The 56,471-nt window shown below is 72.0% G+C and carries 55 protein-coding genes and 1 tRNA gene (2 of these 56 running past the window's edge); 20 read left to right on the top strand and 36 right to left on the bottom strand.

Annotation, left to right across the window (positions count from 1 at the left end; all coding sequences use genetic code 11):
• From ACZ6R6_RS25305 to ACZ6R6_RS25265, 9 genes are all read right to left on the bottom strand, one after another.
• Positions 1–625, bottom strand: partial view of an ABC transporter ATP-binding protein gene (locus ACZ6R6_RS25305; protein ID WP_470097193.1) — the 5' portion only. Its footprint begins 434 nt before the window's first position; only the first 625 of its 1,059 coding nucleotides appear in the window; it begins with the start codon at positions 623–625; the stop codon falls past the left edge of the window.
• A gap of 255 nt (positions 626–880) precedes the next feature.
• The gene (rplL, locus tag ACZ6R6_RS25300; protein WP_470097191.1) at positions 881–1,273 is read right to left on the bottom strand and encodes a 50S ribosomal protein L7/L12; all 393 of its coding nucleotides are present in this window, start codon (positions 1,271–1,273) and stop codon (positions 881–883) included.
• 84 nt (positions 1,274–1,357) lie between these two features.
• A complete protein-coding gene (rplJ, locus tag ACZ6R6_RS25295; protein ID WP_326819884.1) occupies positions 1,358–1,882 on the bottom strand; it encodes a 50S ribosomal protein L10 in 525 nt (174 codons plus the stop codon).
• Positions 1,883–2,166: 284 nt separating this feature from the next.
• Positions 2,167–3,000, bottom strand: a complete 834-nt coding sequence (locus ACZ6R6_RS25290; RefSeq protein ID WP_470097189.1) for an SCO4651 family lipoprotein — start codon at positions 2,998–3,000, stop codon at positions 2,167–2,169.
• Positions 3,001–3,142: 142 nt separating this feature from the next.
• Positions 3,143–3,856 carry a 50S ribosomal protein L1 gene (gene rplA / locus ACZ6R6_RS25285; protein WP_470097187.1) on the bottom strand — a complete coding sequence of 238 codons (714 nt, stop codon included), beginning with the start codon at positions 3,854–3,856 and terminating at the stop codon, positions 3,143–3,145.
• 181 nt (positions 3,857–4,037) lie between these two features.
• The gene (gene rplK / locus ACZ6R6_RS25280; protein ID WP_470097185.1) at positions 4,038–4,469 is read right to left on the bottom strand and encodes a 50S ribosomal protein L11; all 432 of its coding nucleotides are present in this window, start codon (positions 4,467–4,469) and stop codon (positions 4,038–4,040) included.
• A gap of 116 nt (positions 4,470–4,585) precedes the next feature.
• Entirely contained in the window at positions 4,586–5,413 is an 828-nt protein-coding gene (gene nusG / locus ACZ6R6_RS25275; protein WP_470097183.1) for a transcription termination/antitermination protein NusG, read from the bottom strand.
• A gap of 67 nt (positions 5,414–5,480) precedes the next feature.
• Positions 5,481–5,729 carry a preprotein translocase subunit SecE gene (gene secE / locus ACZ6R6_RS25270; RefSeq protein WP_306859662.1) on the bottom strand — a complete coding sequence of 83 codons (249 nt, stop codon included), beginning with the start codon at positions 5,727–5,729 and terminating at the stop codon, positions 5,481–5,483.
• Between the two features lie 76 nt (positions 5,730–5,805).
• Positions 5,806–5,878: transfer RNA gene (locus ACZ6R6_RS25265), tRNA-Trp, on the bottom strand.
• A gap of 255 nt (positions 5,879–6,133) precedes the next feature.
• On the opposite strand from ACZ6R6_RS25265, the gene ACZ6R6_RS25260 reads away from it, so the two are divergent.
• On the top strand, positions 6,134–7,339 hold the full coding sequence (locus ACZ6R6_RS25260; RefSeq protein WP_470097181.1) for a pyridoxal phosphate-dependent aminotransferase: 1,206 nt from the start codon (positions 6,134–6,136) through the stop codon (positions 7,337–7,339).
• Between the two features lie 176 nt (positions 7,340–7,515).
• Here the strand turns inward: ACZ6R6_RS25260 and ACZ6R6_RS25255 are convergent, their stop codons facing one another.
• Positions 7,516–9,471, bottom strand: coding sequence for an ATP-binding protein (locus ACZ6R6_RS25255; RefSeq protein WP_470097179.1), 1,956 nt, complete (start codon positions 9,469–9,471; stop codon positions 7,516–7,518).
• 342 nt (positions 9,472–9,813) lie between these two features.
• On the opposite strand from ACZ6R6_RS25255, the gene ACZ6R6_RS25250 reads away from it, so the two are divergent.
• On the top strand, positions 9,814–10,839 hold the full coding sequence (locus ACZ6R6_RS25250) for an adenosine deaminase (RefSeq protein WP_470097177.1): 1,026 nt from the start codon (positions 9,814–9,816) through the stop codon (positions 10,837–10,839).
• Here the strand turns inward: ACZ6R6_RS25250 and ACZ6R6_RS25245 are convergent.
• From ACZ6R6_RS25245 to ACZ6R6_RS25225, 5 genes are all read right to left on the bottom strand, one after another.
• Positions 10,828–11,610: a hypothetical protein gene (locus tag ACZ6R6_RS25245; protein ID WP_470097175.1), complete on the bottom strand. Its 783-nt coding sequence runs from the start codon at positions 11,608–11,610 to the stop codon at positions 10,828–10,830. The genes ACZ6R6_RS25250 and ACZ6R6_RS25245 overlap by 12 nt on opposite strands.
• Positions 11,597–12,241, bottom strand: coding sequence for an RNA polymerase sigma factor (locus ACZ6R6_RS25240; protein WP_470097173.1), 645 nt, complete (start codon positions 12,239–12,241; stop codon positions 11,597–11,599). Before ACZ6R6_RS25240 ends, ACZ6R6_RS25245 begins: the two co-directional genes overlap by 14 nt.
• A gap of 76 nt (positions 12,242–12,317) precedes the next feature.
• On the bottom strand, positions 12,318–14,537 hold the full coding sequence (locus ACZ6R6_RS25235; RefSeq protein WP_470097171.1) for an ATP-binding protein: 2,220 nt from the start codon (positions 14,535–14,537) through the stop codon (positions 12,318–12,320).
• A gap of 244 nt (positions 14,538–14,781) precedes the next feature.
• A complete protein-coding gene (locus ACZ6R6_RS25230; RefSeq protein ID WP_470097169.1) occupies positions 14,782–16,995 on the bottom strand; it encodes an ATP-binding protein in 2,214 nt (737 codons plus the stop codon).
• A 79-nt stretch (positions 16,996–17,074) separates the two neighbouring features.
• A complete protein-coding gene (locus ACZ6R6_RS25225; protein ID WP_470097167.1) occupies positions 17,075–19,051 on the bottom strand; it encodes an ATP-binding protein in 1,977 nt (658 codons plus the stop codon).
• 151 nt (positions 19,052–19,202) lie between these two features.
• On the opposite strand from ACZ6R6_RS25225, the gene ACZ6R6_RS25220 reads away from it, so the two are divergent.
• The 3 genes from ACZ6R6_RS25220 (at position 19,203) to ACZ6R6_RS25210 (ending at position 22,457) form a co-directional block, all read left to right on the top strand.
• A complete protein-coding gene (locus ACZ6R6_RS25220; RefSeq protein WP_306859681.1) occupies positions 19,203–19,913 on the top strand; it encodes a class I SAM-dependent methyltransferase in 711 nt (236 codons plus the stop codon).
• Between the two features lie 187 nt (positions 19,914–20,100).
• Positions 20,101–21,975, top strand: a complete 1,875-nt coding sequence (locus tag ACZ6R6_RS25215) for an acyl-CoA dehydrogenase family protein (protein ID WP_470097165.1) — start codon at positions 20,101–20,103, stop codon at positions 21,973–21,975.
• A 308-nt stretch (positions 21,976–22,283) separates the two neighbouring features.
• Positions 22,284–22,457, top strand: a complete 174-nt coding sequence (locus ACZ6R6_RS25210; RefSeq protein ID WP_470097163.1) for a hypothetical protein — start codon at positions 22,284–22,286, stop codon at positions 22,455–22,457.
• Between the two features lie 80 nt (positions 22,458–22,537).
• Here ACZ6R6_RS25210 and ACZ6R6_RS25205 read toward each other — a convergent pair whose 3' ends face one another.
• From ACZ6R6_RS25205 to ACZ6R6_RS25175, 7 genes are all read right to left on the bottom strand, one after another.
• The gene (locus ACZ6R6_RS25205) at positions 22,538–23,683 is read right to left on the bottom strand and encodes an acetyl-CoA C-acetyltransferase (RefSeq protein WP_470097161.1); all 1,146 of its coding nucleotides are present in this window, start codon (positions 23,681–23,683) and stop codon (positions 22,538–22,540) included.
• Between the two features lie 43 nt (positions 23,684–23,726).
• Positions 23,727–24,653, bottom strand: a complete 927-nt coding sequence (locus ACZ6R6_RS25200; protein ID WP_470097159.1) for a DMT family transporter — start codon at positions 24,651–24,653, stop codon at positions 23,727–23,729.
• Between the two features lie 107 nt (positions 24,654–24,760).
• Positions 24,761–26,167, bottom strand: a complete 1,407-nt coding sequence (locus ACZ6R6_RS25195) for a DUF2079 domain-containing protein (RefSeq protein WP_470097157.1) — start codon at positions 26,165–26,167, stop codon at positions 24,761–24,763.
• An 83-nt stretch (positions 26,168–26,250) separates the two neighbouring features.
• The gene (locus ACZ6R6_RS25190; protein ID WP_470097155.1) at positions 26,251–27,135 is read right to left on the bottom strand and encodes a class F sortase; all 885 of its coding nucleotides are present in this window, start codon (positions 27,133–27,135) and stop codon (positions 26,251–26,253) included.
• A gap of 12 nt (positions 27,136–27,147) precedes the next feature.
• Entirely contained in the window at positions 27,148–28,077 is a 930-nt protein-coding gene (locus tag ACZ6R6_RS25185; RefSeq protein WP_470097153.1) for a hypothetical protein, read from the bottom strand.
• A gap of 211 nt (positions 28,078–28,288) precedes the next feature.
• The gene (locus ACZ6R6_RS25180; RefSeq protein WP_470097151.1) at positions 28,289–29,071 is read right to left on the bottom strand and encodes a class I SAM-dependent methyltransferase; all 783 of its coding nucleotides are present in this window, start codon (positions 29,069–29,071) and stop codon (positions 28,289–28,291) included.
• Positions 29,068–30,342, bottom strand: a complete 1,275-nt coding sequence (locus ACZ6R6_RS25175; protein ID WP_470097149.1) for an MFS transporter — start codon at positions 30,340–30,342, stop codon at positions 29,068–29,070. Before ACZ6R6_RS25175 ends, ACZ6R6_RS25180 begins: the two co-directional genes overlap by 4 nt.
• A 229-nt stretch (positions 30,343–30,571) precedes the next feature.
• Between ACZ6R6_RS25175 and ACZ6R6_RS25170 the strand changes: the two genes are divergently transcribed.
• Positions 30,572–31,060 carry a MarR family winged helix-turn-helix transcriptional regulator gene (locus ACZ6R6_RS25170; RefSeq protein ID WP_470097147.1) on the top strand — a complete coding sequence of 163 codons (489 nt, stop codon included), beginning with the start codon at positions 30,572–30,574 and terminating at the stop codon, positions 31,058–31,060.
• A 190-nt stretch (positions 31,061–31,250) separates the two neighbouring features.
• Here the strand turns inward: ACZ6R6_RS25170 and ACZ6R6_RS25165 are convergent, their stop codons facing one another.
• The 3 genes from ACZ6R6_RS25165 to ACZ6R6_RS25155 all read right to left on the bottom strand — a co-directional run bounded on the left by ACZ6R6_RS25165 (position 31,251) and on the right by ACZ6R6_RS25155 (position 33,668).
• On the bottom strand, positions 31,251–31,640 hold the full coding sequence (locus ACZ6R6_RS25165) for an STAS domain-containing protein (RefSeq protein ID WP_470097145.1): 390 nt from the start codon (positions 31,638–31,640) through the stop codon (positions 31,251–31,253).
• 89 nt (positions 31,641–31,729) lie between these two features.
• Entirely contained in the window at positions 31,730–32,293 is a 564-nt protein-coding gene (locus ACZ6R6_RS25160) for a DUF5994 family protein (RefSeq protein WP_470097143.1), read from the bottom strand.
• A gap of 313 nt (positions 32,294–32,606) precedes the next feature.
• On the bottom strand, positions 32,607–33,668 hold the full coding sequence (locus tag ACZ6R6_RS25155; RefSeq protein ID WP_470097141.1) for a glycerophosphodiester phosphodiesterase: 1,062 nt from the start codon (positions 33,666–33,668) through the stop codon (positions 32,607–32,609).
• Between ACZ6R6_RS25155 and ACZ6R6_RS25150 the strand changes: the two genes are divergently transcribed.
• Entirely contained in the window at positions 33,661–33,894 is a 234-nt protein-coding gene (locus tag ACZ6R6_RS25150) for a hypothetical protein (protein WP_470097139.1), read from the top strand. The genes ACZ6R6_RS25155 and ACZ6R6_RS25150 overlap by 8 nt on opposite strands.
• 282 nt (positions 33,895–34,176) lie before the next feature.
• On the opposite strand, the gene ACZ6R6_RS25145 is transcribed toward ACZ6R6_RS25150, so the two are convergent.
• A complete protein-coding gene (locus ACZ6R6_RS25145) occupies positions 34,177–34,371 on the bottom strand; it encodes a hypothetical protein (protein WP_470097138.1) in 195 nt (64 codons plus the stop codon).
• 76 nt (positions 34,372–34,447) lie between these two features.
• On the opposite strand from ACZ6R6_RS25145, the gene ACZ6R6_RS25140 reads away from it, so the two are divergent.
• Entirely contained in the window at positions 34,448–34,717 is a 270-nt protein-coding gene (locus ACZ6R6_RS25140; RefSeq protein ID WP_470097136.1) for a DUF1876 domain-containing protein, read from the top strand.
• An 83-nt stretch (positions 34,718–34,800) separates the two neighbouring features.
• Here the strand turns inward: ACZ6R6_RS25140 and ACZ6R6_RS25135 are convergent, their stop codons facing one another.
• A complete protein-coding gene (locus ACZ6R6_RS25135) occupies positions 34,801–35,877 on the bottom strand; it encodes a TetR/AcrR family transcriptional regulator C-terminal domain-containing protein (RefSeq protein ID WP_470097134.1) in 1,077 nt (358 codons plus the stop codon).
• Positions 35,878–36,175: 298 nt separating this feature from the next.
• Here ACZ6R6_RS25135 and ACZ6R6_RS25130 point away from each other — a divergent pair, with 298 nt between their 5' ends.
• Positions 36,176–37,312, top strand: a complete 1,137-nt coding sequence (locus ACZ6R6_RS25130; protein ID WP_470097132.1) for an FAD-dependent monooxygenase — start codon at positions 36,176–36,178, stop codon at positions 37,310–37,312.
• Between the two features lie 1,479 nt (positions 37,313–38,791).
• A complete protein-coding gene (locus ACZ6R6_RS25125) occupies positions 38,792–39,298 on the top strand; it encodes a VOC family protein (protein WP_470097130.1) in 507 nt (168 codons plus the stop codon).
• A 50-nt stretch (positions 39,299–39,348) separates the two neighbouring features.
• Here ACZ6R6_RS25125 and ACZ6R6_RS25120 read toward each other — a convergent pair whose 3' ends face one another.
• The 3 genes from ACZ6R6_RS25120 to ACZ6R6_RS25110 form a co-directional block, all read right to left on the bottom strand.
• On the bottom strand, positions 39,349–39,846 hold the full coding sequence (locus ACZ6R6_RS25120; protein WP_470097128.1) for a hypothetical protein: 498 nt from the start codon (positions 39,844–39,846) through the stop codon (positions 39,349–39,351).
• 129 nt (positions 39,847–39,975) lie between these two features.
• Positions 39,976–40,293, bottom strand: coding sequence for a DMT family transporter (locus ACZ6R6_RS25115; RefSeq protein WP_470097126.1), 318 nt, complete (start codon positions 40,291–40,293; stop codon positions 39,976–39,978).
• A gap of 5 nt (positions 40,294–40,298) precedes the next feature.
• Positions 40,299–41,030, bottom strand: coding sequence for an SDR family NAD(P)-dependent oxidoreductase (locus tag ACZ6R6_RS25110; protein WP_470097124.1), 732 nt, complete (start codon positions 41,028–41,030; stop codon positions 40,299–40,301).
• A gap of 372 nt (positions 41,031–41,402) precedes the next feature.
• Between ACZ6R6_RS25110 and ACZ6R6_RS25105 the strand changes: the two genes are divergently transcribed.
• The 6 genes from ACZ6R6_RS25105 (at position 41,403) to ACZ6R6_RS25080 (ending at position 47,427) form a co-directional block, all read left to right on the top strand.
• Entirely contained in the window at positions 41,403–41,543 is a 141-nt protein-coding gene (locus ACZ6R6_RS25105; protein ID WP_470097122.1) for a hypothetical protein, read from the top strand.
• A 185-nt stretch (positions 41,544–41,728) separates the two neighbouring features.
• Complete coding sequence (locus ACZ6R6_RS25100) at positions 41,729–43,918, top strand: peptidase domain-containing ABC transporter (protein ID WP_470097120.1); 2,190 nt, start codon at positions 41,729–41,731, stop codon at positions 43,916–43,918.
• A gap of 149 nt (positions 43,919–44,067) precedes the next feature.
• The gene (locus ACZ6R6_RS25095; RefSeq protein WP_306859720.1) at positions 44,068–44,220 is read left to right on the top strand and encodes a hypothetical protein; all 153 of its coding nucleotides are present in this window, start codon (positions 44,068–44,070) and stop codon (positions 44,218–44,220) included.
• A 178-nt stretch (positions 44,221–44,398) separates the two neighbouring features.
• Positions 44,399–45,385, top strand: a complete 987-nt coding sequence (locus ACZ6R6_RS25090; protein ID WP_470097118.1) for an MvdC/MvdD family ATP grasp protein — start codon at positions 44,399–44,401, stop codon at positions 45,383–45,385.
• Between the two features lies 1 nt (position 45,386).
• Positions 45,387–46,484, top strand: a complete 1,098-nt coding sequence (locus tag ACZ6R6_RS25085) for a TIGR04500 family putative peptide maturation system protein (RefSeq protein WP_470097116.1) — start codon at positions 45,387–45,389, stop codon at positions 46,482–46,484.
• Between the two features lie 343 nt (positions 46,485–46,827).
• The gene (locus ACZ6R6_RS25080) at positions 46,828–47,427 is read left to right on the top strand and encodes a TetR family transcriptional regulator (protein ID WP_470097114.1); all 600 of its coding nucleotides are present in this window, start codon (positions 46,828–46,830) and stop codon (positions 47,425–47,427) included.
• A 107-nt stretch (positions 47,428–47,534) separates the two neighbouring features.
• On the opposite strand, the gene ACZ6R6_RS25075 is transcribed toward ACZ6R6_RS25080, so the two are convergent.
• Complete coding sequence (locus ACZ6R6_RS25075; RefSeq protein WP_470097112.1) at positions 47,535–47,912, bottom strand: winged helix-turn-helix transcriptional regulator; 378 nt, start codon at positions 47,910–47,912, stop codon at positions 47,535–47,537.
• Between the two features lie 101 nt (positions 47,913–48,013).
• Between ACZ6R6_RS25075 and ACZ6R6_RS25070 the strand changes: the two genes are divergently transcribed.
• Together ACZ6R6_RS25070 and ACZ6R6_RS25065 are read left to right on the top strand one after the other, a co-directional pair.
• A complete protein-coding gene (locus ACZ6R6_RS25070) occupies positions 48,014–48,649 on the top strand; it encodes an NAD(P)-dependent oxidoreductase (RefSeq protein ID WP_470097110.1) in 636 nt (211 codons plus the stop codon).
• A gap of 23 nt (positions 48,650–48,672) precedes the next feature.
• Positions 48,673–49,854 carry a serine hydrolase domain-containing protein gene (locus tag ACZ6R6_RS25065; protein WP_470097108.1) on the top strand — a complete coding sequence of 394 codons (1,182 nt, stop codon included), beginning with the start codon at positions 48,673–48,675 and terminating at the stop codon, positions 49,852–49,854.
• A 61-nt stretch (positions 49,855–49,915) separates the two neighbouring features.
• Here ACZ6R6_RS25065 and ACZ6R6_RS25060 read toward each other — a convergent pair whose 3' ends face one another.
• Positions 49,916–50,839: a class F sortase gene (locus tag ACZ6R6_RS25060; RefSeq protein ID WP_470097106.1), complete on the bottom strand. Its 924-nt coding sequence runs from the start codon at positions 50,837–50,839 to the stop codon at positions 49,916–49,918.
• Between the two features lie 17 nt (positions 50,840–50,856).
• A complete protein-coding gene (locus tag ACZ6R6_RS25055) occupies positions 50,857–52,170 on the bottom strand; it encodes a hypothetical protein (RefSeq protein ID WP_470097104.1) in 1,314 nt (437 codons plus the stop codon).
• Between the two features lie 290 nt (positions 52,171–52,460).
• On the opposite strand from ACZ6R6_RS25055, the gene ACZ6R6_RS25050 reads away from it, so the two are divergent.
• Positions 52,461–53,606, top strand: a complete 1,146-nt coding sequence (locus ACZ6R6_RS25050) for an acyl-CoA dehydrogenase family protein (RefSeq protein WP_470097102.1) — start codon at positions 52,461–52,463, stop codon at positions 53,604–53,606.
• A 145-nt stretch (positions 53,607–53,751) separates the two neighbouring features.
• Here ACZ6R6_RS25050 and ACZ6R6_RS25045 read toward each other — a convergent pair whose 3' ends face one another.
• Together ACZ6R6_RS25045 and ACZ6R6_RS25040 are read right to left on the bottom strand one after the other, a co-directional pair.
• The gene (locus ACZ6R6_RS25045) at positions 53,752–54,264 is read right to left on the bottom strand and encodes a hypothetical protein (protein WP_470097100.1); all 513 of its coding nucleotides are present in this window, start codon (positions 54,262–54,264) and stop codon (positions 53,752–53,754) included.
• A 177-nt stretch (positions 54,265–54,441) separates the two neighbouring features.
• On the bottom strand, positions 54,442–55,041 hold the full coding sequence (locus ACZ6R6_RS25040; RefSeq protein WP_470097098.1) for an MmyB family transcriptional regulator: 600 nt from the start codon (positions 55,039–55,041) through the stop codon (positions 54,442–54,444).
• 164 nt (positions 55,042–55,205) lie between these two features.
• On the opposite strand from ACZ6R6_RS25040, the gene ACZ6R6_RS25035 reads away from it, so the two are divergent.
• The gene (locus ACZ6R6_RS25035) at positions 55,206–56,216 is read left to right on the top strand and encodes an aldo/keto reductase (RefSeq protein WP_470097096.1); all 1,011 of its coding nucleotides are present in this window, start codon (positions 55,206–55,208) and stop codon (positions 56,214–56,216) included.
• 66 nt (positions 56,217–56,282) lie between these two features.
• Here the strand turns inward: ACZ6R6_RS25035 and ACZ6R6_RS25030 are convergent, their stop codons facing one another.
• Positions 56,283–56,471 carry the 3' portion of an alpha/beta fold hydrolase gene (locus tag ACZ6R6_RS25030; protein WP_470097094.1) on the bottom strand. Its footprint extends 606 nt past the window's final position, so the window shows 189 of its 795 coding nt (coding positions 607–795); the start codon falls outside the window, past its right edge — the gene reads right to left on this strand; its stop codon occupies positions 56,283–56,285.

The following is a 56,471-nucleotide window of genomic DNA, read 5'->3' as shown; positions in this document are numbered from 1 at the left end:
TCTCCGCGTTGAGATCGACGAAGAGCTGGTTCAGATAGGCCGTGCGGACCGGATCCAGGCCGGAGTCGGGCTCGTCGACCAAGATGATCTCCGGGTCGAGGACGAGCGCCCGGGCCAGGCCGGCCCGCTTGCGCATGCCGCCGGAGATCTCGCCGGGGAGTTTCGCCTCCGCGCCGAGCAGGCCGACGAGGTCCATCTTCTCCATCACGATGCGGCGGATCTCGCTCTCGCCCCTCCTGGTGTGCTCGCGCAGCGGGAAGGCGATGTTGTCGTAGAGGTTGAGCGAGCCGAACAGGGCTCCGTCCTGGAACAGGACGCCGAACAACCTCCGGAGCTCGTAGAGCTTGTTCTCGCTGCAGTTGGCCAGGTCGTGGCCGTCGATCCAGATGTGGCCGCGTTCGGGCCTCAGGAGACCGACCAGGGTCTTCAGGAAGACGGACTTGCCCGTGCCCGAGGGGCCGAGCAGCACCGAGATCTCTCCGGCGGGGAGGGTCAGCGTGACGTCCTCCCAGATGACCTGCCTGCCAAACGACTTGGTCAGGCCCTCGACCACGACTTCGACGCCCACGTGCCGCCCTCCGGAGGCCACCGATCGTGACCGGTCGGCGGCTTGACGGGGAATCACCTACGGATGACACAACCGTAGCCACGATCGCCCGGATTGGAAGAGGGTCCAATAAGATCCCGTGATCGTTACGGCACGGTTATGAGACATGGCGTCCAACAGTGACCGCATGGCCGGCAGCGGCCGGCCGTGCGCGCGGGCGTGCCCGTGGAAACGACGCACGGGCGTGCCCCCTCGGAGGGGACACGCCCGTGCGGACACAGAAAGAGCGGGCCACCGGCACCTGGTGGACCCGCTCTCTCCGGTGAAGCCGAATTACTTGACGGTGACCGTCGCGCCGGCGGCCTCGAGGGCGGCCTTGGCCTTCTCCGCCTGCTCCTTGTTGACCTTGCCGTCGAAGACGGGCTTGGGGGCGCCGTCCACGAGGTCCTTGGCCTCCTTGAGGCCCAGGCTCGTCAGAGCGCGGATCTCCTTGATGACCTGGATCTTCTTGTCGCCGGCGGCCTCGAGGACGACGTCGAACTCGTCCTGCTCCTCGACCTCCTCGGCGGCGGCAGCGCCACCGACGCCCGGAGCGGCGGCGACGGCGACCGGAGCGGCGGCCTTGACGTCGAAGGTGTCCTCGAAGAGCTTCACGAAGTCGGACAGCTCAAGGAGGGTCATCTCCTTGAAAGCGTCGAGCAGCTCGTCGGTGCTGAGCTTCGCCATGGTGGTTCCTCCGTATGGATCTAACAACTAAGAATTGGGACCGCGGTATGTATGCGCTAATCCCCTACGACCGCTTGCGCGGACCTACTCGCCGGCCTCTTCGCGCTTGGCGCGCAGAGCCTCGGCCAGCTGAGCCATGTTGGTGGGCAGCGCGTTGAAGACGGCGGCCGCGTGGCCCTGCTTCGCCTTCAGAGCACCGGCCAGCTTCGCGAGGAGGACCTCGCGCGACTCAAGGTCGGCAAGCTTGCTGATCTCGGCCGGGGACATCGACTTGCCGTCGACGACACCACCCTTGATGACCAGGAGGGGATTGGCCTTGGCGAAGTCACGCAGACTCTTGGCAGCCTCGACCACGTCGCCGTTGACGAACGCGATCGCCGACGGACCCGCGAGCAGGTCGTCGAGCTGGTTGATCCCGGCCTCGTTGGCCGCGATCTTGGTCAGCGTGTTCTTCACCACGGCGAACTTCGCATTCTCACCGAGAGAGACGCGCAGCTGCTTGAGCTGAGCGACGGTGAGACCGCGGTACTCGGTCAGAACGGCAGCGCTAGAGCCTTCGAAGCTGCTCTTGAGCTCGGCTACAGCCGTTGCCTTTTCCGCCTTCGCCATGGGCCTCCTTCCAGATGTGCCGCCGGCAAAGGCCCATGAACACAGACAAGCCCCGGCGCAGGCGCACGGGGCTCACATAAGGATCAAACCAAATGGAAACTCACATCACACCTACGCGGGCCGTCCACAGACGTGGATCCTTGGGTCATCAGGCCATGAGGCCCGACGACGACCGGCGGTCTTCGGCGTTGACAGCATACGGCCTGCCGGGCCGCATGCCAAATCGGGCAGGACGGCCCGCGTCCCCGGCCATCCGGGCCGGGGACGCGGGCCGTGGCCGGAGATCAGTTTCCGGCGGGGCCGTCCGGGAGGTCGCCCACCTGGTCGGCGGGCGGCGCGGCGATCTGCACGGGCTCGTTGAAGCCCCTGAAGGAGGCCGCCAGGTTGAACGTGGCACCCTGCTCGGAGCCGCTCAGCGTCACCCTGCGGGGCAGACTCTCGGCGTCGGACCACAGGTCGAACTTGACGTCCTTGACCCGCGAGAGCTCCTCCTGGAGCTGCTCACGCTCGGCCGGGTCGACCAGCTGCGCGGCCTCCGCCACCGGGAAGGTGCCGCTGTAGTGGGTCGTCTCCACCCCGCCGACCGTCTCGGTGCCGACCGCCTTGACGTCCTTCGACGCCGTCAGCAACTTGACGGTGCCCGCCAGGTCGAACTGCTGGACCTGGGCCATCACGTCCTTGACCTCGGCCTGCTCCTGGGCGTCGAGCTCGGTGAGCGACACCTTGATCCACGGCTTGGTCGCGCCCGCGAACTTGTTGATCAGCTCCGACTTCACGTAAACGGTGTCACCGGACAGGATCGCCCGCGCGCCACCGGGCACGTTCTGCCCGCCGAAGGTGATCGTGTCCAGCTTGATGTCGGTCGCCAGCTCGGGCTTGCTCTGGTAGAGCAGGCTGCCCTGGACCTTGCTCGCGCCCTTGTCCCCACCGGTGGCGTCGAGCACCAGGTCCGCCGAGTAGGAGGTGACCTCCCCGGCCCGCTGCGCGCTCTGCTGCACCGCCTCGGCGGCGGCGAGCCTGACCTTTCCGAGGGATGCGGTGCCGTCTTGCGCACCACATCCCGTGACCGCGACCAGCGCGGCCGCTCCCAGTGCCAGTGCGGGAGCCAATCGGCGCATCCGTCTCACCCCTTCGTGTCCCCCGATCAACTTGTCTACGACACTACGTGGCAGACGCCCGGCGCGCGTCCTCCGGGAGAACGAAGAAGGGCCTCAACCGAATGGCCATTCGGTTGAGGCCCTCTTACGGGGACGTCTGGTATCAGGCGTCGAGCTCGGCGGTCATCGCCCGCGTCACGTTCGGGTCGACCGGGATGCCCGGGCCCATGGACGTGGAGAAGGAGACCTTCTTGATGTAACGGCCCTTGGCCGCCGACGGCTTGAGACGCAGCACCTCGTCGAGGGCGGCGGCGTAGTTCTCGATGAGCTGGCGCTCGCCGAACGACACCTTGCCGATGATGAAGTGCAGGTTCGCGTGCCGGTCGACACGGAACTCGATCTTGCCGCCCTTGATGTCGGTGACGGCCTTGCCGACGGCCGGGGTCACCGTGCCGGTCTTGGGGTTGGGCATCAGACCACGCGGACCGAGCACGCGGCCCAGGCGGCCGACCTTGCCCATGAGGTCCGGGGTGGCGACGACGGCGTCGAAGTCGAGACGGCCCTTGGCGACCTCGTCGATCAGCTCGTCGGCACCGACGATGTCGGCGCCCGCCGCGCGGGCCTCCTCGGCACGGTCACCGGTCGCGAAGACCAGGACCCGGGCGGTCTTACCGGTGCCGTGCGGGAGGTTGACGGTGCCACGCACCATCTGATCCGCCTTGCGGGGGTCGACGCCGAGTCGCAGGGCGACCTCGACGGTGGCGTCGAACTTGGTGACCGAGGTCTCCTTGGCCAGCTTGGCCGCCTCGGCCGGGCTGTAGAGGCTCTCGCTGTCGATCTTCTCCGCCGCGTTGCGGAAAGCCTTGCTGCGCTTCACTTGATCACTCCTGTGGATCCGAGTGTTCGTGGTGCGGGCCAGCGCCTGGCCCCTCCACTTACTTCGAAGTTGTGGTGCCGGACGCGCTCACTGCCGCGTCCGCTGTCGGACCCCCGCCGGTCACGCGGATCATGTCTCGCGTCCGCGCGCTCGCCGCCGGGCCCGGCTCGCCGCTTTCCAACTAGTCGGCGATCGTGATGCCCATCGACCGGGCGGTGCCGGCGATGATCTTCTCGGCCGCCTCGATGTCGTTGGCGTTGAGGTCCTGCATCTTGGTCTCGGCGATCTGGCGCAGCTGCTCCTTGGTGAGCTTGCCGACCTTGTCCTTCTGCGGGACGGGCGAGCCCTTCGCCACACCGGCGGCCTTCTTGATCAGCTCAGGCGCCGGGGGCGTCTTCGTGATGAAGGTGAAGGTGCGGTCCTCGAAGATGGTGATCTCAACGGGGATGATGTTGCCGCGCTGGGCCTCGGTGGCAGCGTTGTACTGCTTCACGAAGTCCATGATGTTGACGCCGTGCGGACCGAGGGCGGTACCGACCGGCGGAGCGGGCGTGGCCTGGCCAGCGGGAAGCTGGACCTTGACCAGTGCCGCAATCTTCTTCTTAGGAGGCATGGTTCTCTCCGGGTCCTAATCGGGGTGATGCGGCTCCCACGCAGACACGGGGAGCATGTCGGCAGGCCGCACTACGCGAAGCACGGCCGCCGAACGTCTTAGTTTATGTGACCGGGTCAGATCTTCGAGACCTGGTTGAACGAGAGCTCAACCGGGGTCTCACGACCGAAGATCGACACCAGCACCTTGAGCTTCTGCGACTCGGCGCTGATCTCGCTGACCGTGGCGGGCAGCGTGGCGAACGGGCCGTCCATGACCGTGACCGACTCGCCGACCTCGAAGTCGACGGTGGCGGCGGTGGCCTTGGTGGTGGACTTCTTGGCTTCCTCGGACGGCTCCGGCGCGAGCAGCTTGGCGACCTCTTCGAGGCTCAGCGGGCTCGGCTTGTTGGACAGGCCGACGAAGCCGGTAACACCGGGCGTGTTGCGCACCGCGGACCAGGACTCGTCGGTGAGGTCCATCCGGACCAGCACGTAGCCGGGCAGCACCCGCTCCTTGACGAGCTGGCGCTTGCCGCTCTTCACCTCGGTCACGTGGTGGGTGGGCACCTCGACCTGGAAGATGTAGTCCTCCATGTTGAGGGACTGCGTGCGGGTCTCGATGTTGGACTTCACGCGGTTCTCGTAGCCGGCGTAGGAGTGGATGACGTACCACTCGCCGAACTGGCTCCGCAGATGGCGCTTGAACTCCTCGACCGGGTCGACGTCGGGGAGGACGTCACCGTCCTCGTCGACGTCGTCCGCCGGGACCTCTTCGGCCTCCTCGGCCTCTTCGGCCTCGTCGACGGCGTCGGCCGGGGCCTCTTCGTCCTCGGCCTCGGCGTCGGCATCGACGTCAAAGTCGTCGGACTCGGCGAGCGAGTCCTCCGCAGCGTCGATGACCTCTTCCGGCTCGCCCGCCCGCTCCTCGCGGGGCTCGCCGGCCGGGTGTGAAGACTCGGACACGGTGACTCATTCTCTTTCCGTCGATGGGCTGATGGACTTACCGCGGGAGGACACGCCGGATGGCGGCTCAGGCTCCGCCGAAGATCCGCAGGACGCCCTCGGTGAACACCGCGTCGAGCCCAGCCACGATCCCGACCATGAGTAGAACGAAGACCAGCACGATTATGGTGTAAGAAATCAGGTCCTTACGCGTAGGCCAGATGACCTTGCGCAGCTCAGCGACAACCTGCCGGTAGAAAAGGGCGGGAGAAGTGCGCTTCGCCTTCTTCTCACCGCTCGGCTTGTCTGCGGTTTCGCCGCGCGTGTCGATCGCCACAGTCCTCACCTGATCCGGTCGTATCCAACGCATGTCTGCGGCGCGCTAGACGCCCTGATGCGCGGACCGCTCCTCGCAGGGCACGAGGGACTCGAACCCCCAACCGCCGGTTTTGGAGACCGGTGCGCTACCAATTGCGCTAGTGCCCTAAGACATGAACCACCATACATCGGTTGGACCGAGGTTTGTCCGTGGCTCACGGTCTTGACCGCCGATTCACGCATACGGCGGGAAGACCATGGGGAGTCTACGTGGGAATGGCCTCCACGTCGAACCGGTGACGATCCGTCCCGGTCGCCTCCCGGATTACCGCCTCTTTAACCCTCTTGTACGGCCTGCTGGTGACTCGTCCACATCCTGGATAAGCGGCGGAAACAGAGCCACAGGTCTGTAACCATGGAGGCATGACCCGTCCTCGCATCTCAGCGCGTATCTCCGCGATCTCCGAGTCCGCCACGCTCGCCGTGGACGCCAAGGCCAAGGCGATGAAGGCGGCGGGCCGCCCGGTCATCGGCTTCGGCGCCGGCGAGCCGGACTTCCCGACTCCCGACTACATCGTCGAGGCTGCCGTCGAGGCGTGCCGGAACCCCAAGTTCCACAAGTACACGCCGGCCGGCGGCCTGCCGGAGCTGAAGCAGGCCATCGCCGACAAGACGCTCCGCGACTCCGGCTACCGGGTCGACGCCGCCCAGGTCCTGGTCACCAACGGCGGCAAGCAGGCCGTCTACGAGGCGTTCGCCACGCTGCTGGACCCGGGTGACGAGGTCCTGGTCATCGCCCCCTACTGGACGACCTACCCCGAGGCCATCAAGCTGGCCGGCGGCGTCCAGGTCGACGTCGTGACCGACGAGACCACCGGCTACCTCGCGAGCGTGGAGCAGCTCGAAGCGGCCCGCACCGAGCGCACGAAGGTCCTGCTGTTCGTCTCGCCGTCCAACCCGACCGGCGCGGTCTACACCCCCGAGCAGGTCGAGGCGGTCGGCCGCTGGGCCGCCGAGCACGACCTGTGGGTCGTCACCGACGAGATCTACGAGCACCTCACCTACGGCGGCGCGACCTTCGCCAGCATCGCCACCGTCGTGCCCGAGCTGGGCGACAGGGTCGTCGTCCTCAACGGCGTCGCCAAGACCTACGCGATGACCGGCTGGCGGGTGGGCTGGCTGATCGGCCCCAAGGACGTCGTCAAGGCGGCGACCAACCTGCAGTCGCACGCCACCTCCAACGTCGCCAACGTCGCCCAGGCCGCCGCCCTGGCCGCCGTCAGCGGCGACCTGTCGGCCGTGGCGAAGATGCGCGAGGCCTTCGACCGCCGCCGCCAGACCATGGTCCGCATGCTGAACGAGATCCCGGGCGTGCTCTGCCCCGAGCCGAAGGGCGCCTTCTACGCCTACCCGTCGGTCAAGGAACTGCTGGGCAAGGACTTCGGCGGCAGGCGCCCGCAGACCTCCGCCGAGCTCGCCGAGCTGATCCTCGAAGAGGCCGAGGTCGCCCTCGTCCCCGGCGAGGCCTTCGGCACCCCGGGCTACTTCCGCCTGTCCTACGCGCTGGGCGACGAGGATCTCGTCGAGGGCGTCAGCCGGGTGGCCAAGTTCCTGGGCGGCGCCCGCTAGCCCCGGGCACGTCTGCACGAGGAAAGGCCCGGGCCCGCGCCCGGGCCTTTCCTCGTGTACGGCCACGGCCCCCGGCACACGCGTGGGGCCCGCCGCTCGCGGAGCCGGCCGGGGCGCGGGGGCGCCCCTGGGGCGGGCGGGCTCCCCGTACGGGTCAGAATCGGGAGCCGTACGGGTCAGAACCGGGAGAAGGTCTCCTGGAGCGTGCGCTCCACGGCGGTCTGCAGGCTGATCGAGGACCCCACCCTGGCCAGCCGCTCGAACTCCGTCCTGCCCATGCGCCCGCGCAGCCTCAGCTCGGCGACGCGCAGCAGGCTCGCAAGCATGGGTGAGCGGCTGGGCGACACCTCGGCGCTCCGCCAGGCGGCGTCGGCCGCGCCGAGCAGGAGGGCGGCGAACGTGTCGTCCACACCGGACTCGGCGATCACGGCGGACAGCTCCAGCCCCTCCAGCATGGAGAAGGTGTCGCCGAACAGCTGGGCGCCGAGGAGGGCGTCGCGGATGGCGGCGGCGGCCTCGGCGCTGTTGCCGAGCAGGTGCTCCAGCTGGCCCAGGAGGAGGTTCAGGCGGATGAGGGTCCACTGGTCGCCGCAGGATTCGCAGAGGTCGCGCCCCTCCTGCAGGACGGACACGGCCTGCCCGTGATTGCCTTCGAGCATCATGGCGGTGGCCATGACCGTGTAGGTGGGCAGGAAGCCGGGGAAGAAGTCGCCGGTCGAGCGGTGCCGCCCGCGGGCGTGCCTGATGTGCCGCAGGGCCTCGCCCACCTCGCCCCGCAGCACCGCCAGGTGGGACCGGAACTGGCTGACGTAGGCCGCGGCGTGTCCGTCGGCGTCCGCGGCGACGCACTCGGCGAGGGTGCGCTCCGCGTGTTCGAGCTCACCGCGCCGGATCGACAGCCAGGCGTGCGCCAGAAGCGCCTTGAGCCGCTCGGGACCGGGGGCGGGGGCGAGGTCCAGCCCGCGCCGGAGAAGCTCGTCGCCCAGGGCGTGCATGCCGCAGCGCGTCCACAGCGACCACAGGTTGCCGGCCATGTCGAGGCCCTTGCGGTGCTCCTCCGGCCGGGAGTAGCAGTATTCGACGGCCACGCGCATGTTGCCGGTCTCCGCTGCCAGCCGCCGGTACCGCTCCAGCTGCAGGTGCTCCCCGTCCAGCTCGGCGCGGGCGGAGCGGCCGTGGAAGTGGTCGCGGTGGCGCCGGCGCGTCTCGCCGGTCTCGCCGAGCCGCTCCAGCCAGACGGCGCCGAACGCGCGGGCGGTGCCCGGCAGGCGGTAGCGGACGTCGAACTCCCCCTCCTCGCGGGCGAGGACGGACTTGTCGATCAGGCCGAGCAGGGTGTCGAGGACCTCGCCGGCGTCGAGCCCGTCGGCGGTGCAGACGTCCTGGGCGGCTTCGAGGTCGAAGGTGTCGGGGAAGACCGACGCCCTGGCCCACAGCAGGCGCTCCTGCGGGCTGCACAGCTCGTGGCTCCAGCCGTGGGCGGCGCGCATGGAGCCGTGCCGCCGGCCGTCGGAGGCGGTGGCGAACACGTCGGCGGCGGCGGGGTCGGGGGCGGCGGCGGCGAGCTCGATCGCCAGCGGCAGGTTGTCGAGCCGTTCGCAGAGCGCCGCCGCGTCGACGCCGTCGAGCCTCCTGTCGGCGAGGACGGCGAGCAGGTGGACGGCGTCGGCCGTGGGCAGGCCGCCGACCTGGTAGAGGTGCTCGCCGGGGAGCCCGAGCCGCTGCCGGCTGGTGACCAGGACCCGCAGCCCCTCGACGGAGCGCAGCAGCAGGCCGACCAGGATGCCCGCCGCGCCGACGGCGCGGTCGCAGCCGTCGAGGACGATCAGGCTCCGGCCCCGGGCGAGCCGGCGGACCAGCGCCTCCATCGCCGGCTCGCCCGGCCGCCGGGCGGCGCCGACCGCGTCCGCGAGCGTCTCGGCCAGCGAGGCGAGGTCCGCGGGGGTGTCGGACAGGTCGGCGACGTGGACGCCGCCGGGAAACTCCGTTCCGAGGGTCCGGGCCAGGCTCAGCGCGAGGCGGGTCTTGCCCACCCCCGCGGTGCCGGTCAGCGTGACGTGACGCGCCCTTTCCAGCAGGGCGGAGACCTCGGCCAGCTCTGCCTGCCTGCCGACGAAGACATCCGCTCTCATTGCAGCCCCAGCTCCGTACTGACTACACGTGTCCCTACGGTCGCATGACGGAACGGTCGGCTGGTACCCCATCTGCCACATTTCCCCGGGTCACGCCGCCAGTCAGGAACATGTGCCGTGGCAGCCGCGCCGCCGGCCCCACGACCGGATCCGGGGAACGGACTCCCAGCGCGGACTCGCGACACGGACCCCCAGAACGGACCCGCCGGACGGGCCCGGACGCCGGCGGGCGCCCCGGCCGGGAAAGGCGTGCCGGCCGGGGCGCCCCGGCGCGGGCGCGCCGACGGGTCGCCGGCGGGTTGGGGCCAACGGTGACCGCCGGTGCCGGCCGTACGGCACCATATGGAAATGCCACGTCCCCTCAGCGAACTGCCCAAGGCCCACCTGCATCTGCACTTCACCGGCTCGATGCGGCACTCCACCCTGATCGAGCTCGCCCGGGAGCAGGGTCTGCACCTGCCGGACTCGCTGAAGGAGGACTGGCCGCCCAGGTTGCGGGCGACCGACGAGCGCGGCTGGTTCCGCTTCCAGCGGCTCTACGACATCGCGCGGGCGGTCCTGCAGCGGGAGGACGACGTCTACCGGCTGGTGCGCGAGGCCGCCGAGGACGAGGCCGCCGAGGGGTCCCGTTGGCTGGAGATCCAGGTGGACCCGTCGGGATACGCCCAGCGGTTCGGCGGGCTCACCCCGGCCATGGAGCTGATGCTCGACGCCGCGGACAAGGCGGCCGGCTACGCGGGTATAGGGATCGCGGTCGTGGTGGCCGCCAACCGGACCCGGCACCCGCTGGACGCCAAGACGCTGGCCCGTCTCGCCACCCAGTACATGGACCACGGCGTGGTCGGTTTCGGGCTCTCCAACGACGAGCGCCGCGGCCGGGCCCGTGACTTCGACGGGGCCTTCCGGCTCGCGAAACGGGCCGGGCTGCTGGCCGTACCGCACGGCGGGGAGCTGCTGGGCGCCGCCAGCGTGGCCGAGTGCGTCGAGGTGCTGGGCGCCGACCGGGTGGGACACGGCGTGCGGGCGGCCGAGTCGCCGCGACTGATGGAGCTCCTCGCCGAACGGCAGATCACCTGTGAGGTCTGCCCCACCTCCAACGTCGGGCTCGGGGTGGCCGAGCGGGCCGAGGACGTGCCGCTGCGGCGGCTGTTCGACGCCGGCGTGCCGATCGCGCTGGGCGCCGACGACCCGTTGCTGTTCGGCGCCCGGCTGCTGCCGCAGTACGAGCTGGCCCGGCAGGTGTACGGCTTCGACGACGCGGAGCTCGCCGAGCTGGCCCGGCAGTCGATCCGGGCGTCGACGGCCCCGGAGCACGTCCGCCGGGAGCTGTTCAAGGAGATCGACGAGTGGCTGGCGTCAGCGGACTGAGCCGGCGATCTCCAGGGCCCGCCGGAGATCGCCGACGCCCTCCAGGCGCAGGCCGGTCCGTCCTTCCTGCCAGATGAGCGTGGGGCCTGCCGTGCGGGGGCGGACCGGGGCCTGGCCGCCGCCCCGGGGCAGGTAGCTCAGGCCGTGGCGGGCCTGGATCCACTGTCCCCGGGAGGCGCCCGCCACCGGGACCTCCTCCGGCCAGGGCGGGCCCAGCTCCTTGCGGAAGACGACCTGGAGCGTGCCGTCGTATTCGTCGAGCCTGACACCCGGCCACAGCAGCGACACGACCCGGCCTCCGTCGCCCACCCTGACCTCGCGGGGATCGCCCAGCCCGGCCGGGACGGAGATCGGGAACGCCGCCTGCTCCCGGGCCTGCTCCAGGGTGACCCGCCGCTCCCCCGGCAGCGGCTCCGGCAGCCCGGACGGCAGCGGCCCGGGGGCACCGATCTCCAGCTCCACCCCCGCGAACCGCAGGATCTGCGTCACCGCGGCCCGCCCCACCGGGGTTCCTCCGAGGAACAGGGCGAGGAGGATCGCGACAGCGGAGACGATCGCCCGCCGCCGTAGGTGACCGCCGAGCCTCGGCGCCCGCCATGCCCGCCGTACCGGCGCGGTGGGCGGGGCGGGCGCGGGGTGACGGTCGGCGGCGGGGAGGGCCTCCAGACGCGCCCGTACGGCCCGCGCCACCCCGGCGGGGGGCGGGGCCGGGACGTCGACGGACTCGCCGAGGGCGAGGAGCCGGGCTTCGAGATCGTCAGGCGAGGTCACGGTCCACCTCCTCACGCAGACGCTTCAGGCCGCGGAAGGCCCGCGACTTGACGGTGCCGGCCGGGAGGTCGAGCACCTGGGCGGTCTCGGCCTCCGACAGTTGCAGGAAATACCGGCAGACGACGACCTCACGTTCCCGCACGGGAAGCGTACGGACCATGTCGAGGAGCCGGGTCCGCCGGTCGGTGGCGACGGCCACGTCCTGCGGGTCCTCCACCCCGGGAGGGTCCAGCTCGGTCAGCTTCACGGCCAGCTCGGCCCGGCGGCCCCGCGAACGGGTCAGGTTGTGGGTCTCGTTGGCCACGATCCGCAGCAGCCAGGGCCGGAACGGCGCCTCACGGCGGAAGCCGGCCAGGTGGCGGTATGCCTTGACGAACGCCTCCTGGACCACGTCCTCGGTCTCGTCGGCGGCGCCGAGCATCGCCGCCGTGCGGTGCGCGAGCGCGCTGTAGCGGGTGACCAGCACCTCGTAGGCGTCCAGGTCACCGGCCAGGGAGCGGGCGATTGCCTCGTCGTCGTCCGTCGGGGGCTCCTTCGCGGTGTCGTGAGAGATTCCACCGCACGGCGACGCCCGGAGGGAAGCCCCCGGGCAGGAGCTCCCGGCCGGAGTCCCGGGCCACGGCCGGTCCACGGGGCCGGGCGACCGCCGTCCTCCCGGCCCGAATCACGGCCGGCCTGCGAGCCCGGACCGTGACCGCCCTACGGGCTCAGGCGAGCGCCGGTCCGCGGGTTCGGACCACGGCCGACCTGACGGCCGGTCCACGGCCCGGGCCGTGGTGGGCGCTGTCAGCGAGGGCGTAGGCCACCGCGGAGTCGGGGTCGTCGTCGTGGCCCTCGGCGAAGGCCGCGTCGTAGGCGTCGTCGCCGAGCAGTTGCCTGGCCGTGCGCTCGGCGACCGTCCCCGGCTCCGACATGCCCTGCGGGCAGCCGGACCTCCGCAGCCCGGACATGGCCCGCAGCCGCGCTCCCGTGCCCTGGAGGCGGGCCGTGCGGTAGCCGTCCCCCTCGACCGCGGCGATCACCGCGAGCTGGTCGACGGCCAGCGCCACGCCGGCCGTGTCGCGCAGCCGCCATTTGACGTCGAGCGACTGCCTGGCCGCCGCCGCGGCCTCGGCCGCCCGGCCGAGGCCGAGCCGCGCGATGGACAGCACGTAGTCACCGCAGGCTCGGGCCCAGCGCTCGCCTCTGGCGTCGCAGAGCCGCTGCACCTCCTCCAGCATGGAGACGGCCCTGGCGAACTCGCCGCGCCAGGTGACCGCCATCGCCAGGGTCACCAGGGCGAGCGGCTCGCCGACGGTCGCCCGGCCGGCCCTGCGGAAACACTCACGGGCGCGCTCGATGCCGGGTTCCACCTCGTCGAAGGCGCCGACGGACAGGGAGAGGACGGCCAGTTGGAGCCGGGCGTGCCCGGCCGTCGTGTGGTCGTCCCCGTCGAGGGCGGCCGACAGGGCCGCCTCCAGCCGGCGGCGGCCCCGTTCCAGGTCCCCCTCGGCGATGGCCACGCAGCCGTCGGCCCACAGGAGCCTGGGCAGCCCGGGATCGGTGCCGGGCGCGGCGTCGATCATCCGCCCCATGTGGTGGCGGCCCTCGCCCGACCGGCCCAGGCAGAGCCAGAGGATCCAGAGCCTCCCGGCGAGCTCGACCGACAGCGGGCTCGACGGGTCGCCGGAGCCGAGCGCGCGGCGGAGATCGGTGCTGGAGGAGTCCAGCCGGGCCGCCCACCCCTCCTGCCCGGGGCCGTACCAGCCGGCGTCGGCCCCGCGTGCCAGGTCGAGGTGGTAGCGGCGGTGTCGGCGGAGCAGCCCGGCCTCCTCCCCGAGCCGGGCGAGCCGCCGCCGGCCGTACTCCTTGACCGCCTCCGGCTGCCGGTAGCCGCCGGGGACGCGGGCGAGCAGTGCCCTGTCCGCCAGGCCGGCCAGCAGAACGGGCACGTCGGCCAGGCCGTCGCCGCACACCCACCGGGCGGCCTCGGCGTCGAAGTCTCCGGCGAAGACCGACAGCCGGGCCGAGAGCAGGCGCTCCCCGGGGCCGCACAGCTCATGGCTCCAGCCGATCACGGTGCGCAGGGTGGCGTGCGGGCTCCCGGGGCGGGACAGCGGCCCCCGATCGTCGTACGGTCCCCCGGGCCGCTCCCCTCGGCGCTCCACCGGCGACGCTCCGGGCCGTCCTTCGGGACGCCCCGCGGGCCGCTCCGGCGGCGACGCTCCAGACCGCTCCTCCGACCACCCCGCGAGCCGCTCCGGCGGCAGCGTCCGGAGCAGGCCGGCGGCCAGCTCGATGGCCAGCGGGATGCCGTCCAGCCGCCGGCAGATCCTGGCCGCGGACATCAGTGCCGCCCCGTCCGTCTCCAGGCCGGGGGCCGCGGCCCGGGCCCGGTCGAGGAAGAGCCGGAGCGCGTCGTCCGTCATCGGCCCCGCGGCGTCGGGGGCCGGCGGCTCGAACGGCCCGAGGGGCAGCAGCGCCTCCCGCGGAAGGCCGAGGGCCTGCCGGGAGGTCACGATGATCCGCACGCCGGGCGCCCCGGCCAGGACGGCGGTGACGAGGTCGCGGCAGGCGTCCGGGAGACGCTCGCAGCCGTCCAGGATCAGCAGGAGGTTCTTGCCCGCGAGGAATTCGGCCAGCACCTCGCCCCCGGGGCGGGCCGACTGCTCGCGCAACCCCAGGGCGGCCGCGACGATGTGGGCGAGCAGGTCGCCGTCGCGTTCGCCGGACAGTTCCACCAGCCAGGCGCCGTCCGGGTAGGAGCCGTGGCATTCCTCCGCCGCTCTTACCGCGACCCGTGACTTGCCGACGCCTCCGGCGCCGGTGACCGTGACCAGCGACGTCTCGGCCAGGAGCTTCAGCAGCTCCCGGATCTCGCTCTCACGGCCGACGAAGCCGGTCGTCTCCGCGGGGAGGTTCCCGCGCCACCATGGGTTCCGTTCCATCGGTTCGTGCTCCTTCCACTCTGTGGGAATCGCACCCCGTCAGGGTCACGGACCGGTCAGCCTCCCTCTCGCGGGTGGGGTTTACTTCTTCCCGAGTGCAAAACTCACCGTCGTTCCAAGGTCGAAGTTCCTCCCGTGCACGGTGGAATTTCCGAATCGTCAGAGTTTGCCGCTCAATGGCGGCCTGACCGCCCGGCCTGACCACCCGGTCGGGAGCCTCGGCCCCGGGCGGGCGGCCGTGAGGTCAGCGGGGCTCGCCGTGCGCGGCCGTACGGCCACCGGCCCGGTCGCCGCCGGCGTCCCGGATCCGCGCCACGGCCACGCCCGGATCCATGACCAGCCCCCGGGCGAACAGGCGGTCGTAGACCGCGTCGCCGACGAGTGCCCTGGCCCGCCGCTCCGTACGCTCGCGGGAGGCCGCGGCACCCTCGCGGGACACCGGCGCGTGAACGGCCGCGGCGTGCGCCGCCGCCGGGCCCGGTCCGTCCGGCCCCACCGGGTCCTCCCCCAGGGCGCGGGGGGTTCCGGGCCCCAGGGCACGGGGGGCTCCGGAGCCCTTCCCGGACGCGCGAGAGGCCGCCGGCCCCGGCGGACCGGGCCGGGACGGCTCCGCGGCCGCCCGCATCCGCCGGGCGGCACCGAGCAGGCAGGCGGCCCGGCGCCCGTCGCCGCCCGCCGCGGCGGCGGCGGCGAGCTGGTCCATCGCCAGGGCGCCGCCCACCACGTCGCCCAGGCGCCATTTCACCTCGAGCGCCGCCCGCGCGTGGGCCTCGGCGGCGCCGGGCTCGCCGCGGTCCAGCTCGGCGAGCGAGCGCACGTAGTCGCCCTGGGCGCGCGCCCACAGCTCGCCGCGTCCGGCACACCGCTCCCTCTGCCGCGCCAGCACCTCCACGGCCCGGTCGGGCTCGCCGCGGACGACGGACACCATGGCCAGCGTCACCTCGGCGGCGGCGAGCCCGGCGTGGTCGGGGTCCGCCCGCCCGGACAGCTCGGCCGCCTCGGCCGCGAGGCGGCCGGCCCCGTCGAGGTCGCCGCAGGCCAGGGCGGCGGCCGCGGCGACCTGCCGGGCGCGGCCGGCGGCGGCGGAGTCGCCCGCCGCGATCGCCGTCTCGTACGCCTCGGCGGCCCGGGCACGGGCCGCCGCCGTGTCGCCGTCGGCGAGCGCGGCCCAGGCGCACACCCACAGGGCCTTGGTCCGCGCCGGGCCCGGCCGCGTGTGCCGCCGGAGCGCCCGCTCCAGGTGGCGGCGCCCCCGCCGTGCCTGTCCCAGACAGCACCAGACGAACCAGAGCGCGGTCACCAGGTCGGCCCCGTCGTCGTGGTCGAGGGCGGCCGTCAGGTTCGGCAGCTCGCGCCGGGCCCAGTCGGCCCAGTGGAGCTGGTGCGGGCCGGACCACTCGGCCTCCGCCCTGCGGGCCTGGGCCAGGTAGTGGTCACGGTGGCGGCGGGTGAGGGTGTCTTCCTCGCCCAGCCGGCGCAGCCACTCACCGCCGTAGTCGCGGACCGTGTCGAGCATCCGGTAACGCGACCCCTCGGCGGTCAGGATCGACCTGTCCACGAGCCCGGACAGCGGGAGCACCGGCAGCCGCTCGTCGGCGCAGACCGCCCGCGCGGCGGCGGCGTCGAACGGCCCGGCGAAGACCGACAGCCGTGCCCAGAGCAGGCGCTCCTGCGCGGTGCAGAGCTCGTGGCTCCAGCCGACCGCGGTGCGCAGCGTCTGGTGGCGTCTCAACGGGGCGGGGCTCCCCCCGACGAGCAGCTCGAAGCGGTCGTCCAGCCGTTCGGCGATCTGCTGGAGCGACAGCGTCCGCAGCCGCCGGGCGGCGAGCTCGATGGCCAGCGGGATGCCGTCCAGCCGGCGGCAGACCCGGGCCACCGCCGCGGGGTCGAGGGTGAGGCCGGGCACCAGGGCGTGGGCCCGCTCGGTGAACAGCCGGACCGCGTCCGCCCCCGCGTCCCCGGGCGCCGCCAGCGGCTCGATCGGCAGGACCCGCTCTCCGGGCAGGCCCAGCGGCCGGCGGCTGGTGGCCAGCACCCGCGCGTGCGGAGCCTCGGGCAGCATCCGGCGCAGCAGCGCCGCGCAGGCGTCGGTCAGATGGTCACAGGTGTCCAGGACCAGCAGCAGCCGCTTGCCGGCGACGAAGTCGGCCAGCACCTCCGGCTGGGGGCGCGCCGACTGCTCGCGCAGGCCGAGGACGGCGGCGATGTCGTGGCCGATCAGGTCGCCGTTCTGCTGGGCCGAGAGCTCGACGACCCACACCCCGTCGGCGAAGGAGCCGCGCAGCCGGTCGGCCGTCCTGACCGCCAGTCTCGTCTTGCCCACGCCGGCACCGCCGGTGAGGGTCACCAGCGGTGACCGGCCGACCAGCACGGCGATCTCAGCGAGCTCCTCCCGCCGCCCGACGAGACTGCTCGTCTCCGCCGGGACGTTGTCCCGGCGCGTCCGCGTCTGCGCCACCGCTCCCCAGCCCCTCCGCGTGAGGTGGCAAGCCAACCACGGAACCGGCCAAAGGCCCGCCGGGGTACGGCACCCCCGGTTATGAGATCTTCTCCCCCAGCGCATATTTCACAGCGATGCCCAGGTCAAAGCCCTGCCCCTCGGCAAACAGGGTGTCGAATTCTCCACCGCCGAGGACCTTCACCGCATGGGTCACGGCCCGCTCCCGGACCGGGACGGAGATCGGTGAGCCGGACTGCGGCAGCCCGGAGGAGTCCCGGACGGCCTGGGCGGCGCCCAGCAGCCGGGCTCCCCGGCGCGCGGCTCCCTCCGCCACCGCCGCCCAGGCGATCATCTCGACGCAGGCGACGCTCAGGAGCGGGTCCTCGAAGAGCCGCGCCGCGGCGAGCGCCGTCCTGGCGTGGCGGAGCGCCCCGGACGCGCTGTTCCTGACGTGCTCGGCCCAGGCGGACACGTATTCCATCTGGGCGCTGCTCCACTCCTCCCCGTGGGCCTCGCAGAGCGCCTGCCCCTCCGCCAGCGTCTCCGCGCTCTCCTCGGGTCTGCCGGCCGCCAGCAGGCCGAGCGCCGTCAGCGTGTAGCAGGGCAGCAGCCCGGACAGCACGTCGCCCTTGGCCATGTGCCAGGCCATGGCCTCCTCCAGCAGCTCGACCGCCCGGAGGTGGTCGCGCCGCGCCAGGGAGAGCAGGCCCTCCAGCTGGGCGATGTATCCGGCGGCGCTCCCTTCGGCGTCCTCGGCGCGGCACCGGTCGAGCCGTTCCCGCGCGGCGCCGAGGTCGCCCTGGAGCGCGGCCACCCACGCGCAGACCCACAGCGCCCTGATCCGCTCCGGGCTGGGACCGGTGTCCTGGCGCAGCGCCGTCTCCAGGCAGTGGCGGCCCTCGCGCAGCATGCCGCAGCAGATCCAGAGGGACCACAGGGTCCCGGCCAGGCCCAGCGCCGCCCTGGACCGTTCCGGGTCGGCCAGGCACAGCTCGAACGCCCTGCGGAGGTTGCGCCGCTCGGCCCGTATCCGGCCGTACCACTCCACCTGCCGGCCGGGCCACTGGACGGCGCACCGCCTGGCCAGCCGGAGGTAGTGGTCGCGGTGACGGCCCTGGACCGCGCCGGTCTCGCCCAGCCTGAGCAGCCACTCGGCGCCGAACTCCCTGACGGTCTCCAGCATGCGCAGCCGTACGCCGGCGGGGTGTTCCTCCCGCTGCACGAGCGACTTGTCGACCAGCCCGCTCAGCGCTTCGAGCACCAGCCCGGCCGGGAGCGGCCCGCCGGCGCAGACCCGCTCGGCCGCCTCCAGGTCGAAGCCGGCGGCGAACACCGACAGCCGGGCCCACAGCAACCGCTCGGCCGGGGTGCACAGCTCGTGGCTCCAGCCCATCGCCGCGCGCAGCGACTCGTGCCGCACCGGGCCGCCACCGCCGGTCAGCAGGTGGTAGCGGTCGCCCAGCCGCCGGGTGAGCAGCGCGGGCGGCATGGCGCGCAGCCGTACGGCCGCCAGCTCGATGGCCAGCGGGATGCCGTCGAGCCCCGCGCAGAGCTCCGCCACGCCGTCCGCGCCGGCGGCCGGGCCCGCGCGGTCGAGCAGCAGGGCCACCGCGTCCTCGGCCGGGAGCGGCGAGACGAGGTGGATGTGCTCGCCCGACACGCCGAGCGGCTGACGGCCGGTGGCCAGCACCCGGAGGTTGGGCGCGCGGCGCAGCAGCGTGTCCACCAGCGAGGCCACCGCTTCGACCAGGTGCTCGCAGGTGTCCAGCACGAGCAGCGACCTGCGCGAGCCCAGCCACTCCGCCAGCGCCTCCTCCTGCGGCCGGGCCGGCTGGTCGGCCAGGCCCATGCCACCGGCCACGGTCTCCGCCAGGAGGTAGGGGTCGGTCAGATCGGCCAGGTCGACCAGCCAGAGGCCGTCGGGGAAGTCCGCCGCGACCTCCTCCGCCACCCGGCCCGCCAGCCGCGTCTTCCCGACGCCGCCCAGCCCGGTGAGCGTGACCAGCCGGGCCCCCCGCATCAGGCGGACCACCTGTGCGATCTCTGCGTGCCTGCCGACGAAGGTAGTTTCCATGGGGTGGCCCATGCTAGGCCGCCGGATGTCGTTTGGGGGGCCGCTCCCGGGGAAGCGCTACTAGACTCTGCCTGTCCGCAGCCGTGGCCCCCGCGCCACGGCTTTCTGTTAGCGATCTGGACGGAACCGCATGTCTGGGTATGACCGCGTAGTGCAACCCGCGGCCGGTGACGAGGCCCTGGAGAACCACCTCGGTGGGGACGAGGCCAAGAACTACCGGCAGTACGAGCTCGACATGGTCGCCCCGCACGTGGGCCGCTCCATGCTGGAGATCGGCTCCGGTCTGGGCCATTTCGCCGAGGCGTTCCTGCCGCGGCTGGACCGGCTGGTGGTCAGCGACTTCGACCCCTACTGCGTGGAGCAGCTGCGCAAGCGCTTCACCGGCCGCGACGACATCGACGTGCTGCAGTTCGGCCTGCCGACCGACATCCCGATCGGCGAGAAGGTCGACACCGTCGTGATGATGAACGTCCTGGAGCACATCGAGGAGGACGTCGAGGCCTTGCGCTCCCTCGCCAGGGTCACCGTCCCCGGTGGGCGGATCGTCATCTGGGTCCCGGGCTACATGCAGCTCTACGGAGACTTCGACCGCAAGGTCGGCCACGTGACCCGCTACACCCCGGCCACCCTGCGCAGCACGGTCTCCAAGGCGGGCCTGGACATCGACGTGCTCAAGCCGATCAACTTCCTCGGCGGCATCGCGTGGTGGGCCGCCGTCCGCCGCGGCGGTGTCGGCTACCCCGACCCGCGCCTGGTGAAGATCTACGACCGCACCGTGGTCCCCGCCACCCGTTTCATCGAGCGCTTCGTCCGGCCGCCCTTCGGCCAGACCGTCTTCTGCGTGGCCCGCGTCCCGAAGTAAAGCGCGCCCCTCCCCCGCTGACCGTCCCGGATGTGATCGTCACCCGGCGTCGACGGATCAGCCGCCGGAGCACCTCGGCCCTCGGCGAGGGCACCTGCGGGCATATCGGACTCCTACCGCGTCGTTGCTTTCCCGGAGCCGCCACCCGGGCGTAACGTCGAGGTGATCTATGCCCGAGGAGGTCACAATGACCGATTACACCAAGGCGCGCGAGGTGGCCGAGCAGGCCAGGGAGAAGGAATGGGCCCGCCCCAGCTTCGGCAGGCAGCTCTTCCTGGGAGACTTCCGCCTCGACCTGGTGCGTCCGGCTCCGGCGCTGTCCGGGGCCGGGACCGGCAGGGGCGGGGAGTTCCTCCGGGCGCTGCGGCGGTTCCTGGACACCCGGGTCGATCCGGCGCTGATCGAGCGGACCGCGCAGGTGCCGGACGAGGTGGTCAAGGGGCTGGCGGAGCTGGGCGCCTTCGGGATGACCATCGGGGAGGAGTACGGCGGGCTGGGGCTGAGCCATCTCGACTACGGCCGGGCGCTGATGCTCGTCGGGTCATACTGCCCGGCGCTGAGCACGCTGCTGTCGGCGCACCAGTCGATCGGGGTGCCGCAGCCGTTGAAGCAGTTCGGCACCGAGGAGCAGAAGCGGAGATTCCTGCCCCGCTGCGCGAGGGGCGAGGTGTCGGCCTTCCTGCTGACCGAGCCCGACGTCGGCTCCGACCCCGCACGGCTGGCCACCACGGCGGTGCGCGACGGCGACGACTACGTGCTGGACGGCGTGAAGCTGTGGACGACCAACGGGGTCGTCGCGGGTCTGCTGGTGGTCATGGCCCGCACCGGCGCGAAGATCTCCGCGTTCGTCGTCGAGGCGGACACCCCGGGGATCACCGTCGAGCGGCGCAACGCGTTCATGGGCCTGCGCGGCATCGAGAACGGCCTGACCAGGTTCCACCGGGTCCGCGTCCCGGCCGCCAACCTGATCGGCCGTGAGGGCCAGGGCCTGAAGATCGCGCTGACCACGCTCAACACCGGCCGGCTCTCGCTCCCGGCCGTCTGCGCGGGCAACTCCAAGTGGGCGGTGAAGATCGCGAGGGAGTGGGGCGGCGAGCGGGTGCAGTGGGGGCGCCGCATCGGGGAGCACGAGGCGGTCGCCCGGAAGATCGCCTTCATCGCCGCCACGGCCTACGCCCTCGAAGCGGTGATGGAGCTGTCGTGCCGGATGGCCGACGAGGAGAGCACCGACATCAGGATCGAGGCGGCGCTCGCCAAGCTGTACGCCTCGGAGATGGCGTGGAAGGTGGCCGACGAGCTGGTCCAGATCCGCGGCGGACGCGGCTACGAGACGGCCGAGTCGCTGGCCGCCCGGGGCGAGCGCGGGGTCCCGGCCGAGCAGGTGCTGCGGGACATGCGGATCAACCGGATCTTCGAGGGCTCCACCGAGATCATGCAGCTGCTGATCGCCCGCGAGGCGGTCGACGCGCACCTGACGGCGGCCGGCGAGCTCATCGACCCGTCGCTGGACGGCAGGGCCAAGGCCCGCGCCGCGATACGGGCGGGCGGCTTCTACGCGCGCTGGCTGCCGACACTGGTCGCCGGGTCGGGCAACAGGCCGGGGTCCTACGCGCAGTTCGGCGCGCTGGCCCGGCACCTGCGCTACGTGGAGCGGACCAGCCGCAAGCTCGCCCGCTCCACCTTCTACGGCATGTCCCGCTGGCAGGGGAGGCTCGAACACAAGCAGGGCTTCCTCGGCCGGATCGTCGACATCGGCGCCGAGCTCTTCGCGATCACCGCGACGTGTGTCCGCGCCCGTGAGGAGACCGCCGAGCTCGGGCGCAAGCCCGCCGAGCTCGCCGACACCTTCTGCCACCAGGCCCGGCTCCGCGCGGACGCGCTGTTCGACCAGCTGTGGGACAACAGCGACGCCCGGGACGTGCGGCTGGCGCGCCAGCTCCTGAAGGGCCGCTACACCTTCCTCGAGGAGGGCATCCTCGACGCCTCCATCGACGGCCCGTGGATCGCCGCCGCCACCCCCGGCGCCTCGACCTCCGAGAACGTGCACCGGTCGATCGGCTGAGAACGCCCCGCCCGAGGCGGCGGGGCGCGGCCCGGCACGGATCCCCGCCCCGGAGGCTGCCCTCCGGGGCGGGGATCCGTGCCGGGATCAGCCGGGATTAAACGGGATCGGCCGGGATTAAATGGGTTGCGCCGTCCGGGGCGACCGCCGTACGGTCGATCGCATGTGGATCAACTCCTAAGAGCCGGCGTCGATCAGTTCCGACTGATCCGCCCGCACACTCAGCCCTCTGGCCCCGTACGTCTGACGCGGCAGCTGAGTCTCCGGCACGGCATCGACCGCGTCGTCATCATCCTCAAGGAGTCCATATGCGAATTCACGCCGGCCAAAAGCGCGGTGGGAAGAACAAGACCACCAAGACCCACACTCCGCTGCCCGAGCGGAACCTGCCTCCGGCGGCGCCGCGGCACCTGCCGATGCCGCACCTGCCGATGAGGCCGACCCAGCAGCCGCGCCGGATCCCCGGCAAGGGCGGACGCTGAGACGGCGGACGCCCCGCCCCGATTTCCCGGGGCGGGGCGTCCGTCTCGTGCAGCGCCCGGCTCTGAGCCGGGCGCCCGGCTCAGAGCCGCTCGATGATGGTGACGTTGGCCTGGCCGCCGCCCTCGCACATCGTCTGCAGGCCGTACCTGCCGCCGGTCCGCTCCAGCTCGTGCAGGAGCTTGGTCATCAGGATCGCGCCGGTCCCGCCGAGCGGGTGGCCCAGGGCGATCGCGCCGCCGTTGGGGTTGACCTTGGCGGGGTCGGCGCCGATGTCCTTGATCCACGCCAGCGGGACCGGGGCGAACGCCTCGTTGATCTCGGTGACGTCGATGTCGTCGATCGACAGGCCTGACCTCTTCAGCGCCTTCTGGGTGGCCGGGATCGGCGCGGTCAGCATGTAGACCGGGTCGTCCCCGGTGAGCGCCAGGGTGACGATGCGCGCCCGGGGGGTCAGGCCGTGGTCGCGGACCGCCTGCTCGGAGGCGATCAGGAGCGCCCCGGAGCCGTCGGAGATCTGCGACGAGGTGGCCGCGGTGATCCGGCCGCCGTCCCGCAGCGTCTTCAGCGACGCCATCTTCTCCAGGGTGGTGTCCGCGCGCGGGCCCTCGTCGTCCTCGACGCCGTTGACCGGGGCGATCTGGTCCTTGAAGTAGCCGTTCGCCACGGCCTTGGCCGCCCGCTGGTGGCTCTCGTAGGCGAAGCGCTCCAGCTCCTCGCGTTCGAGGCCCCACTTCTCGCACATGAGCTCGGCGCCGCGGAACTGGGAGATCTCCTGTTTGCCGTACCGCTCGACCCACATGTCCCCGAACGGGAAGGGCATGCCCTTCTCCAGCGCGGCGGTGATCGACGACCCCATCGGCACGATGCTCATGGACTCGACCCCGGCGGCCACCACGAGGTCCTGGGTGCCGGACAGCACGCCCTGGGCCGCGAAGTGGATGGACTGCTGGGAGGAGCCGCACTGACGGTCGATGGTCACCCCGGCGACGCTCTCCGGCAGGCCGGCCGACAGCCACGCGTTGCGCGCGATGTCCATGCTCTGCGGGCCGAACTGCATGACGCAGCCCATGATCACGTCTTCCACCGCGGACGGGTCGACGCCCGTGCGGTCGATGAGCGCCTTGAGGGTGTGCGCGGCCAGATCGGTGGGGTGGACGGTGGACAGCCCACCCTTCTTCTTACCGACCGGGGTGCGGACCGCCCCGACGATGTACGCCTCTGCCACAGTGCCTCGCCTCCTGCTTATGAAACCGAGCATTGTTCGGTTATTAGGAGGTTACAACAGAATCTTCGTCCGTGTCCCGCCCGGCCTCGGCCGCCCGTTTCCGCCGCCGCGTCATGCCGACCCCCACGAGCACGACGGCCATTCCCACGACGACCCGGAGGCTGAGCTCCTCGCCGAGCAGTGTCGCCCCCAGCCCCACCGAGACCACCGGCAGCAGGTAACCGACGGTGGCGGCGTCGGTCGCGCCCTCGTCGGCGATGATCCGGTAGGTGAGGTGGAAGGTGATCCCGGTGGCGAACACCCCCAGGACGGCGACGGCGACCAGGGCCACCGGGTCGACGCGCACCGGCGCCAGGCCGCCGGCGGGCAGGGCCAGCGCGCTCAATCCCGTCGCGGCGACGAGCTGGGACGCGGAGAGGGCGATGGTGGGGGTGCCCTTCCCGACGAGTTTGCGCCCCATGTAGGCGAAGGCGACGGCGTAGCTCGCCGCCGCCGTGAGGATGGCGAGGGAGCCCCAGCTCGCGAGCCCGGCCTGACGCCACGGGGCGAAGATCAGCAGCGTGCCCGCGAACCCGAGGAGGAGCCCGCCCAGCCGGACCGGGTGGAGCCCGCGTTCGGTGCCGATGGCGATGCCGATCAGCAGGGACCACAGCGGGGTCGTCGCGTTCAGCACGCCGGCCACCCCGGAGTCGACGGTCTGCTCGCCGATGCTGAACAGGGCGAACGGCAGGGCGTTGCAGAAGAAGGCGGCCACGACGACGTGACCCCAGGTCGCACGGTCACGCGGGAGGCGCCGGCCCGCGGAACGACACCAGACGATCAGGAGGGCCGCGCCCAGCGCGCAGCGGGTGAAGGTGACCTGGGCCGGGGACAGGCCGGTGAGGGCCAGCTTTATCCACAGGAAGGTCGACCCCCACAGCAGGGCGAGCACGCCCATGCGCGCCGACGTCCCGTATCCGCCCCTGAACACTCCGCACCTCCTGTCCGGCCTTCGGGAGTAAACGCTGCCGCAGGCGACTCAACAGGACAAGTGAAAAGAACTGACACACCGTTCAGATTTGCTACATCCTCGGCGGGCTACGGCCGGTTCAGCACGACGTAGCCGTCACGCTCGAACACCTTGCGGTAACCGCTCCGCAGCGCCTCGTCGACCCGCTGCTGCTGCATGCCGTACTCGCCGAACGGATAGGTCCACCGCGCCACGTCGGCCACGATCCAGGGTGCGCCGTGGGCCTGGGGGCCCCACAGCAGGACCGTCGTCCGGGCGGTGAGCGCGGGACCGGCGTTGTTGGCGGCCTCGACGACCACCCCGTCCGGGACCCTGGCCACGGCCTCGCGCGCCGCCGCGACGTGCGGCTCGCCCTCGTAGAAGGCCGGGTCCAGGAGCTTGCCGAGCTCGAAGCGCGGCACGAGGGTGAGGCCGATCACGCAGACCGCGACCGCCCAGTGCGTGATCAGGCGCCGGCCCCGGAACCGTCCGGCGAGCCGGTCCGCCCCGTCCACCCCGGCGCAGACGAGGACGGCGACGATGAAGGCGTTGTAGTGGTGCTCCGGCCCCCACCACTGCGACCGGTCGGCCAGGAACCGCTCCAGGACGAGCGGGACCGCCACCAGCGTCAGCGGCGACAGCAGCGCGGTCAGCGCCATCGGCCACAGCAGGAAGGCCAGGGTGTTGACCTTGACCATCGGGCTGACGAGCTGCGCCAGCGCGGCCATCGGATCACGCAGGAGGGCCAGCGCCACCTGGCCGAGATCCGCGCCCCAGGCGCCGTAGGCCCAGTGGAAACCCGTGGCGCCGGCCCCCGCCGCCGGCATCAGCACGCCGCGGATCATCATGAGCGCGCCCAGCGCGAAGAGGATGACGGCGGCTCCCGCGAGCCGTCGCCGGGTGAGGAACAGATACGTCCCGAAGCCGGCGAGCAGCAGGCCCATGTCCTCCTTGACCAGCAGCAGCCCGGCGGCGGCGAGCACCGCCGGGACCGGCCGGCCGGCGTCGGAGCGCTCGATCATGATCGCACTCAGCAGCGGGACGAAGGCCGCCTCGTGGAAGTCGAACCCGGCGGCCTGCGCGATCGGCCACGACACCGTGTAGGCCAGCGCGACCAGGTGGGCCGGGCGCGCGCCGAGACGGCGCTCGGCGTAGTGCCAGATGGGGACCGCGGCCAGCGCGAACAGCACCGCCTGGGTGACGATCAGCGTCTGCGGCCCGTCGTGCAGCCAGTACAGCGGGGCCAGCAGGGCCAGGATCGGCGAGAAGTGGTCGGCGAGCTGGAGGAAGTCCATCCCGGCGCCGTACTGCATGCCGACCGAGGGCACGGCGGGCGCCCCGAAACCCGCGTAGCCCCGCACGGCCTGGTCGAAGATGACCAGGTCGAAGACGGTGGCCCGGAAGGTCGCGAGCTTGACCAGGCCGAGCAGCGAGTAGACCGTCGTGGCCAGCGCCACGAGCGCGCCCAGCACCAGCCCGTGCCGACGCCGCCACACGGTCTCCGCAGTGGCGAGGGCTCTCGGGGACGCGGCGCCGCGGGCTCTCAGGGACGACACGGCACCGGACGGAGCGGCGGCGCTCATTCCCTGCGCGTGCCCGTCATCGTCGCGTAGGCGATGACGTTGTCGGTGTAGTGGCCGGTCGTGTGGTCGTAGGTGCCGCCGCAGGTGATCAGGTGGAGCTGGGGGTTGGGCGACTCGCCGTACACCCGCTGCGTCGGGAAGACCGACTTCTCGGCCTGTTCGAGACCTCCCACGGTGAAGACCGCGATGACGCCGTCCTTGCGGTGCACCTCGATGACGTCACCGTTGCGGATCTCGTCGAGGCGGCTGAAGACCGCGCTGCCCGACTTCGTGTCCTTGTGTCCCAGCATGATCGCCGGCCCGGCCTCCCCGGCCGTGGGTCCCGAGCGGTACCAGCCGACCAGGTTGGGGTTGCCGACCGGCGGCACCTCGATCGCGCCCTGCCTGTCGAGCCCCACCGACCTGATCGGCGCGTTGACGCCGAGCCGTTCGATGACCAGGCGGACCGGGGTCGAAGGTTGCATGGCGGGGGCCGCCGGGACGCTCGGCTGCGGCGGCGGCACGGTCGCGGGCGCCTGGAAGTAGGGGTCCGCGGGGGCGGTGGCGTTCATCTGGCTGCGGGGCGGCAGCGTGGTGCGCTGGTCGGCCAGGCCGTACTGCTCGGGCGCCGCCACCATGTAGAGCAGGCCCACCAGCACGGTGATCACCCCGGCGACCCCCGCCAGGATGAGCACCGACCGCAGCACCCGGCCGCCTTCGATCCGGCCGTCGGGCCACTCCTCGTACGGCCGGCCGTACTGCTGGTATCCGGGCTGCGGCGGATAGGGCGGGCGGACCGGCCCCCGCCCGTACGGCGGCACGGGCCCTTGGGGACGCCCCGGCCGCCCCCCGCCCAGGGCGGGGGGCCTCGGCGGCCTGCCGTCAGGCGTCGGGCTGGTCATCCGGCACCCCGGTCAGCCTCTGGCCGCCGTACGGCGCCGCAGCACCAGGCCGCCGACCGCCGCGCCCGCCACCATCAGCGCGCCGCTGATGACGATCATCCGGGCGTCCGGCCCGGCCTCCCCGCCGCCTCCGGTGGAGGCGCCGCCTCCGGGGGTCTCGTCGATCTGCCGGGTCTTGGGGGGCTTGACGGGCTTGGACGTCTTGGTCCTGGTGACGGTGACGACCGGCGCCGGGGTCGGGGTGCTCGTGTTCGTGGGGGTCGGCGTGCCGGTGCCCGTGTTCGTGGGGGTCGGCGTGCCCGTGCCGGTCGAGGTGCCCGACGGCTTGACCGTGATCAGCAGCGCCGCGGCGCTCGCCTCGGCCGAGGCCGTGGACGCGACGTCGCACGCGTAGAGGGTGCCGCCCGTGCCGCCGCCGCCCGGCCCGGAGGCCGGCTCCAGGTAGAGGTCGAAGGAGGCCGGCTGGACCGCGATGACACCGGTCGCAGTCGGGGTCACCGTGATCAGCACGGGGGGCACCTGCAGTTGGGCACCCGCCGTCGCCGCGGCGGCGGCGGCGGTGGCCCCGACCGTCCGGAGCTCGGAGGGGACGATCGAGGGGTTGCTGGTGACGAGCGCGTCACCGTCGATCACGAGGCGGTCGGTCGCGGGGATGGCCGAGGGAGCGGTGAGGAACGGCGAGGCGGCGGGCTGCCGGATCGCCCAGGTCGCCACGACGGCGGAGTTGGGCGTCGGCGCCAGCGGGCCCGTGATGTCCATCTGCAGCTTGTAGGTGACGTTCCCGGTGCCGGCGGAGGAGGCCGTGCAGGTGTAGGTGACGGTCTTCGGGGCTGCCGTCATGGAGGCGATCGCCGGAACAGCGCCGAAGAAGATTCCTCCACCCACTGCTGCGATGGCGGCTGTCTTGACCGCGACGCGGCGGCGCGTCTTGGACTTCAGCACAGTCTCTCTCCATTTCGGAACAGTTGAGCGCTCTGGGCGGGCGTCCACGATTCCAGGCGATGGTCACGGTCCGGCATAGATCCTATGAACAGAGACTGAGATATGCACGTAACTCGGCAAAACGGGCATAAATTCCTCCCCGTCTCACCGCTGCCGGCCGCGGCTGCGGACATCGGCCCCGCGCCGCCCGGGCGTGACGGGCGACTGCCCGCTACCCGCGCGGCGCGCGGACCACCACGGTGGTGATCGGGAGCTCGAACTCGCCGCCGGCCGTCTCGGGGGTGGCGCGCAGGTAGTCGAGGACCCGGGCCATCAGCTCGGCGCGCTCGGTCTCCGGGAGGGTCAGCACGTGGGAGTGGGTGGCGATGGTCGCCGCCATCGACTCCGCGGTCCGGCGCTGGCCGTGCGCGAACTCGGCCCGCTCGCTCGCGCCGAAGTGCGGCCCCCGCGGGAAGGCCACGGCGGGCCGCCACCGTCTGAACGACACCGTGCTGGCCGCCACCCGCTTCAGGCCGCTCACCCACGGGACCCGGTCGTCGTCGAGGTTCCACAGCCCGGCCAGCACCCCGCCCGGCGCCAGGACCCGGGCCATCTCGGGGAGAGCCCGGTCGAGGTCGAACCAGTGCATGGCCTGCCCGACCAGGATCGCGTCGACCGACCCGTCCGCCAGCGGGATCTCCTCCGCCGTGCCGGACAGCGCCCGGACCCCGGGCAGCCGGTCGCGGAGCTGGGCGAGCATGGCCGCGTCGGGCTCCACCGCGACGACGTCGGCGACATGCCGCAGCAGCACCCCGGTCAGCTTCCCGGTGCCGGCGCCCAGGTCGAGGACGCGCAGCGGCGCGCGCTCCCGGACGGGCCCGAGAGCCCACAGCACGGCGTCGTCGGGATAGTCGGGCCGCTCTCTCGCGTACGCGGCCGCCTGGCCGCCGAACGAGGACGCCCGCCGCGCGATGGTCTCGGGGTCGACGCCGTCGAAGGTGGGTGAACCGCTCACCGGCTCACGGTACCCCCGCGGTCCGCGCCGGCGCTCATGGAGTACGGCCGGCCGGCGGCACGTGACCGGCCGCCCGAGGCCAGGGCGAGCACGAGGGCCAGGACGAGGTACGGCACGGCGGACACGGCGAAGATCACGCTGTGCCCGGTCGCCGCGGAAGCGGCGGCATAACAGCCGAAGAAGGCGATACAGGCCACATCTGTGCCCAGCCCGGCCAGCGAGGTCACGGTGGCCCGGGCCGGGCCGGTGATGCGGTCCTGCAGCCGCGCGTCGACCAGCACGGTCGCCATCTGGAAGAGACAGAAGGCGAGCGCGATCACGGCGAAGCCCGCTGGGACCCCGCTGATCGCCCCCGCGCCGAGCGCCAGCGCCCCGGCGGCGAGGATCACCGCGGTCGTCCGGTCGGTGCCACGCCGTCCGGCGGCCGCGAGCAGACCGCCGAGCGCGCCTCCGGCGGAGACGAGGAGCACCAGGAGCGGTACGGCGTACTCGGCGACACCGGTGCCGGCCGCCAGCAGGGGGACGTACTCGTCCAGCGCGCCCCAGAGCGCCGTCACCACGATCACCAGCAGCACCGCCCGCCGTACCGGCTGGCTGGAGCGCATCTCCCGCACGCCGTCCCGCAGGATGCCCGCGTAGGAGCCCGGCGACGACTCCTCCGGCGACGACTCCTCCGGGCTCTGCCCACGGTGTTCGGGGAAGGTCGTCGCCACGGCCGCGCAGAGCGCGCAGGCCAGGACGCTGGCCGCGCCGAGCAGCGGGTAGCCGCCCACCGCCAGCGCGGGGGCGGCCAGCGCCGTGGCCACCATGACGGCGCCGGTGCCGAGCGCGCGGGCACGGCCCATGATCGTGGCGTAGCGGCCGGCGGCGTCCAGACGTTCGAGCTCGGTGTAGACCAGCGCCTCCATGGCGCCCGACTGCAGCGCTCCCGAGGTGCCCCAGAGCACGAAGCCCGCGGCGAACGCCCAGTAAGAGGGGGCGATGACCCACAGGGCGTAGCCCACGGCCGACAGCAGCGGCGCCACGACGAGGAGCAGCCGCCGCGAGACGGCGTCGGCCCACACTCCGGAGGGGACCTCCATCACCAGGGAGGTGACCGACCAGATCACGAACAGCGAGGAGATCTCGGCGGTCGACAGACCGGTGTCGACGAACAGCAGCGCGTAGACCGGGTAGAGCAGGATGAGATCGTCGAGGAAGGTGTAACCGTAGAGCGTCGCGGCCAGGCGCTCCGCGCGCCTGCCCGGTCCACGGAGAAGAGAGATCATCATGAGGTCTTTCTGACGGGGGACTGTGCGGGCTCGGGATGCTCGGCATCTCCGGCGGCCCGCGACAACGGGTCCCCTGTCGACCTCTGGTGATGGATCAATGTCGCCAGGTCATGGAGCCGACTCTACCTCGGGCCCGTCCGCCCGGCCCAGCCCTTTTCCGGCCTCGCCCCACCGAATATCTCTACTTCTAGATAATCCCGTAGTAGAACTATCTTGGTATACTCACCGCATGACCACGAGCGCACCGTCCCGCACCGTCCCGGACCTGAGCATGCTGCTGACGCACACCGGTCACGTGCTGGCGACCCAGATGACGGCGGCCCTGGCCGAGCTCGGGATCACGCCGCGCGGCTACTGCGTCCTGTTCCACGCGATGGAGGCCGAGCGGACGCAGATCCAGCTCGCCGAGATCTCCGACCTCGACAAGACCACGATGGTGGTGACGGTGGACGAGCTGGAGAGGGCCGGACTGGCCGAGCGCCGGCCGTCCAGCACCGACCGCCGGGCCCGCATCATCTCGGTCACCGAGGAGGGCCGGCGGATCGTGGCCGAGGGGACGGAGATCTCCGACCGTGTCCACGCCGACGTGCTCGCGGCGCTCCCGGCCGACGAGCGCGCCCCCTTCGTCGGCGCCCTCGAACGGCTCCTCAACGGGCACCTGGCCACCCCGGTGGTGAGCGAGCGGCCGGTACGGCGGGCCCGCCAGTCGCGGACGTAGATCCGCGAAAACGGCCGCGCACGCGGCCCCGCCGGTCCCGGAGGTAGGCCCGCGGACGCGGGCCCGGGGAAGGCGGCCCGTTCCGGCCGTGCCCGCGAGCCCTCAGGAGGCGCCCCACCCCCCTTCCCCGGGGCGCCGTTCACTTCCCCGGGGCCCGTTTCCCTCGGAGCCCGTTCACGTGGCCGGGGTCTCAGTCCCCCCTCCGTGCCTGCCGCGGCAGCCTGGGCGTTCCGGGCTTGCCCGGGATGCCCCGGTAGACCGTGAGAACGCGGTCCAGGCCGGTCAGCCGGAGCAGCTCGGCCGTCTGGGAGCTGGGCTCGGCAAGGTAGAGGGCGATGCCGCGGGCTCTGGCGCGACGCTGGACGCCGACCAGCGCGGCCAGCCCGGACACGTCGCGGAAGGACACCCTGGACAGGTCGAGGATGAGCGGGCCCACGCTGGACCGCACCGCGCCGATCAGGCGTTCGCGCAGGGAGTGGCTGGTGAAGACGTCGATCTCACCGCACAGCTTGACGACGGTGACGGACGGGCGGACGGGCTGGAGCACCGTTCCGTCGGCCCGGCTCTGAAGAGCGGTCATGGGATCTCCGATCGAAGAAGGAACGAGGCTTCGGCCGGCCTGCGGCGCGCACGCCGCCGCGGACCGGATGGGCGGCAGCGCCCGGGCCGTCATGGGCAGGCGAGGGAAACAGGGCCGGCAGGCCGTCCGCCCTCCTGTGCACGGGCGGCCGGACCACGGGCTCCCGCGCATGGGGATCCGGCCGGGACAGGAGCGTGAACGGCGGTGAGGATGTCGATCGGACGTAGGCGGCCGGCACATGTGACGGCCAGCTCCAGGGCGTCCATGGCCGGGACGCACGCGGTGCCGGACGGGATCACCAGCAGGTCGACGTGATCCATGCCCGCTACGGACAGCCTGATCAGGCGGTGGTCGGCACTCCGTGACGGGCCCACCTCGACCTGGCGGCCACGCGCCGGGATACGGCGCGGGACGCCGTCCCAGACGTCCGCGTGCAGACCCACGCGCAGGACGGTACGGCCCAGCAGCCGATCCACGGCCGCGATGAGGCCGGGCAGCTCCACGCCGGCGTTCCGCGAATACGGCCACCACGCCCCGTCCACGAGACCCCGGTGGCCGGGCACGAGGTCCAGGCTGAGGCGTACCGCGGAGGAGGTGGTCATGGGGACGGCGGCCACAGAGGGCGCGATCCGGGAGAGAAGTTTCGGCGTCATGATCGATCGGCCTGACTCGGACCGGGAAGGACCGAAGTTGTGTATCGCCTAGGGCGACGCCGACCTGAATGCCAACGTGCGGAATGTCCTTGGTCTTCTCAGACTACTCCTCCGGACGGTCTCATCGCCGACATCAGGGAGTCTTCCCTCATCACGCCCGCGTCGGGCACCGGTCGCACGCGGGCGGGAGGCCGCCGGCGTGTGCCCTCCCCGCCCCGGTCGCGGCCGGGGCGAACATCCCGGGCGGCTCCCGCGAGGCCCTGGCGGCGCCGGCCCGAGTGAGGCCGCCGAGCCCTCCGGCCGGCCCGGACGGTCAGTCCCCTCCGAACATGCGGTCTCGCGTCACGCGCGCCACCCCGGGGTTGTCGGCGAACACCCCGTCCACACGGAGCCGGTACAGCCGCTCCAGCCAGCCCGTCACGTCCCCGACGGCCCGGCGGTAGGCCGAGCCGCCGGGACGGCCCCGCCGGTACTCCGCCGGGAGCTTGGCGTTCTCGTCGCGGATCGTCGAGACGTGGACCTGGAGACCGTAGCGGTGGGCGTCCCGGACGAGCGAGGTGGGCGGATCCGTCCTCCCGTCGGGTCCGACCGGCACGATCCGCGTGGTGGTCACGCCGATGCCGTCGGCGTAGGCGGCGATCTGCCGCAGCCCTTCCGAAGTGACGAGCTCGTCGCAGGTGGGAGCGTTGTCGACGGCGAGCAGATCGTACGGCGCGCTGTTGCCCGATCCGACGAGCTGGATCAGCCGCAGCCGCGTGAGGGCCCGGAGCCGCTTGAGGTTGCCCGTCTCGAAGGACTGGATGAACACCGGGTCGCACGCCTCGTCCCAGCCGTACCGCCGGAGGACCTCCAGCAGCGGCTCCTCGATCGGCAGCCCGATCGAGGCGAAGTAGGTCGGATATTTGATCTCGGGGTAGATGCCCACACCGTGTTTCTGCGCGAGCTTGACGATCTCCTCCAATGTCGGGATCTGCGCCTGCCCGTCGTATGCCGCGTTGCCCGGCCGCCGCTTGGGGAAGCGCTCCCTGGCGCGGAGGGTGCGCAGCTCGGCGAGGGTGAAGTCCTCGGTGAACCAGCCGGTCACCTGGCCACCGTTGATGGTCTTGGTCGTCCTGCGGGCGGCGAACTCGGGGTGGTCGGCGACGTCGGTGGTCGCCGAGAGCTCGTTCTCGTGCCGGGAGACCAGCACGTGGTCCTTGGTGGAGACCAGGTCCGGCTCGATGTAGTCGGCGCCCATCTGGATGGCGACCTCGTAGGACAGGAGCGTGTGCTCGGGCCGGAAGGCGCTGGCTCCGCGGTGCGCGACGACGATCGGCGTCCGGGCGCCGCGCCCGTGCCGGGCGGACGCGCCCGCGGACCGGCCGGGGGTGGGCACCACCGGTTTCGGGGGCCGGGCCCTGCGGGCGGAGCGGGCCGTACCGGCGGACCGGACCCCCTTTGACGACCGTGCCGACCCCGTCGACCTTGACGACCGGACCGCGCCCGCCGACCGGACCGAGGCCGCCGACCGCGGCGCGCGCGCGGACCGGACCGCCCCCGACGACCGGGCCAAGCTCACCGGCTCGACCAGGGTCACGCGCCGCATCGGGCCCGCGGGCTGAGCCGTCCCCGCGTGGCGGACCGGGCTCGCGGCCTGAACCAGGCTCACGGCCTGAACCGGGCTCATGGGGCGGGTAGGGCCGGCCGGTCGAGCCGGGCCTGCGGGGTGGAGGGCGAGGAGCGTCACTCCTCCTACGAGCACGGCGAGGACATTGAGCGACATTTTCCCGACCACCCGGGTACACCCCCACGTTCCTACTTCGCGGGGGGCACACTGGTACAAACAGTTCTACCCTGAGCGGCCGAACGGCTAACGATCGGCCGAGCCGGGAAGGCCCGGCGGGCTACCGCTCCCGGATCAGCGTGAGCCCCTCCACGCCGGGCAGGATCAGGCACGCGTGCGAGGCGCCGTCCGGCCGCGGGCCGTGGGCGAACCCGATGGAGAACACCTCCGCCGACAGCGGCCCCCGTCCGCCCGGGCGCGTGCGGAGCCGTACGGCGGGCGGGGATTTCCCCTTCTGTCGGACCCTGAGCGGCAAAACCCCACAATGCCGGGTCCAAGGACCCTTCCGGTAACGCCGACAGAGGCGCAGTCTTGAATGGGAGGTGTTGGTAATGGAATCAAAGGAATGGACTGTACAGATATTCATCAGCGAGGACGACGCCGACGCCGTCACCACCGCCAAGGCCGTGCTGATGACGGCGGACGGCAGGAAACGGGAATGCGTCGCATACGCCCGACGTAACCCGGATGACCAGCCTGTTCCGTCGATCGGCGACGAGCTGGCCGCCGGACGCGCCCTGTCCGACCTGGCCGGCAAGCTGATGCGGGAAGGCGCGGAGGACGTCGCCCAGATGGCGGGGCACGCGCCCAGAGCATGGTGAGCCCTCGCCCGTCCCAGGGCCCCCGCCGGCTCCGGCGGGGGCCCTGACCCGGCCTCGGGACGGACGGGACCGCCAGGCCCGTCTCATCGCCCGGAGTTCTGGATCAGCACGCCGAGGCCGTCGAGCATCGCCCGCAGGCCGAGCTCGAAGATCGCGTCGAGATCGAGGTCGTAACCGTCCTCCAGGTCCGCGACGACCCTGGAGAACGTCGGCAGAGCCCCCGAGGCGAGTTGCCCGGAGAGGACGGGCTCCTGGGTGTCCATCCATTCGTCTCCGGTGACGCCGGTGTCCGCTTCGGCCTGGGCCTCCGACTCCAGGTTCACGGCGATTCCCCGGACGTAGCTGTAGAGCAGGACGTGCACGTTGAGTATGGTCTCCGCGTCGAGGCCGAGGCCGTCCACCGCGCTCATCGTCCATTCGGCGTAGGCCATCAGGTTGGGCAGCGGCAGCGGCCGGGTCACCGAGCCGACCTGCGCCAGCCACGGGTGCCGCCGGTAGGTGGACCACAGCAGCCGCGCCACCAGTTCGAGACGCGCCCGCCACCCCGTGGGCGGTTCCTCCGGGTACCGGATCTCACCGCACGCCGCGTCGGTCATCAGCAGGACGAGATCTTCCTTGTCCCGTATGTGGCGGTACAGCGACATGGTGGCGACATCGAGCTTGGCCGCGACGCCGCGCATGGACAGGGCGTCCAGCCCCTCGGTGTCGGCGATGCCGATCGCGGCGCGGGCGATGCGCTCCCGGGTCAGCCCCTGATCGGGATCGTGGGCCGTACGGCGCGGGCCGGCCGGCCGGGACGGCGCCGGACGGGGCGCGGAGCGCGGCCCGGATCCGGGATGCGATTCGGCCCCGGACCCGGGCTGCGATCCGGGCCCGGACCTGGGCTGCGGCCCGGGCGGGGGCTCGCGGCGCGGCCCGGGCGGGGATCCGGGACCGGCCACCACGGTGCCGACGCGGGGCACCGCCTGCACGGCTCCCTCCTGGCGCAGGACGGTCAGGGCCTTGGTGGCGGTCGCGATCGCCACGCCCCACTCCCGGGCGACCTGCCGGGTCGAGGGCACCCGGTCGCCGGCACGGAGCTCACCGGCCGCGATGCGGCGGCGGATCTCGGTGACGATCCTCAGGTAGGGGGGATCAGGCTGGGCAGCGGGCCGGTTCACGATCGCCTTCCGTCCGGTGGAGCGGCCTGTACTAGTACAGGCGGACCTGCCCCGAGGGTAGCGGAACCCCTCGATGACCAGGTACAGCGCCGGCCCGGCGGATCACCACGGACGGACGCCCTACTCACTGTACTAGTGCAGAGCTTCCCGGGAATTCTCGGAAAGCCCGTGCTCAACAGCCATGTCGGGTTGCCTAACCGCATGCGTACGTCGTACATTCAACTGTGTACGGCGTAGCCGGCGGGGCCGTCACCGGCCGGCCGGATCCCCCTCCCCTCGACATCCGCCAGGAGCCCCCATGAGAGACCACGACATCCTCATTTCCGGTGCGAGCGTCGCCGGGCCCGCGCTGGCCTACTGGCTGCGCCGCCACGGCTTCAACCCCACCGTCGTGGAGAAGGCCCCCCGGCTCCGCCCCGGAGGTCAGGCGGTCGACATCCGCGGCGCGGCGCTCGGCGTCGTCGAGCGGATGGGGCTGCTGGCCGACATCCGGCGGATGGACGCCGCGATGCGCGGGATGTCCTTCGTCGACAGCACCGGCGAGGTGCTGCACAGCACCACCGAGGAGACCCTGACCGGCGGCGAGGTCGGCAGTGAGGACGTGGAGATCCTCCGCGACGACCTGGCCGGCATCCTCTACGAGGCCACCCGTGACGGCGTCGAATACCTCTTCGGCGACTCGATCACCTCCCTCGCGCAGGACGACGACGGGGTGCGGGTCACCTTCGAGCGGGGCGCACCGCGCACTTTCGGACTCGTCGTCGGCGCCGACGGCCTGCACTCCAACGTGCGCGCGCTGGCCTTCGGCGAGGAGTCCCGGTTCATCCGCCACCTGGACACCTACCTGTCGGTCTTCACCACCGACAACTTCCTGGATCTGGACCACTGGCAGGTGTTCCACCGGACCCCGGGGAAGATGTCCGGCCTCTACAGCGCGCGGAACAACACCGAGGCCAGGGCGGTCCTCGGTTTCGAGTCGCCACGGCTGGACTACGACTACCGCGACATCACCCGGCACAAGCAGATCGTGGCCGAGCGCTTCGCCGACGACGGCTGGGAGACCGCCAGGCTGCTGAAGGCCATGTGGGAGGCGCCCGACTTCCACTTCGACTCCATGAGCCAGATCCGCATGGACAACTGGTCCGACGGACGGGTCTCACTGGTCGGGGACGCGGGTTACTGCGGCTCTCCGCTGTCGGGTCAGGGCACGACCCTCGCCCTGGTCGGCGCCTACGTCCTGGCCGGAGAGCTCATGGCGGCGGGCGGGGACCACCGGGTGGGGCTGGCCCGCTACGAGGAGGAGATGCGGGACTTCGCCGCGCTGAACCAGGATTTCGCACTGCGGGTGAGCGAGTGGCAGAAGGACCAGAGCCGTCCGATGCCGGACATCCGGGAGCTGTCCAACGCCATCACGCTCAAGGACTACCGGAGCTGACGGGCACGGCCCGCCCCGGGGCGCGCCCGTGCGAGGCCGGTGGACCCGGCCTCGCACGCGACCCGGCGGTACGGCCAGGCCGAAGGTACGGCCGGGCCCTCCTGGATACCTCTGTTGTCCTCCGGCCGCCGATCGCCGGATCGCCGGATCGCCGGATCGCCGGATCAACGTCGCCCGATCACCTTGCGGCCGGTCCGCCGCCTGCCTGTCCGCTGCTTGCCTGTCCGCCGCCTACTTGTCCGCCGCCTACTTGTCCGCTGCTTGCCTGTCCGCCGCCGGCCGGTCCGGGCTGGTCCGGTGCCATCCCGGGGCGGATGATCTGGACGTCGGGCGTTCCCTGCCTGGGGTGCCCGCCCAACCACTCACCCAGCCGCTTGGCGCTCCAGCCTCGGGGCCGCTCGGTCTCCCAGCCCCCCCGCCGGTCCACGCCCGCTCCCCGGTAGCGCCGGGGACCCGGGCCGTCGGCCCGCTCGCCCCTCAGGTCTCGGTACCGCCGGGGACCCGGGCCGTCGGGCCGGCCGAGTCCGGGGTCGCGGTACCGCCGGGAATCCGAGCCGCCCGGCCGGCCGAGTCCCGGATCACGGTAGCGTCCGGGTCCCAGGCCGTCGGCCCGCTCGCCCCTGAGTCCCCGGTGCCGCCGGATCGTCCCCTCCTCCGACTGCCTGGCGGCCGGCCCTCCGTACGCCGGTCCCCGATACCGCCGGGGATCCAGGCCGTCAGGCCGCTCGACGCCCGGCCCCCGGTAGCGCCGGGGCATCAGCCCGTCGGGCCGCTCGGTCCTCGATCCCCGGTAGTGCCTGGGCATCAGCCCCTCGGGCCGCTCGGCCCTCGATCCCCGATACCGCCGGGGATCCAGGCCGTCAGGCCGCTCGACGCCCGGCCCCCGGTAGTGCCTGGGCATCAGCCCATCGGGCCGCTCGGCCCGATGCCCCCGGTAGTGCCGGGACCGCGGCCCGTCAGGCCGCCCGAACGCCCGGCCCCGGTGCCGGCCGGCGGGCGGTTCCGGCTGCCTGACCGTCCAGGCCACATGCCGCTTGGGGGTCGAGTTCCCCGGCCGCTTGACCACCCAGCTCGGGGACCGGTTGGACGTCGGCTTCGAATGCTGGACGGCGCCGATCGCCGCCACCCCTATGAGTACGGCCAGCACACCGGCCCGTACGACGCTCATCTGCGCACACCCCCGCTTTCCGATCTGTCGGGGGGTCCGCTTGTACAGAGATCTCTCTACCCGGTTGGCCGGGCAGATAACGATCATAGATCAGAGCCGCCCAGGTCATCGAGCACCGCGCTCGCGTCTCGACCAGCGGGTACGCGCTCCGTAGAACGGTCCCGCCCGGCCCGCGCCGGCATCGCCGGAGCCTTCGCCGCCCGGCTCGCCCCGGCCCGTCCGGCACAAGAGGCCATATGGGACAAGAATTGACCTAGATGAACCCTAGAGTCGGTAACACGTTCCGGCACCACGACGCAGGAGGCAGGCTCATGTCCGTCAAGGCGATTCCCGAGGGCTACACCACAGTGACGCCGTGGATCATCTCCCGAGACACCGCCGCGGTCATCGACTACGTGACGGAGGCGTTCGGCGCCGAGGAGATCGCCCGGGTCATCGACGCCCGCGGGGTCATCGGTCACGCGGAGGTCCGGATCGGCGACGCGATCGTGATGCTGTTCGACGGCCATCCGGACTGGCCGGCGACGCCGGCCTTCCTCCGCCTGTACGTCGAGGACGCCCACGCCGTTCATCGGCAGGCCGTCGCGGCCGGCGGCACGTCGATCACGGAGGTCACGCACCTGTTCTTCGGCGACCTCGTCGGACGCGTGCGCGACCCGTTCGGCAACGTGTGGTGGATCCAGACCCGCGTCGAGGACGTGAGCCCGGAGGAGATGGAGCGGCGCCTCAGCGATCCGGGGTTCACCAAGGCGATGGAGTACCTGCAGCGCCCGGACACCGAGCTCTTCCCCCGCGGGGCCCACGAGCCCAGCCGCTGAGCATCCGCCCCGCTCCGCCGGAGACGGCGTCGGCCTCCGGCGGAGCCGTGTCAGGCACGCGGCAGGCGGGGCGTGCGGCGGAAATAGTCGTTCGCCGCCGGGGCGAACATCATCGCCATGGCACCCAGGACGGCCACGAGGTGCACGATCCGGCTCCCGGCGAACACGAACGACATCGCGTCGGCCTCCGCGACGGCCTGACCGAGCGAGTTCCCGTCGAGCAGCCACCGGATCGGCTCGATCACCAGGGAGATGGTGCCGAAGACGCCGAGGGTCAGGGCGAGGGCGATACGGGCCCAGCCACGGCCCTGCCGCAGGCGGACGGCCATGAAGATCGCCACCGCGAAGACCGCCAGCCGGAACCCCAGCCCCCCGGCGAGATCGGCGAACGACGCCGACCCGCTGACCAGCGCGCCGGTGACGGCCAGGGCGGCTTCGAAGGCGCCGGCGCCGACGGCGGTGAACCAGAGCGCCGAGGCGGTCTTGACGGCCGCCGGGACGGCCGGCGGGCTGTTCAGGGTCTGCGGTGCGTACTGCTGCGCTGCCATGGAAGGCACCTCCGGAGGGGGGATCGGGTATGCCCAGAGTCTTTCTCGCGCGGCGGGCCGGGACATGCCCGCCCGCACCCTGATCCTGAGTAGGGAGGGCCCTACCGGCGATCCGGGGCCGGGGGCGCCTCAGTCGCCCATGACCCTGAGCCCGACGACACCGGCCAGGATCAGGCCCAGGCAGGCCAGGCGGAGGGGGGAGGCGCTCTCGCCCAGGACGAGGATGCCGGCCGACGCCACGCCCAGCGCGCCGAGCCCCACCCAGACCGCGTAGGCGGTGCCCATCGGCAGGGCGCGGAGGGCGAAGGTGAGCATCGCGAAGCTGAGCGCCGCGGCCGCCACGCCGATGACCGCCGGCCACGGCCTGGTGAAACCGTCCGAGCGCTCCAGCGCCGTGGCCCACACGACCTCCAGCAGCGCGGCCCCCACGAGCAGCAGCCAGGCCACGGCGGTTACGCGGTCGCGCCGGCGTCGACGGTGACGGACGCGCCGGTGATGTTGCGGCCGCCCTCTCCCACCAGGTGCGCGACGGTGGCGGCGATGTCGTCGGGGCTGCAGTAGCGGTCCAGCGCCGTGTAGCCGCGCTCCTCGTCGGCTCCGGGACCGTCGGCGGGGTTCATCTCCGTGTCGGTCGAGCCGGGGTGGACGAGGTTGGCGGTGATGCCGCGAGGGCCGAGGTCGCGCGCCAGTCCTTTGGTGAGGCCGATCAGCGCCGACTTGCTCATCGCGTAGAGCGTCCAGCCCGGATAGGGCACCCGCTCGGCCAGGCTGCTGCCGATGGTGACGATCCTGCCTCCCGCGGTCATATGGCGGGCGGCGGCCTGGGCGAGCAGGAAGGACGCGCGCGCGTGGATCGCCAGCGTCCGGTCGACCTCCTCCGGTGTCACCTCCTCCAGCGGCCCGTAGGGGGCTATGCCGGCGTTGTTGACGAGGATGTCGAGCCGTCCCAGCTCCGCGACGGTGCGTTCGACCGCGCCGGCCAGCGCGGCGGCGTCGGCGGCCTGGGCGGCGACGGCGACGCCGCGGGCGCCTACGGCTTCGATCTCCTTGACCACCGCGGCGGCGCGGTGGGCCGCGCTCGCGTACGTGATGGCCACGTCCGTGCCGTCCGCCGCCAGGCGCCGGGCGATCGCGGCTCCGATCCCGCGGCTCCCACCCGTGACGAGTGCGACTTTGCCTGTCATGCCTGCCTCCACCTGACCGGATAAACGGAACTGATTCCGCTTAAATCTAAACGGAACCAGTTCCGCTTAGCAAGCAAGAAGCGGAACTCGTACTGACGGGATCAGCGTGACCAGGGGAAGGCGGCACGCAGTGCGGATCGGTTGACGATGAACGCGGCTGGTACGAGGGTGGGGGCACCCGCGATCTGCATCGCGACGGACCGCGGCGGGAGGGCACCGGGGATGCCGTCGATGGCGATCTTCGGGCTGTCCCAGCCGGCGCCGGCACGGCACTGACCGAACCGCGTGACCCGGTCAGGGGGATCAGCCCAACGGCACCGTGGAGATCACCAGCCCGGCGGGCGGTCCGACCCGCGTGAGGATGATGCTGCCATGCGAATCGTCGTAGCCGAAGACCTCTACCTCCTGGGCGACGGGATGGTCCGCCTCCTTCAGGCGTACGGGCACGAGGTCGTGGCGACGGCCACCACCGGTGGGGGGACCGCCGCGTCCTCGGCGTCCTCACCTACCTGAACAAGCCCTGATGCGCCCGACCCGCGGATACGGGTGGGCCTTGGAGGAGGGGGCGCCACGCGGGTCGGGATCCGGCCGGAGCCGGAGAGGGCCGCACGCCGTGCCGTGACCTCGAGGGGGCCACGTGACCGGCCCCCAGTCACTCGCAACCGCGCTCAAAGCGGAGGGGCGGAGACTACCGACCCATGCGGGTTCCAGTCATACTCCAGCACAGCTTGGTCGAATGCGGGGCCGCCTGCCTCGCGATGGTCCTCGGCGCCCACGGGCACCACACCTCCGTGCGCGCCCTGGCCGAGGAGATGGGCGTGGGCCGGGACGGCGTCAGCGCGCTCACCCTGGTACGCGTCGCGCGGGCGCGCGGGCTGACCACCCGGGCGCTCTCCCTGCCCGCGGCGCACATATCCGAGATCCCCCTGCCGGCCGTGGCCCACTGGCGGGCGAGACACTTCGTGGTGGTGGAGCGGGCGGCCGGGGACCGGATCACGATCGTCGATCCGGGGATCGGAAGGCTGAGGCTCTCCCGGGAGGAGTTCGCGCGGGACTTCAGCGGCGTGGTCCTCACCTTCGCCCCCGGCCCGGACTTCCAGCGGGGACATCTCGGCGAGCGGCGATCCTGGTGGTCGCGCTACGCCCGCGTCAGCGTGCTGAACCATCGGGGCATCCTGGCCGTCCTGGTGCTGCTCAGCCTCATCCTGCAAGGGCTCGGGCTCGTCCTGCCCACCGCCACCGAGAGCGTCGTGGACCGGGTGCTGGGGCGCGGGGAGATCGGCCTGCTGCCCCTGCTGGGACTGGCCGCGGCCGTGGCGGCGCTGGCCTACCTCGCCGCCGGAGGGCTGCGGGCCTGGGCGCTGGCCGTGCTGCGGGCCCGGGCCGACACCGCCCTACTCGACGACCTGGCCAGGCGGCTGCTCGCCCTGCCGTTCCGCTTCTTCGCCCACCGGGGCTCGGCGGACCTGGTCTCGCGGATCACCGGAGCCGTCGTGCTGCGGGACATCTTCACCGGCCAGGTGCTGTCCACCCTGCTCGACGCGCCGCTGGCCGTCGGCTATCTCGTCGCGATCACCGTACGGTCGCCGCTGCTCGGCGGGGTGCTCGTCGTCCTGGCCGCGGCCCAGCTCCTCGTGCTCCTCGTCACCCGGCAGCGGATCCGCGACCTGGTCCACCGCGAGCACGAGGCGCGCAACGAGGCGCAGGGACAGCTCGTCGAGTCCGTCAAGGGCATCGAGACGATCAAGTCGTCCGGAGCGGAGTCCCAGGTTCTGGAGCGCTGGACGCGTCTGCTGGACATCCAGACGCAGCAGGCGCGGCGGAGCTCGTTCGCCCAGAGCATGCAGGACACCGCGCTGGGGGCGCTGAGGTTCGGCGCCCCGCTGGCGCTGCTGTGGGCCGGTGCGTGGCAGGTGGTGGAGCACCGGCTCACCGTCGGCGCCATGCTCGGCGTGCTGGCCCTGGCCGCCGCCGCCCTGGCGCCGCTGGCCTCGTTGACCGGCAGCCTGCGGAGCCTCCAGCTCGCCCGCGCCCAGGCCGAGCGGCTCGCCGACATCTGGGAGACCGCCCCGGAGTCCGGCCCCGGCGCCCCGGCCGGTGACGAGGGCGCGGTCACGGAATCCTCCTCCCCGGCCGGACCCGGCGGCGGAGCACGGCGGAGCGGGATCGAGATGAGGGCGGTCGGCTTCCGGTACGCCCCCGAAAGCCCGTGGATCGTCCGTGGGATCGATCTGCGCGTCGTCCCCGGGCAGAAGGTCGCGCTGGTCGGGAGGTCCGGGTCCGGCAAGACCACCCTCGCCCGGCTCCTGCTGGGGCTGTTCCCGCCGGTCGAGGGCGAGATCCTCTACGACGGGGTGCCGGTGTCCCGCCTGGACCCGGGACGGCTACGGCGCCGCTTCGGGGTGGTCACCCAGGAGCCCGCCCTGTTCACCGGCTCGATCGCGGACAACATCGCCCTGGGAAGCTCCACCGTCTCCCCCGGCCAGGTGGAGGAGGCCGCCCGGCTGGCCTGCGTCCACGACGACATCGCCGCCATGCCCCTCGGCTACCACACCCTGCTGACCGAGGGCGGGGGCCTGTCCGGCGGCCAGCGCCAGCGCATCGCCCTGGCCAGAGCGATACTGGCCCGGCCGGAGATCCTGCTGCTGGATGAGGCCACCAGCCATCTCGACACCGACACCGAGGCGGCGCTGAGCGCGAACCTCGGCACCCTCCCCCAGACGCGCATCGTGATCGCCCACCGGCTGAGCACGATCAGGGACGCCGACCTGATCCTGGCACTGGACGGCGGCCGGATCGTCGAGAGCGGCACCCACGACGCGCTGATCCGCTCCGGCGGCCTGTACGCGCGCCTGGCCCGGGCGCAGCTCCCGGCGGGCTCCCGGTGAGCCCCGTGCCCGCCGGGAGAGACGTGACAGCGGGTCCGCAGTCATCCCCAAGTCACCCGCAGTCGTCCTCAAGTCACCTACAAGACGAGATCCGCATGATTGGTCACGAGATCGCTTTTCCACAGCGACAAGGAGAGGAGGAACGTTCCATGAACGCGGCATCACGTACCGAGCTCGGGGACATCACGCCGGTCGGCGCCGAGCTCGACGAGAGCGCGCTGAGCGGCATCAGCGGCGGCCAGAAGGTCGAAATCACCACGGGGTGGGAGGCCGACCCGCCCGGCATCTGCGGCAGTGACTGAGTAGTCGCGCCCAGCCGCCGTCCCGCCAGCCGGGACGGCGGCGACGGCCGGCGGTCACCGGGCGCGGGGACGCGCGCCGTCCCCGCGTCCGGTGACCCGCCGCCCCCGAGTCCGGAGAAACCCGTTCTCCCCGGCGGTCCGTCGCCTGCGCGCAGGCTCCCGCTCTCCAAGGAGATCCGTGTCACCCCCGCATGTCCTCGTCCTCACCGGTGAGGCCGACCCGCACGCCGACCACATCCGTCACCTGCTGGCCGGACGCGGCGCCCGGACCACCGTCTTCGACAACCGGGACTATCTCACCCGGGCCCACGTGGAGCTGGCGTACACCGCCCGTGGACTCACCCGGCGGCTGCTGCACACCGAGTCCGGCACTCTCGACCTGGACACGCTGACCGCGCTGTGGTGGCGGCGCCCGACGCCGCCCGAGGCGCATCCGGCGCTCACCGACCCGTCGGTGGCCGCCTACGCCGCGCAGGAGAGCGTGAACCTGATCACCGACCTCTGGGAACATCTGCCGTGCCGTACGGTGCCCGCGCGGGAGTCGGTGTTCCGGCGCGCCGCGCACAAGCCGTCCCAGCTCATGCTGGCCGCCGAGCTCGGGTTCGAGATCCCGGAGACCCTGATCGCGACCCAGGCGGACGCCCTGTGGGACTTTCACAACCGCCATGACGGTCACATCGTCACCAAGCCCATGGGCAAGCCCTGGGTGGGGAACCTCACGGGGGGCCACACGGTCACCCGGCACTGCGAGTTCGTCTCGGCCCGTGATCTGGCCTACGCCGAGGCACTGCGGTTCTGCCCGGTCATCGCGCAGCAGTACGTGCCGAAACGGCTGGAACTGCGGGTCACCGTCGTCGGCCGGCGGGTGTTCGCGGCCGAGATCCACTCCCAGGAGAGCAACCGGTCGAGGGTGGACTGGCGCCTGTACGACATCGAGGTGACCCCGTACGGCGTGCACCGGCTTCCGGACGAGGTCGCTCAGCGGTGCCTGGCGATGACGGACCGTCTCGGGCTCGACTTCGGAGCGTTCGACCTGGTCCTGACCCCGGACGGCCGGTATGTGTTCCTGGAGATCAACCCCAACGGCCAGTGGTTGTGGATCGAGGAGCTGACCGGCCTGCCGATCAGCGAGGCCCTCTGCGACCTGCTGCTGGAAGGAGCCTGACGTGTCCCCGATCGTGCCCCCCGACCTCCTCGGCGACGCCCTGGAATGGCTGCGCGGGCTGGACGGCGTGCGCCCGGAGCGCGCCGACGAGCGGCTTTCGGAGCTGCGCGCGCGCCATCCGGAGGTGAGGATGCGGCTGCTGTGGCAGCGTGAGGCCGCCACCGACGACTACCACTACGATCTGCTGCTCCCCTCACCCGAGGGGAGCGTCTCGCTGGCTTTCGCGCCGGACCGGGCGATCCCCTGGCCGCTGCGGGGCGGGCAGCGCTCCGGTGAGCAGCTCGTCCTGCGCGTCAACGGCGTCGACATGACGATGGAGCGGGTCGTCTCGGTCCTCGACGTGCTGTGGGACGATGTCGCGCTCGCCCGGCGCCTGGTGAACTCCGCCCTGGTCGAGCAGGCTGTGGACGTCCGCGACCAGAATCTCCCCGCCGACCGGCTCCAGGAGGCCATGGACGCCTTCCGCCGGGCGCGGGGGCTGCTGACCGCACAGGCGGTGCGGGAGTGGATGGCCGAGCGCGGCCTCAGCCACGCCCGCCTGGAGGAGATCGTGGCGCGCGAGGCGGCGGTGGCGGCCCTGCGCCGGGACGTGGTCAAGGGACGGGTGGAGGACTTCTTCGCCGCCCACCGCGCGGAGTTCGACCGGCTGCGCGTGGTCAGGCTGCGCTACGCAGACCCCGGCCGCGCCGACGCCGCCGCCGCGCTCCTGCGGGCCGGGGCCGTGCCGCCTGACGGGCCTGACGGGGTGGAGAAGGACGCCGACCCCGTCGCGTTGGCGGTCGAGGAGGTGCTGGCGGGCGTGGCCACCTGCCGGATGGAGGCGAACAACAGGGACGGCCTGGTCGCGCTCTTCGGCGCCCCGGCGGCGGACGCGCGGGCCGGCCAGGTGCTCGGGCCCGCGCGGCTCCCGGACGGCGGCTTCTGCGTCGCGCACGTGCTGGCCGTGGAGCCGGCGGCACTCGACGAGGTGACCCGCGGGCTCGTCGAGCGGCGGATCTTCGACGACTGGCTGGCGGAGCAGCGACGGAACGCCCACGTGGAGTGGTTCTGGGGCAGCCGGGCCCGCACCGACGAGCTCACCGCCGCCCTGCGGACCTGACACGGAACCCGCCGGGAACGTCCCACGCGGAGAACGTCGCGGCCGAGGAAGTCAGGCGGAGGAAGTCAGGCCGAGAACGTCAGGCGGAGGAAGTCAGGCCGAGAACGTCGAGGCCGAGGAAGCGGAGGGCGTTCCGTTAGGCTGGCCCGGTGTGGCGAAGGACGCGGTCGTGAACGCGCCGCCCCCCGAGAACGGCGCACGCAGGAGAGACGCGCCGATCTCCGGGAGCGGTCCGCGCCGGAGGGAGGCGGCGGCTCCCGGAGAAGACCCGCGCGCGAGGGAGGCGACTCCCGGGAACGGTCCGCGCGCGAGAGCAGCGGCCCCCGGGAGCGATCCATACGAGGTGGACGCGCCGCCCTCCGGGAAAGGCCCGCGGGAGAGGGCCGACGCCGCACGCAACCGGGCGCGGATCCTCGCCGCGGCCGCCCGGATCGTGGCCGCCCACGGCGTCGAGGGGCTGGCGATGGCGGACGTGGCCGCCGCGGCGGGAGTCGGCGTCGGCACCCTCTACCGCCGCTTCGGCGACCGCTCCGGGCTGGCGTACGCGCTCATCGACGAGCGGGAACGGGAGTTCCAGGCGGCGTTCATCGAAGGACCGGCGCCGCTGGGACCAGGCGCCCCCGGGACCGCCCGCATCCGCGCCTTCCTGCACGCCCTGGTCGACCGTACGGTGGCCCAGCTCGACCTGCTGGTCATGGCGGAGACCGCGAGCCCCCTCGCCCGCTTCGGCGCCGCCTACGATCTCCACCACAGCCACCTCGCGATGCTCATCGCGCAGGTGAAGCCGGGCGGCGACGCCTACTTCCTGGCCGACGCCCTGCTGGCGCCGCTGGCCGCCCCGCTGCTGGCCCACCGGCTCCGCACCGGCGGGGTGACCGTCGAGCGGGTCAAGGCCGGGCTCGACGACCTGCTCTCCGGGTTCGAGGCCGGACCGGCGGGCTGAAGCCCGGGGCCGAGGCCGGACCGGCGGGCTGAAGCGCCGCGCGACCGGCCCCGGCGCCCGGCGGACCGCGCCGGACGCGCGGCTCCAGCCGGCGTGGCCGAGCGGCGCTAGCCGGCGTGGCCGAGCGGCGGGAACGCCTCGCGCGCCTCCAGCAGCTCCTCCCAGTGCTCCTGTGCCCAGTCGCACATCACGGTCATCGGCCCGAGGATGCTGCGGCCGAGCGGGGTCAGCCCGTATTCGACCCGCCGCACGGGCTCGTCATGGGTCGTGCGGGTGATGAGGCCATCCCGTTCGAGCGCCCGGAGCGACTGCGTGAGCACCTTCGCGGTGATGCCGCGCAGAGGGACCCGGAGCTCCGAGAAGCGCCGCGGCCCGTGTTCGAGGCAGCGGATGATCATCCCTGCCCATTTGTCACCGACGCGGAAGGGCGAGAGAGCGGACGGGCAGAGCTCGTCGAACATGTCCGGATCAAGCGGTTGTCTCACGATCTCACGGTAGCCGGTATCCCGGCGGTAACCACGTGTCCGGCTACCGTCCGGGGCAGCGGTCGGCGACCAGGCCCGGCCCCGGGACGTGAGGCGGACTGATGAGCGAGATCATTGTTTTCGGCGCGGGCGGCAGGGCCGGGCGGACGGCCGTCGCGGAGGCTCTGCGGCGTGGTCACCGGGTCACCGCGGTCGTGCGCGACCCGGCCGGGCACGGCGATCTGGCCACGGACGGCGTGCGCGTCGTCGCCGGCGACGTCACCGACGCGGACGGCGTCGCCCGGCTCGCCGAGGGGCACGGCGCCGCGATCAACTCCGCCGCCGACCTGGGCTCGCAGCCCGACGCCTTCTTCCCCGCCGCCTCCCGCGCGCTGCTCGACGGGCTGGCGCGGGCCGGGATGGACCGGCTGGTGGCGGTCGGCCTGGCGTCGGGGCTGAAGACCGGGTCCGGAACGCTCCTGATGGACACGCCCGGCTACCCGCAGGAGTACCGCGGCTTCTATCTGGGGCACGCGGCCGGGACCGAAGTGCTGCGCACCGCGACCACCGCGCTCGACTGGGTGGTCCTCAGCCCGGCGGGCGACTTCGACCACGGCGGTGCCCGCACCGGCCGCTACCGGCCGGCCGCGGGCGATGCGGCCAGCAGGATCTCCTACGCCGACTTCGCGATCGCGCTGCTCGACGAGATCGACACCCCGCGGCACCACCGCACGCACCTCGGTGTCGAGGAGGGCTGAGGAGCGGGCCCCGAGGAGGGCCGGTGGAGGCGGAGGAGGACCCGACGGCCCTCGCCGCCCTGGTCCCGGCCGCGGGGACCCCGGCGCTCGCCGCCGCCGTGGCGACGCCCTCCGCCGCCGTGCGGACCGAGGTGCCGCCGATCGACAGCGCGGCGCTGGAGCGGAGCATCGCCGGGCTGCCCGCCCCCGACGCCACCGCGGCGGAGGTCAGGGTGGGCGGCTCGAAGGGCTCGTGGCACGGGGTCACGGGGGTGACCGATCTGCGCACCGAGCGGCCGGCGAAGGAGGGGGCCCGGTTCCGGGCAGGCAGCGTGACCAAGATCTTCACCGTCGCGGTCGTGCTCCAGCTCGTCGCCGAGGGCCAGCTCTCGCTCGACGGCACGGTCCAGGAGTATCTATCGGGCCTGCTGCCCGCCGACTACCCGGCCGTCAAGGTCGGCCAGCTGCTCAACCACACCAGCGGGCTGCCCGCGCCCAAGTCCGGCGACGGCTTCGAATGGGTCTACGCCACCAGGTTCAAGAAGTGGACGCCGGAGGAGTATGTCGGCAAAGCCGTGGAGAACCCGATCGAGTTCGCCCCGGGCACCCGGCAGCACTACCTCAACACCAACACGTTCGTGGCGGGCATGCTGATCGAGAAGGTCACGGGCCGCTCCTACGAGCACGAGGTGACCACCCGGGTCCTCCGGCCCGTCGGCATGCGCGACAGTTACCTGCCCGGCGACTCCATCCGGATCCGCGGGCGGCACAACCACGGCTACCAGGTCGTCCCCGAAGGGTTCCAGGACGCGATCGAGTACGGCCGGGCCCACGTCGTGGACATGACCGAGACCAGCGTCACCTCGACCTGGGCCTCCGGTGACCTGATCTCCACCACGGCCGACCTGGAGAGGTTCGTCAAGGCCCTGTTCGGGGGCAAGGTGGTGCCGGCCGCCCAGCTGGAGCACATGTTCACGGTGCCGAGGGTGACGATGTACGGCGGCGACCAGCCCGCCGTCCACACCTCGGGCCTGACCAGGTTGGAGCTGCCCGGCGGCATCGTGGCCTTCGGCAAGACCGGCGCCAGGTACGGCAGCGCGTCCGGCGTCGGCGCCACCCGCGACCTGGGCCGCACGGTCGTCTACTCGATCAACTCCACCGACGCCAAGGCCGCCGGGCAGAACCAGCGCGGCCTCGGCATCGCGCTCGCCGCCTTCGCCGGGTAGGCCCGGCGCTCGCGGGACCGGGCCACCGTACGGCGGGCGGACGCGGGCCGGAGCCGCGCGCTCAGACGCGGCGGGTCTTCGACAGGGTCGCGTAGACGATGATGTTGTCGGTGTAGTGGCCGGTCCTGCGGTTGTAGACACCGCCGCAGGTGATCAGCCGCAGGGTGGCCTCACCGGTGTTGCCGTAGACCCGCTTCGACGGGAACGCCTTCTTGCTGACCTGCTCCACGCCGTCGACCGTGAACTCCGCGATGGTCTTGTCCGACCGCGACACCTTGATCGTGTCCCCGCGCCTGACCTCCTTCAGCCGGCTGAAGACGGCGGCCCCGCTCCGGGTGTTCACATGCCCCAGGATCACCGAGGGCCCCTGCTGGCCGGGGATCGGCCCGTGCTTGTACCAGCCCGCCTGGTTCGGCTTGCTCAGCGGCGGGGTCTGGATCTCCTTCTTGGCGTCCACCCCCAGCGCCATCAGCGGAGCCAGCAGGCCGATCTTCGAAATGGCGATCCGGTACGGCTTCACCCCGGCGCTCTTGAGCGGCGCCGGCGGCTGGACGACGGGCAACGGCGGGGGCGCCGTGGGCGCGGCGGCCGTCAACGGCACATCCAGCCCACCCGGCCCCACCGCCGACGGCAGCACCGGCCCGGGTGCCTCCGGCTGCTGTTGCTCCGGCGGCTGCTGTTGCTGTTGCTGCACCGGCTGCTCCCCCGGAGCGGGGACGTCCTCCACCACCAGGGTGTCCGCCGCATTCGGCGCCGGAGGTCCGTAGGACTCCTCGTCGGCCACCGGAGTCATGTAGGTGAGCAGCCCCGCCATGATCGCGGCCACCCCGCCGAGCGACCCGGCCACGAGCGCCACCGGGAGCAGCAGGCTCCCCCTGGGCTTGGGAGGGCGGCCGACGCCGTACGGATCGTGACCATGGGGATCGTGACCGTAAGGATCATGACCGTAGGGATCGGGACCGCCCTGCGAGGGCCCTGGATACATCCGGCGCGCCTCCTTGCCTAACCCCGGCCGCGCGCGTGCGCCGCCCGCCGCCGCTTCAACGCCACCCCACCCATGACACTTCCAAGAAGCATCGCCGTTCCGCCACCGACCAGCGCCATTCCAGAGGGGCCGTCCCCAGGAGCCTCACCGGTCTGGGCCCCGCCCGTGGGCGTCACGGTCACCTGAGGAGCCGTCGGCGTGGCCCGGGTGGGGGTCACGGTCGCCGTGACGGTCAGCGTCGGCTTGGGCGTCGACGCGGGCGTGGTCGTCGTGGTGATCGTGGGCCTCGGCGACGTGTTGGTGGGAGTCGGAGTAGGAGTCCTGGTGGTAGGAGTCGGCGACGGACTGGCCGACGCCTTCTCCACCTTCACCGCGACCGTTTCGGTCTTCGTGGGCTTACAGATGGCGTTGAAGTCGTTCACATCCGTGTAGAGCTCCGGCTTGGGCTCACGCAGGACCTTGAAGGCGTCAACGATCATGTACTTGTCAGGAGACTTGTTCTTGAGAGTGACCGTGTGTCGGCCGTACTTCAATCCCTTGACCGACCAGAGAACTTGCTGGGTCCGTTTCACATCTGCTGGAACTGGAGTTGTTTTGTCAGCTTCCTTGGAGGCGTCAACCTTCTCCGCCGGAGCAGGCTGCTTACCAGCCTCCTGAAGAACGACTTCGACTTCACCCATGTCGTCGTCGCGTTCAGTGATGTATTCAACTCCCGTGCCAGTAAAAGAGAACTCTACGGTGGCGTTCCCGGATTTACTCGCATGTACGTCTTTCTGGAAATCGTCGATCAGAGGGTCAGCTCTTCGCGTCCAGTCAGCAGGCGCTCCATATTTGATTTCGGGGTTCCCGTCCTCACCAACACTGTCATTCACTGTAGGAACCGTCTCGGGTGGGAGGAACTGCACTGTCAGGTCCCTTGGTGTGACCTTGATCTCTCCCTCCTTCCCGACGATGTAAGATCCCGGGTTCAGCGTGGGTAGAGCCAGTTTCGCGCCCTGCTGCAACGCTTCGGCGATCGTGAGCTCACCCATCGAGTCGAGCGTCCCGACGCCACTCCAATAATCGGAGATCCCAGCACTGCCCCTGGCGATCACGCGCGCCTTCTGGTCAAAATTACCCGGCGCCTTGAAAGGCGAATCCCCGAGAGTCCATTTGATCTGAAGCGACTGACCGACGTAGACGGTCGTCGGAATCGAGACCTTAACCGAGACATTCGCGCCGGCAGGAGTCATCGCGGTCGGAGCAGGGGTGCAGAAGAAGTCGGAAGTGTAGTTGTCGGTCTCCGCGTAGCTCTGCGAGCTGGAGATGACGACCAGGGAGCTGACCGCCACCCCTAGGACTGACGCCGCGACTGTTCTACGGAGTCCCGCTCCCCACCGAAACACCGCACACTCCGATCATCGGGTCTGGTCGCAAAACTGGTCATCTAATCACAACTAGGTCCGGATCGTACTGTGCCGCGATGCCGTGACGCAGGAAGATGACAAGACCCCCAGGGGACTGTGGCGGACTTGTGATCTGGTCCACGTGGAGGCGGAGACCCCGGCGGCGTCGCGAGGGTGGGTGTACCTGGAAGTAACAGAATCGTATTCTGGTCCACGGAGCCCCAAGGAGGCAGTCAATGCAGCGAGACCTCTTCGAGGAGGAGCACGAGCTCTTCCGTGAGACCGTGCGCGAGTTCCTGGCCCGTGAGGTCGTGCCCCATCACGCGCAGTGGGAGAAGGACGGCATCGTCCCCCGTGAGGTGTGGAAGAAGGCCGGCGAGATCGGGATGTTCGGCTTCGGGGTGCCGGAGGAGTACGGCGGGGCGGGGATCACGGACTTCCGCTACAACAGCGTGATCCTTGAGGAGGTCATTAGGATCGGCGCCTCCGGCCTGGGCTTCTCGCTGCACAACGACGTGATGGCGCCGTACTTCGTCGACCTCACCAACGACGAGCAGAAGCGCCGCTGGCTGCCCGGGTTCGCCGGCGGCGAGCTCATCACGGCCGTCGCGATGACGGAGCCCGGCGCGGGCAGCGACCTGCAGAGCATCAGGACGACCGCCCTGCGCGAGGGCGACCACTACGTGGTCAACGGCCAGAAGACCTTCATCACCAACGGCATCAACTCCGACCTGGTCGTCGTGGTCGCCAAGACCGACCCGGCCGCGGGCGCCCGGGGGACCTCCCTGCTCGTCGTCGAACGGGGTATGGAGGGCTTCAGCCGGGGCCGCAACCTTGAGAAGATCGGCATGCACGCCCAGGACACCGCGGAGCTGTTCTTCGACAACGTCCGGGTCCCGGCGGCCAACCTGCTGGGCGAGGAGGAGGGCCAGGGCTTCTTCCAGCTCATGGCCAACCTGCCGCAGGAGCGGCTGTCGATCGCGGTCATGGCCGTGGCCGCGGCCGAGACCGTCCTGCGGACGACCATCGACTACTGCAAGAGCCGCACGGCCTTCGGCCGCAGCATCGGCAGCTTCCAGAACACCCGTTTCGTCCTGGCGGAGCTCGACACCGAGGTGGAGATCGCCCGTCACTACGTCGACAAGTGCGTCCGGGCCCTCAACGCCAAGGAGCTGAGCGTCGTCGACGCCGCCAAGGCCAAGTGGTGGACCACCGAGCTGCAGACCAAGGTGATCGACCGCTGCCTCCAGCTCCACGGCGGCTACGGCTACATGATGGAGTATCCCGTCGCCAAGGCCTGGATCGACAGCCGGGTCCAGACCATCTACGGCGGCACGACCGAGATCATGAAGGAGATCATCGGCCGTTCCTTCGGCTTCTGACGCTCCCGCTCCGGCCGCTTTCCGGCGCTCCACGGCGGACCATCCGCGCCACGGCGGACCGCTCTCTCCCGGACGGACGCCCACCCCACGACAGGACCGCCGCGCCCTCTGGTGACGCGGCGGTCCCGTCGTGACGGCCCGGCCGTCAGTCGGCGACGAGCTCCTCGATCTGGGCGGCCTGCCCGTCCTTGATCGTCACCTTGGCGTAGAGGGAGGTGCCCGCCTTGAGGGCCTTCTTCAGCTGCTCCACGGTGCACTTGTGCGGGAGGTCGCCCTGCTTGCAGATGCCGCCCTGCACGTCGAGCACCACCGTGAACGGCGTGAGCTCCGCCTTCTGCGCCTTCTCCCCCTCGGGCGCCACCGTGATCGAGTCCGCCCCCTGGAGCTGGACGTCTCCCACCAGCACGGCGTCGGTCTCCCTCGGCAGGACCCCGTCACCCGGCGACGCCGACGCCGACGCCGAGGCCGAGGCCGACTCCGACGGCTGGGGCTCCTGCGAGGCGGGGAGCTGCGACACCGACGCGGAGGCGGACACCGAGGCGGACGCGGTGGGCGTCGCCGAGGCGGCGGACGTCTCCCCTCCTGCCGAGCAGGCGGACAGGCCGGCGGCGAAGGCCGCCGCCAGCAGAATGCGCGTTACCGTCAAGGATCTGTTCACGTCGCGCAACGATGCCATGGAACGCGGGTCCGTGCTCAATCGCCGCGAGATCGGCACCGGGGACGCATACTGGTCAGCGAAGGCTCCCCAGAGGCGGTGTTGATGGACAGCGGACTGATCCTGCTGATCTTCCTGGCGTTCCTGTTCGCCTGGGGGCTCAACCGGGTCCGGCGGACCCTACGGCTCGGCCCGGTCGCCTACGCGGGCGTCATGGTGGTGTTCGTCCTGGTGATGCTCGCCATGTGGGGCCAGACGTTCCGATAGCGTCCAGCTGGCCAGCAGCCGCAGTGCGGCCTCCGACTCCGAGCCCGGTTCGGCGGAGTAGGCGATCAGCGACCGGCCGTCCTCGCCGGCCACCGCGAGCGTCTGGAAGTGCAGGGTGAGCTCGCCCACCAGCGGGTGACGCAACCGCTTGGTCCCGCGGGTCTTGTCCCGCACGTTGTGATCGGCCCACCAGCGCCGGAACTGCTCGCTCTTCAGCGACAGCTCGCCGACCAGCGCCGTCAGCCGGGGGTCGTCGGGATGCTTGGCCGCGTTGAGCCGCAGGTAGGCGACCGTCGCCCTGGCCTTCTCCGCCCAGTCCGGGAAGATCTCCTTGGTCCGGTCGTCCAGGAAGCACAGCCGTCCCCAGTCTCGCCGCTCCTCGGCGATCGCGCCGAAGTCGACCATCAGCGCCGCGGCGAGACGGTTCCAGGCCAGCACGTGCGTCCGGTAGTCGATCACATAGGCCGGAACGCCCTCCATCGCCTCCAGCAGGGCGTGCAGCTCCGGCCCCACCTTGGACCGGACGCTCCGCCCCGGCCGCGCCGGCTTCTCAGGAATTCTCCCAGTCCGTTCATGTTCCGAGTATCCGCCGAACGGTCCCGCGCAACCTGGTTCTGTCACTCCTAGGCATCGCACGGCACTGGGTACGGCGGGCGTCCGCTCGCAGACTTGGCGACATGGACATCGCAGACATGAACATCAGCAGGGTCGGCTTCGGAGCCTGGGCCATCGGCGGCTCGGGCTGGCACTACACCTGGGGCGCGACCGACGACACCGACTCGGTCGCGGCGATCCACCGGGCCGTGGAGAGCGGGGTGAACTGGATCGACACCGCCGCGGTCTACGGCCTGGGCCACTCGGAGGAGGTCGTCGGCAGGGCGCTGGCCGGCCTGGCGGAGCGGCCCCACGTCTTCACCAAGGCCGGGCTCCTCTGGGACCCGGACAACCCGTCGGCCGCGCCGGACCGGAGCATGAGGCAGGTCCGCCGCGAGGTCGAGGACTCCCTGCGACGGCTCCGGGTGGAGCGGATCGACCTGTACCAGGTGCACTGGCCCGACACCGGAGCGTCCCTGGAGTGGAGCGGAGGGGCCGGGAGCGCGGCGTCGGAGCCCATGCCGCTGGAGGAATACTGGCAGGTCATGGCGGACCTGAAGCAGGAGGGCAAGGTGCGCGCCATCGGCCTGTCCAATCACGGCCCCGAGCTGTTGGAGATCGCCGAAGGGATCGCGCACGTCGACGCGGTCCAGCCCGGTTTCTCCGCCCTCAACCGCTCGGCGGCGCCGGAGATCGCCTGGGCCCGGGAGCACGGCACCGCGGTGATCGCCTACTCGCCGATGCAGTCGGGCCTGCTCACCGGCGCCTTCTCCCGGGAGCGGGTGGCCGCCCTGCCCGAGGACGACTGGCGGCGCGGTCACCCGGACTTCACCACCGGCCTCGACGCCAACCTCGCGGTCGCCGAGGCCCTGCGGTCGGTGGGAGAGCGCCACGGCGTCTCCACGGCCTCGGCGGCCATCGCCTGGGCCCTCGCCTGGCCCGGAGTGACCGGCGCCATCGTCGGGGCCCGCACGCCCGGCCAGGTCGACGGCTGGGCCGGCGCCGGAGATCTCCACCTCACCCCTGAGGACCTCGACGAGGTGGCCGAGGTGCTGCGCCGCACCGGGGCCGGGCAGGGCCCCGTCGCGCCCTGAGGCCCGGTGCCCGGCCGGACAGCGGGCCGGCCAGGCGCCAGGGGTGAAAGCCGCCCGGCCGGCCCGCTATCCGGAGCCTTCCAGCAGGACCCTGGCGACCAGCTCGGGATCGTCGCTCATCGGCAGGTGCCCGCAGCCCCTGAGCAGCTTCACCCGCCGCCCCGACCACCTGGCGGCCCGTACGGCCTGCCGCCGGAGCAGCAGCCGGTCGTGCTCGCCCCAGGCGATGGTGATCGGCGCCTTCGGCGGACCCGG

It is taken from the genome of Streptosporangium sp. NPDC048886, assembly GCF_055586905.1.
The sequence above is the reverse complement of the archived record's forward strand: the minus strand, read 5'-3'. Positions and strand labels throughout refer to the sequence as shown.

Bases quoted from the DNA above. Each gene is read 5' to 3' on its own strand.
- ACZ6R6_RS25125 (WP_470097130.1), top strand. From the start codon at position 38,792: ATGTCCGTCAAGGCGATTCCCGAGGGCTACACCACAGTGACGCCGTGG.
- ACZ6R6_RS25105 (WP_470097122.1), top strand. From the start codon at position 41,403: ATGCGAATCGTCGTAGCCGAAGACCTCTACCTCCTGGGCGACGGGATG.
- ACZ6R6_RS25250 (WP_470097177.1), top strand. From the start codon at position 9,814: ATGGAAATGCCACGTCCCCTCAGCGAACTGCCCAAGGCCCACCTGCAT.
- ACZ6R6_RS25140 (WP_470097136.1), top strand. From the start codon at position 34,448: ATGGAATCAAAGGAATGGACTGTACAGATATTCATCAGCGAGGACGAC.
- ACZ6R6_RS25120 (WP_470097128.1), bottom strand. From the start codon at position 39,846: ATGGCAGCGCAGCAGTACGCACCGCAGACCCTGAACAGCCCGCCGGCC.
- ACZ6R6_RS25160 (WP_470097143.1), bottom strand. From the start codon at position 32,293: ATGACGCCGAAACTTCTCTCCCGGATCGCGCCCTCTGTGGCCGCCGTC.
- rplK (WP_470097185.1), bottom strand. From the start codon at position 4,469: ATGCCTCCTAAGAAGAAGATTGCGGCACTGGTCAAGGTCCAGCTTCCC.
- ACZ6R6_RS25110 (WP_470097124.1), bottom strand. From the start codon at position 41,030: ATGACAGGCAAAGTCGCACTCGTCACGGGTGGGAGCCGCGGGATCGGA.
- ACZ6R6_RS25100 (WP_470097120.1), top strand. From the start codon at position 41,729: ATGCGGGTTCCAGTCATACTCCAGCACAGCTTGGTCGAATGCGGGGCC.
- ACZ6R6_RS25175 (WP_470097149.1), bottom strand. From the start codon at position 30,342: ATGATGATCTCTCTTCTCCGTGGACCGGGCAGGCGCGCGGAGCGCCTG.
- ACZ6R6_RS25210 (WP_470097163.1), top strand. From the start codon at position 22,284: ATGCGAATTCACGCCGGCCAAAAGCGCGGTGGGAAGAACAAGACCACC.
- ACZ6R6_RS25095 (WP_306859720.1), top strand. From the start codon at position 44,068: ATGAACGCGGCATCACGTACCGAGCTCGGGGACATCACGCCGGTCGGC.
- ACZ6R6_RS25290 (WP_470097189.1), bottom strand. From the start codon at position 3,000: ATGCGCCGATTGGCTCCCGCACTGGCACTGGGAGCGGCCGCGCTGGTC.
- ACZ6R6_RS25235 (WP_470097171.1), bottom strand. From the start codon at position 14,537: ATGGAACGGAACCCATGGTGGCGCGGGAACCTCCCCGCGGAGACGACC.
- rplJ (WP_326819884.1), bottom strand. From the start codon at position 1,882: ATGGCGAAGGCGGAAAAGGCAACGGCTGTAGCCGAGCTCAAGAGCAGC.
- ACZ6R6_RS25215 (WP_470097165.1), top strand. From the start codon at position 20,101: ATGACCGATTACACCAAGGCGCGCGAGGTGGCCGAGCAGGCCAGGGAG.
- ACZ6R6_RS25035 (WP_470097096.1), top strand. From the start codon at position 55,206: ATGGACATCGCAGACATGAACATCAGCAGGGTCGGCTTCGGAGCCTGG.
- ACZ6R6_RS25165 (WP_470097145.1), bottom strand. From the start codon at position 31,640: ATGACCGCTCTTCAGAGCCGGGCCGACGGAACGGTGCTCCAGCCCGTC.
- ACZ6R6_RS25170 (WP_470097147.1), top strand. From the start codon at position 30,572: ATGACCACGAGCGCACCGTCCCGCACCGTCCCGGACCTGAGCATGCTG.
- ACZ6R6_RS25130 (WP_470097132.1), top strand. From the start codon at position 36,176: ATGAGAGACCACGACATCCTCATTTCCGGTGCGAGCGTCGCCGGGCCC.
- ACZ6R6_RS25060 (WP_470097106.1), bottom strand. From the start codon at position 50,839: ATGTATCCAGGGCCCTCGCAGGGCGGTCCCGATCCCTACGGTCATGAT.
- ACZ6R6_RS25190 (WP_470097155.1), bottom strand. From the start codon at position 27,135: ATGACCAGCCCGACGCCTGACGGCAGGCCGCCGAGGCCCCCCGCCCTG.
- ACZ6R6_RS25070 (WP_470097110.1), top strand. From the start codon at position 48,014: ATGAGCGAGATCATTGTTTTCGGCGCGGGCGGCAGGGCCGGGCGGACG.
- rplL (WP_470097191.1), bottom strand. From the start codon at position 1,273: ATGGCGAAGCTCAGCACCGACGAGCTGCTCGACGCTTTCAAGGAGATG.
- ACZ6R6_RS25255 (WP_470097179.1), bottom strand. From the start codon at position 9,471: ATGAGAGCGGATGTCTTCGTCGGCAGGCAGGCAGAGCTGGCCGAGGTC.
- ACZ6R6_RS25260 (WP_470097181.1), top strand. From the start codon at position 6,134: ATGACCCGTCCTCGCATCTCAGCGCGTATCTCCGCGATCTCCGAGTCC.
- ACZ6R6_RS25225 (WP_470097167.1), bottom strand. From the start codon at position 19,051: ATGGAAACTACCTTCGTCGGCAGGCACGCAGAGATCGCACAGGTGGTC.
- ACZ6R6_RS25050 (WP_470097102.1), top strand. From the start codon at position 52,461: ATGCAGCGAGACCTCTTCGAGGAGGAGCACGAGCTCTTCCGTGAGACC.